Annotated in this window: 54 protein-coding genes and 2 tRNA genes (2 of these 56 cut by a window edge); 31 read left to right on the top strand and 25 right to left on the bottom strand. The window is 73.0% G+C overall.

Translation table 11 applies throughout. The annotated features are described in order from the left end of the window. Positions 1–505, top strand: the 3' portion of a protein-coding gene (locus ACBI99_RS14945) for a cellulase family glycosylhydrolase (RefSeq protein ID WP_375072511.1). Its footprint begins 905 nt before the window's first position; 505 of the gene's 1,410 nt are visible here — the last part of the coding sequence; its start codon lies off the left edge, out of view; the stop codon is at positions 503–505. Between the two features lie 312 nt (positions 506–817). Continuing rightward, positions 818–1,693, top strand: a complete 876-nt coding sequence (locus tag ACBI99_RS14940) for an alpha/beta hydrolase (RefSeq protein ID WP_375072510.1) — start codon at positions 818–820, stop codon at positions 1,691–1,693. On the opposite strand, the gene ACBI99_RS14935 is transcribed toward ACBI99_RS14940, so the two are convergent. Continuing rightward, positions 1,671–2,306 carry a helix-turn-helix domain-containing protein gene (locus ACBI99_RS14935; RefSeq protein ID WP_357584545.1) on the bottom strand — a complete coding sequence of 212 codons (636 nt, stop codon included), beginning with the start codon at positions 2,304–2,306 and terminating at the stop codon, positions 1,671–1,673. The genes ACBI99_RS14940 and ACBI99_RS14935 overlap by 23 nt on opposite strands. Before the next feature lie 87 nt (positions 2,307–2,393). Here ACBI99_RS14935 and ACBI99_RS14930 point away from each other — a divergent pair, with 87 nt between their 5' ends. The 3 genes from ACBI99_RS14930 (at position 2,394) to ACBI99_RS14920 (ending at position 5,358) form a co-directional block, all read left to right on the top strand. Continuing rightward, complete coding sequence (locus ACBI99_RS14930) at positions 2,394–3,578, top strand: cytochrome P450 (protein WP_219509232.1); 1,185 nt, start codon at positions 2,394–2,396, stop codon at positions 3,576–3,578. A gap of 80 nt (positions 3,579–3,658) precedes the next feature. Continuing rightward, entirely contained in the window at positions 3,659–4,600 is a 942-nt protein-coding gene (locus ACBI99_RS14925; protein ID WP_375072509.1) for an ATP-binding cassette domain-containing protein, read from the top strand. Then, entirely contained in the window at positions 4,597–5,358 is a 762-nt protein-coding gene (locus ACBI99_RS14920) for an ABC transporter permease (RefSeq protein WP_219509225.1), read from the top strand. The genes ACBI99_RS14925 and ACBI99_RS14920 overlap by 4 nt, the downstream gene beginning before the upstream one ends. Here the strand turns inward: ACBI99_RS14920 and ACBI99_RS14915 are convergent. Beyond that, positions 5,342–8,494 (bottom strand): BTAD domain-containing putative transcriptional regulator, encoded by a 3,153-nt coding sequence (locus ACBI99_RS14915; RefSeq protein ID WP_375072508.1) that lies wholly within the window; start codon positions 8,492–8,494, stop codon positions 5,342–5,344. The genes ACBI99_RS14920 and ACBI99_RS14915 overlap by 17 nt on opposite strands. Before the next feature lie 141 nt (positions 8,495–8,635). Between ACBI99_RS14915 and ACBI99_RS14910 the strand changes: the two genes are divergently transcribed. From ACBI99_RS14910 to ACBI99_RS14900, 3 genes are all read left to right on the top strand, one after another. Further along, positions 8,636–9,835 (top strand): cytochrome P450, encoded by a 1,200-nt coding sequence (locus ACBI99_RS14910; protein ID WP_375072507.1) that lies wholly within the window; start codon positions 8,636–8,638, stop codon positions 9,833–9,835. Between the two features lie 75 nt (positions 9,836–9,910). Next, positions 9,911–10,396 carry a SigE family RNA polymerase sigma factor gene (locus tag ACBI99_RS14905; protein WP_219518189.1) on the top strand — a complete coding sequence of 162 codons (486 nt, stop codon included), beginning with the start codon at positions 9,911–9,913 and terminating at the stop codon, positions 10,394–10,396. Continuing rightward, on the top strand, positions 10,393–11,508 hold the full coding sequence (locus tag ACBI99_RS14900; protein WP_219518190.1) for a hypothetical protein: 1,116 nt from the start codon (positions 10,393–10,395) through the stop codon (positions 11,506–11,508). The genes ACBI99_RS14905 and ACBI99_RS14900 overlap by 4 nt, the downstream gene beginning before the upstream one ends. Before the next feature lie 6 nt (positions 11,509–11,514). On the opposite strand, the gene ACBI99_RS14895 is transcribed toward ACBI99_RS14900, so the two are convergent. After that, entirely contained in the window at positions 11,515–12,414 is a 900-nt protein-coding gene (locus ACBI99_RS14895; protein ID WP_357584531.1) for an alpha/beta hydrolase, read from the bottom strand. A gap of 89 nt (positions 12,415–12,503) precedes the next feature. Then, positions 12,504–14,645 (bottom strand): RNA polymerase recycling motor ATPase HelR, encoded by a 2,142-nt coding sequence (gene helR, locus ACBI99_RS14890; protein ID WP_375072506.1) that lies wholly within the window; start codon positions 14,643–14,645, stop codon positions 12,504–12,506. Positions 14,646–14,887: 242 nt separating this feature from the next. Between helR and ACBI99_RS14885 the strand changes: the two genes are divergently transcribed. The 4 genes from ACBI99_RS14885 (at position 14,888) to ACBI99_RS14870 (ending at position 17,582) form a co-directional block, all read left to right on the top strand. Next, positions 14,888–15,286, top strand: a complete 399-nt coding sequence (locus ACBI99_RS14885) for a hypothetical protein (protein WP_219518193.1) — start codon at positions 14,888–14,890, stop codon at positions 15,284–15,286. A 451-nt stretch (positions 15,287–15,737) separates the two neighbouring features. Beyond that, the gene (locus ACBI99_RS14880; RefSeq protein WP_375072505.1) at positions 15,738–16,226 is read left to right on the top strand and encodes a hypothetical protein; all 489 of its coding nucleotides are present in this window, start codon (positions 15,738–15,740) and stop codon (positions 16,224–16,226) included. Then, positions 16,201–17,022: an alpha/beta fold hydrolase gene (locus ACBI99_RS14875; RefSeq protein ID WP_375072504.1), complete on the top strand. Its 822-nt coding sequence runs from the start codon at positions 16,201–16,203 to the stop codon at positions 17,020–17,022. Before ACBI99_RS14880 ends, ACBI99_RS14875 begins: the two co-directional genes overlap by 26 nt. 74 nt (positions 17,023–17,096) lie before the next feature. Continuing rightward, positions 17,097–17,582, top strand: coding sequence for a carboxymuconolactone decarboxylase family protein (locus ACBI99_RS14870; RefSeq protein WP_219518197.1), 486 nt, complete (start codon positions 17,097–17,099; stop codon positions 17,580–17,582). Positions 17,583–17,600: 18 nt separating this feature from the next. Here the strand turns inward: ACBI99_RS14870 and ACBI99_RS14865 are convergent, their stop codons facing one another. From ACBI99_RS14865 to ACBI99_RS14850, 4 genes are all read right to left on the bottom strand, one after another. Next, positions 17,601–18,944, bottom strand: coding sequence for a caspase domain-containing protein (locus tag ACBI99_RS14865; protein WP_375072503.1), 1,344 nt, complete (start codon positions 18,942–18,944; stop codon positions 17,601–17,603). Continuing rightward, positions 18,934–19,290, bottom strand: coding sequence for a hypothetical protein (locus ACBI99_RS14860; protein WP_375072502.1), 357 nt, complete (start codon positions 19,288–19,290; stop codon positions 18,934–18,936). The genes ACBI99_RS14865 and ACBI99_RS14860 overlap by 11 nt, the downstream gene beginning before the upstream one ends. 76 nt (positions 19,291–19,366) lie before the next feature. Next, on the bottom strand, positions 19,367–21,151 hold the full coding sequence (locus ACBI99_RS14855; protein ID WP_357584523.1) for a protein kinase: 1,785 nt from the start codon (positions 21,149–21,151) through the stop codon (positions 19,367–19,369). A 74-nt stretch (positions 21,152–21,225) separates the two neighbouring features. After that, complete coding sequence (locus ACBI99_RS14850; protein ID WP_357584521.1) at positions 21,226–21,576, bottom strand: STAS domain-containing protein; 351 nt, start codon at positions 21,574–21,576, stop codon at positions 21,226–21,228. Positions 21,577–21,702: 126 nt separating this feature from the next. Between ACBI99_RS14850 and ACBI99_RS14845 the strand changes: the two genes are divergently transcribed. After that, entirely contained in the window at positions 21,703–22,365 is a 663-nt protein-coding gene (locus ACBI99_RS14845) for a flavin reductase family protein (protein ID WP_357584519.1), read from the top strand. Here ACBI99_RS14845 and ACBI99_RS14840 read toward each other — a convergent pair. The 3 genes from ACBI99_RS14840 to ACBI99_RS14830 are packed head-to-tail and all read right to left on the bottom strand — an operon-like array spanning position 22,362 to position 24,550. Next, positions 22,362–22,874 (bottom strand): NUDIX hydrolase, encoded by a 513-nt coding sequence (locus ACBI99_RS14840; protein ID WP_357584517.1) that lies wholly within the window; start codon positions 22,872–22,874, stop codon positions 22,362–22,364. The genes ACBI99_RS14845 and ACBI99_RS14840 overlap by 4 nt on opposite strands. A gap of 13 nt (positions 22,875–22,887) precedes the next feature. After that, positions 22,888–23,631, bottom strand: a complete 744-nt coding sequence (locus tag ACBI99_RS14835; RefSeq protein WP_357584515.1) for an ABC transporter permease — start codon at positions 23,629–23,631, stop codon at positions 22,888–22,890. After that, positions 23,612–24,550: an ATP-binding cassette domain-containing protein gene (locus ACBI99_RS14830; protein ID WP_375072501.1), complete on the bottom strand. Its 939-nt coding sequence runs from the start codon at positions 24,548–24,550 to the stop codon at positions 23,612–23,614. The genes ACBI99_RS14835 and ACBI99_RS14830 overlap by 20 nt, the downstream gene beginning before the upstream one ends. 294 nt (positions 24,551–24,844) lie before the next feature. Between ACBI99_RS14830 and ACBI99_RS14825 the strand changes: the two genes are divergently transcribed. The 11 genes from ACBI99_RS14825 (at position 24,845) to ACBI99_RS14775 (ending at position 31,336) form a co-directional block, all read left to right on the top strand. Beyond that, the gene (locus ACBI99_RS14825; protein WP_375072500.1) at positions 24,845–25,852 is read left to right on the top strand and encodes a GH25 family lysozyme; all 1,008 of its coding nucleotides are present in this window, start codon (positions 24,845–24,847) and stop codon (positions 25,850–25,852) included. A gap of 6 nt (positions 25,853–25,858) precedes the next feature. After that, on the top strand, positions 25,859–26,383 hold the full coding sequence (locus tag ACBI99_RS14820; protein ID WP_375072499.1) for a C40 family peptidase: 525 nt from the start codon (positions 25,859–25,861) through the stop codon (positions 26,381–26,383). A gap of 68 nt (positions 26,384–26,451) precedes the next feature. Further along, positions 26,452–26,682: a transposase gene (locus ACBI99_RS14815; protein WP_375072498.1), complete on the top strand. Its 231-nt coding sequence runs from the start codon at positions 26,452–26,454 to the stop codon at positions 26,680–26,682. A gap of 39 nt (positions 26,683–26,721) precedes the next feature. Next, positions 26,722–26,797 (top strand) — tRNA-Thr (locus ACBI99_RS14810). A gap of 153 nt (positions 26,798–26,950) precedes the next feature. After that, positions 26,951–27,024, top strand: a tRNA-Met gene (locus ACBI99_RS14805). 70 nt (positions 27,025–27,094) lie between these two features. Continuing rightward, positions 27,095–27,259 (top strand): 50S ribosomal protein L33, encoded by a 165-nt coding sequence (gene rpmG / locus ACBI99_RS14800; protein ID WP_019632658.1) that lies wholly within the window; start codon positions 27,095–27,097, stop codon positions 27,257–27,259. 182 nt (positions 27,260–27,441) lie between these two features. Then, complete coding sequence (locus tag ACBI99_RS14795) at positions 27,442–27,891, top strand: MaoC family dehydratase N-terminal domain-containing protein (RefSeq protein ID WP_357584507.1); 450 nt, start codon at positions 27,442–27,444, stop codon at positions 27,889–27,891. Position 27,892: 1 nt separating this feature from the next. Then, a complete protein-coding gene (locus ACBI99_RS14790) occupies positions 27,893–28,321 on the top strand; it encodes a MaoC family dehydratase (RefSeq protein WP_219514437.1) in 429 nt (142 codons plus the stop codon). Between the two features lie 47 nt (positions 28,322–28,368). Next, positions 28,369–29,433: a hypothetical protein gene (locus ACBI99_RS14785; RefSeq protein ID WP_375072497.1), complete on the top strand. Its 1,065-nt coding sequence runs from the start codon at positions 28,369–28,371 to the stop codon at positions 29,431–29,433. Positions 29,434–29,504: 71 nt separating this feature from the next. Continuing rightward, the gene (locus ACBI99_RS14780; RefSeq protein ID WP_357584950.1) at positions 29,505–30,530 is read left to right on the top strand and encodes a UDP-N-acetylmuramate dehydrogenase; all 1,026 of its coding nucleotides are present in this window, start codon (positions 29,505–29,507) and stop codon (positions 30,528–30,530) included. 239 nt (positions 30,531–30,769) lie between these two features. Continuing rightward, positions 30,770–31,336, top strand: a complete 567-nt coding sequence (locus ACBI99_RS14775; RefSeq protein ID WP_219514441.1) for a TMEM165/GDT1 family protein — start codon at positions 30,770–30,772, stop codon at positions 31,334–31,336. Here the strand turns inward: ACBI99_RS14775 and ACBI99_RS14770 are convergent. Further along, positions 31,333–34,188: an AAA family ATPase gene (locus ACBI99_RS14770; RefSeq protein WP_357584505.1), complete on the bottom strand. Its 2,856-nt coding sequence runs from the start codon at positions 34,186–34,188 to the stop codon at positions 31,333–31,335. The genes ACBI99_RS14775 and ACBI99_RS14770 overlap by 4 nt on opposite strands. A gap of 122 nt (positions 34,189–34,310) precedes the next feature. Beyond that, positions 34,311–34,457, bottom strand: coding sequence for a hypothetical protein (locus ACBI99_RS14765; protein WP_219514451.1), 147 nt, complete (start codon positions 34,455–34,457; stop codon positions 34,311–34,313). Between the two features lie 180 nt (positions 34,458–34,637). Between ACBI99_RS14765 and deoC the strand changes: the two genes are divergently transcribed. Continuing rightward, positions 34,638–35,567 carry a deoxyribose-phosphate aldolase gene (deoC, locus tag ACBI99_RS14760; protein WP_219514453.1) on the top strand — a complete coding sequence of 310 codons (930 nt, stop codon included), beginning with the start codon at positions 34,638–34,640 and terminating at the stop codon, positions 35,565–35,567. A 24-nt stretch (positions 35,568–35,591) separates the two neighbouring features. Here deoC and ACBI99_RS14755 read toward each other — a convergent pair whose 3' ends face one another. The 6 genes from ACBI99_RS14755 to ACBI99_RS14730 all read right to left on the bottom strand — a co-directional run bounded on the left by ACBI99_RS14755 (position 35,592) and on the right by ACBI99_RS14730 (position 42,235). After that, complete coding sequence (locus ACBI99_RS14755) at positions 35,592–36,362, bottom strand: ABC transporter ATP-binding protein (protein WP_375072496.1); 771 nt, start codon at positions 36,360–36,362, stop codon at positions 35,592–35,594. Then, on the bottom strand, positions 36,359–37,171 hold the full coding sequence (locus ACBI99_RS14750; protein WP_219514456.1) for an ABC transporter permease: 813 nt from the start codon (positions 37,169–37,171) through the stop codon (positions 36,359–36,361). The genes ACBI99_RS14755 and ACBI99_RS14750 overlap by 4 nt, the downstream gene beginning before the upstream one ends. A gap of 163 nt (positions 37,172–37,334) precedes the next feature. Further along, positions 37,335–38,501: an ROK family transcriptional regulator gene (locus tag ACBI99_RS14745; RefSeq protein ID WP_219514465.1), complete on the bottom strand. Its 1,167-nt coding sequence runs from the start codon at positions 38,499–38,501 to the stop codon at positions 37,335–37,337. 43 nt (positions 38,502–38,544) lie between these two features. Next, on the bottom strand, positions 38,545–39,537 hold the full coding sequence (locus tag ACBI99_RS14740; protein ID WP_219514467.1) for an aliphatic sulfonate ABC transporter substrate-binding protein: 993 nt from the start codon (positions 39,535–39,537) through the stop codon (positions 38,545–38,547). Between the two features lie 47 nt (positions 39,538–39,584). After that, positions 39,585–41,069 (bottom strand): sulfatase-like hydrolase/transferase, encoded by a 1,485-nt coding sequence (locus ACBI99_RS14735; RefSeq protein ID WP_308126115.1) that lies wholly within the window; start codon positions 41,067–41,069, stop codon positions 39,585–39,587. Next, positions 41,066–42,235 carry an ROK family transcriptional regulator gene (locus ACBI99_RS14730; RefSeq protein ID WP_219514469.1) on the bottom strand — a complete coding sequence of 390 codons (1,170 nt, stop codon included), beginning with the start codon at positions 42,233–42,235 and terminating at the stop codon, positions 41,066–41,068. The genes ACBI99_RS14735 and ACBI99_RS14730 overlap by 4 nt, the downstream gene beginning before the upstream one ends. A gap of 168 nt (positions 42,236–42,403) precedes the next feature. Here ACBI99_RS14730 and ACBI99_RS14725 point away from each other — a divergent pair, with 168 nt between their 5' ends. The 4 genes from ACBI99_RS14725 (at position 42,404) to ACBI99_RS14710 (ending at position 47,366) form a co-directional block, all read left to right on the top strand. Further along, positions 42,404–44,782: a family 20 glycosylhydrolase gene (locus ACBI99_RS14725; protein ID WP_375072495.1), complete on the top strand. Its 2,379-nt coding sequence runs from the start codon at positions 42,404–42,406 to the stop codon at positions 44,780–44,782. A gap of 98 nt (positions 44,783–44,880) precedes the next feature. Then, entirely contained in the window at positions 44,881–46,341 is a 1,461-nt protein-coding gene (locus ACBI99_RS14720; protein WP_219514487.1) for an aldehyde dehydrogenase family protein, read from the top strand. After that, positions 46,331–46,528 carry a hypothetical protein gene (locus ACBI99_RS14715; RefSeq protein WP_219514479.1) on the top strand — a complete coding sequence of 66 codons (198 nt, stop codon included), beginning with the start codon at positions 46,331–46,333 and terminating at the stop codon, positions 46,526–46,528. The genes ACBI99_RS14720 and ACBI99_RS14715 overlap by 11 nt, the downstream gene beginning before the upstream one ends. Then, complete coding sequence (locus tag ACBI99_RS14710; RefSeq protein WP_375072494.1) at positions 46,521–47,366, top strand: aldehyde dehydrogenase family protein; 846 nt, start codon at positions 46,521–46,523, stop codon at positions 47,364–47,366. Before ACBI99_RS14715 ends, ACBI99_RS14710 begins: the two co-directional genes overlap by 8 nt. A gap of 25 nt (positions 47,367–47,391) precedes the next feature. Here ACBI99_RS14710 and ACBI99_RS14705 read toward each other — a convergent pair whose 3' ends face one another. The 3 genes from ACBI99_RS14705 to ACBI99_RS14695 are packed head-to-tail and all read right to left on the bottom strand — an operon-like array spanning position 47,392 to position 49,878. Beyond that, positions 47,392–48,846: an amidase gene (locus tag ACBI99_RS14705; RefSeq protein WP_375072493.1), complete on the bottom strand. Its 1,455-nt coding sequence runs from the start codon at positions 48,844–48,846 to the stop codon at positions 47,392–47,394. Positions 48,847–48,866: 20 nt separating this feature from the next. Further along, on the bottom strand, positions 48,867–49,034 hold the full coding sequence (locus ACBI99_RS14700; RefSeq protein WP_197093811.1) for a hypothetical protein: 168 nt from the start codon (positions 49,032–49,034) through the stop codon (positions 48,867–48,869). Next, positions 49,027–49,878: an SPFH domain-containing protein gene (locus ACBI99_RS14695; RefSeq protein WP_219511755.1), complete on the bottom strand. Its 852-nt coding sequence runs from the start codon at positions 49,876–49,878 to the stop codon at positions 49,027–49,029. The genes ACBI99_RS14700 and ACBI99_RS14695 overlap by 8 nt, the downstream gene beginning before the upstream one ends. 56 nt (positions 49,879–49,934) lie before the next feature. On the opposite strand from ACBI99_RS14695, the gene ACBI99_RS14690 reads away from it, so the two are divergent. Next, on the top strand, positions 49,935–51,083 hold the full coding sequence (locus tag ACBI99_RS14690; RefSeq protein WP_357584494.1) for a pyridoxal-phosphate dependent enzyme: 1,149 nt from the start codon (positions 49,935–49,937) through the stop codon (positions 51,081–51,083). Here the strand turns inward: ACBI99_RS14690 and ACBI99_RS14685 are convergent. The 3 genes from ACBI99_RS14685 to ACBI99_RS14675 are packed head-to-tail and all read right to left on the bottom strand — an operon-like array spanning position 51,060 to position 54,707. Further along, positions 51,060–51,707: a hypothetical protein gene (locus ACBI99_RS14685; RefSeq protein ID WP_219511757.1), complete on the bottom strand. Its 648-nt coding sequence runs from the start codon at positions 51,705–51,707 to the stop codon at positions 51,060–51,062. The genes ACBI99_RS14690 and ACBI99_RS14685 overlap by 24 nt on opposite strands. After that, entirely contained in the window at positions 51,704–54,391 is a 2,688-nt protein-coding gene (locus ACBI99_RS14680; RefSeq protein WP_375072492.1) for an ATP-dependent RNA helicase, read from the bottom strand. The genes ACBI99_RS14685 and ACBI99_RS14680 overlap by 4 nt, the downstream gene beginning before the upstream one ends. After that, positions 54,384–54,707: a helix-turn-helix transcriptional regulator gene (locus ACBI99_RS14675; RefSeq protein ID WP_219511761.1), complete on the bottom strand. Its 324-nt coding sequence runs from the start codon at positions 54,705–54,707 to the stop codon at positions 54,384–54,386. Before ACBI99_RS14675 ends, ACBI99_RS14680 begins: the two co-directional genes overlap by 8 nt. A 63-nt stretch (positions 54,708–54,770) precedes the next feature. Here ACBI99_RS14675 and ACBI99_RS14670 point away from each other — a divergent pair, with 63 nt between their 5' ends. Beyond that, positions 54,771–55,682 carry the 5' portion of an MFS transporter gene (locus ACBI99_RS14670; RefSeq protein ID WP_375072491.1) on the top strand. It continues 237 nt past the right edge of the window, so 912 of the gene's 1,149 nt are visible here — the first part of the coding sequence; its start codon is at positions 54,771–54,773; its stop codon lies off the right edge, out of view.

The raw sequence follows: 55,682 nt of genomic DNA, 5'->3' as shown, positions 1-55,682 counted from the left end.
GACCTGGTCCGTCATCCGCAACTACGCCCACCAGCTCATCCCGGTGATCCGCCAGCACGACGCCGACGCCCCGATCCTGGTCGGCACCCGCGCCTGGTCGTCGCTCGGCGTCTCCGGCGGCGGCGACGAGAGCGAGATCATCGCGAACCCGGTCAACGCCGCCAACATCATGTACACGTTCCACTTCTACGCGGCCTCGCACGGGTCGGAGTACCTGAGCGCGCTGTCCCGGGCCGCCGACCGGCTGCCGATCTTCGTGACCGAGTTCGGCACCCAGACGGCCTCGGGCGACGGCGGCAACAACTTCACCAGGTCGCAGCAGTATCTCGACCTGATGGCCCAGAAGAAGATCAGCTGGGTGAACTGGAACTTCTCCGACGACTTCCGCACCGGCGCCGTCTTCAAGACCGGGACCTGCCCGGGCGGCCCGTTCGCCGGGACGGCCAACCTCAAGGAGGCCGGCGTCTGGGTCCGCGACCGGATCCGCACCGCCGACGACTTCTGACGGAACGAGACGACCCCCACCCGCGGCTTGACAACCGATCGGCGCGCGTTTCTAATGTTCGGCGTGTCGCGTGACGCCGCCGGGAAGACGGCCGCGGGTGGGCGGCACCGTATACAGGGAGATGATCGCCGTGGACTCGTTCACCACAGGTCGCGCCTGATCTCGTCGCGCCCGCGCGTCATCGCCGAGCCCTTTCCCGTCCCTTCCCGTTCGCGAACGGGTCGCTGACGCGCGCCGGTTTCCGCACTGCTCGTCCCACATTCTTCACCGCCTGCGCGCGGTCTTTCTCACCTGGCCGAAAGGGCTTTCTTTTTGCTGACCATCACCCATGTCCCCGCCTCCCAGCACGAATCGGACGCCGTACGGGCGAGGATGCAGCAGGTCTTCTCCGACCCGCCCGTCCTCGACGGCGACGCCGAGCTGCGCCCGCTCCTGCCCGAGACCGGCGGGGTGCCCGCCACCTGGGTCACCTCGGGCGGGGCGACGATCGAGGACGGCGTGACCGTCTACGTCCACGGCGGCGGCTTCTCCTTCAGCAACCCGGCGATGGAGCGGATCATGGCCTGCCGCCTGTCGAAGGCCACCGGCCGCCCGGCCCTGGCCGTGGACTACCGTCTGGCCCCGGCGCACCCGTACCCGGCGGCGGTCGAGGACGTGCTGGCCGTCCACCGCAGCCTGCTGGCGCAGGGGGTGCCCGCCGGGAAGATCCTGCTCGTCGGGGAGTCGGCCGGCGGCACCCTGATCCTCTCGGCGCTGCTGAGGCTCGCCGCGGCGGGGGAGCCGATGCCGGTGGGGGCCGTCCCGGTCTCCCCGATCACCGACCTGGCGGCGAAGCCGGCGGGCAACGGCCGTGACTCGATCGACCCGGCCATCCTGGGGCCGATCGCCACGCAGTATCTCGGCGAGGCCCGGCCGGACCAGGCGCCCCAGTCGCCGATCTACGGGGATCCGCGCGGGCTGCCGCCCATGCTGCTCCCGGTCGGCGGGGACGAGATCGTCCTCGACGACGCCCGGCGGTTCGCCGAGGCCGCCGCCGGGGCGGGCGTCCCGGTGGAGGTGGACGTCTACGAGGGCATGCCGCATGCCTTCCACGCGGCCGTGCTCTTCGCCGAGGACGCGCACCTGCCCACGGCCGCCGCCTTCCTGAGCCGCCTCACGGACTGGGTCACGAGGCTTCCCGCGCGCTGAGCCCGGCGGACAGCACGGCGGATTGGGCGGCGGGCTGGGCGGCGGCGATGACGCCGTGCACGGCCGCCGCGATGCGGGCGGCGGCCTGCTCGGGGTCGGGCCGGTCGGCGTCCAGCCAGGCGATGACGGCCTCCAGGGTGAAGGCGGGGACGAGGTTGGCCGCCCAGTCCAGCCACGGCCCGGCCGGGATGCGGCGCGCGAGGTTGCGGCGGGCGACCTCGCGCGAGGCGTCGGTGATGGTGTCGATCAGCTCGCGGAAGTCGGGCTCGCGGGCCGCGTGGCGGAACAGCAGCCGGAACCCGTCGGGGTCGGCGCCGGCGGCCCGCAGCAGCGCGGGAATGGCGTCGTCGTCGTAGTCGTCGCCGCCCGTGGCCTCGGCCAGCCGCGCGCAGGCGCGGTCGAGCACGGCCCGGTAGAGGGCGGCCTTCGAGTCGAAGTGCCGATAGAGCATCGCCCGGGTCAGCTCGGCCTCGGCGGCGATGTCGTCCAGGCCCGTCGCGGCATAGCCGGCGCGGGCGAAGGCGCGGGTGGCCGCGTCCAGGATCTGCTCACGCCGCTCCGCGCGGCGCATCCTGCGCACCGGCTCGGCCGGCCCGGCGTCGGGCTTGCTCATCGACCCTCCACTTGTAGAAGGCAAAGTATACATGTAGCTTTTTAGACGCTGGAGTATACAAAGCTGCGTCTACCTCCTGGAGGGGTCATGCCGTCCACGCCCGTTCGGCTCCCGTACGAGCAGCCCGACCCGATGCGGCCCGCGCCGCTGCTGCGCGAGCTGCAGGCCCGCGGCCCGATCCACGCCATCCGCACCGCCGTCGGCGACCCCGGCTGGCACGTCACCGCGTACGAGCACGTACGCCTGCTGCTGGACGACGACCGGCTCGGCCGCGCCCACCGCGAGCCCGCACGCGCCTCCCGCACCGGCGAGTCGGCGCTGTTCGGCGGCCCGATGGGCGACTTCGACACCGAGCAGGCCGACCACCGCAGGATGCGCTCGCTGCTGCAGCCGCACTTCTCGCCCAAGCGGATGCGCGCCCTGACCGGCCGGGTCGAGACCCTCACCACCCAGCTCCTCGACGAGCTGGCCGCCGCCGGGCCGCCCGCCGACCTGCACGCCGCGCTGGCGCTGCCGCTGCCGATCGCGGTCATCTGCGAGCTGCTCGGCGTGCCGTACGAGGACCGGGCCCGCTTCCGCGCCTGGACGCAGGCCGCCGGGGACGTCACCGACCGGGCCCGCTCCGAGCAGGGGCTGGCCGAGCTGTTCGGCTACGGGCGGCACCTGGTGGCCCGCAAGCGCGCCGCCGGCGACCCGGACGGCGACGTGATCTCCCGGCTGGCCGCCACCGACGGGGTGAGCGACGACGAGGCGGCGGCGATGGGCATGACGCTGCTGTTCGCCGGCCACGAGACGACAGTGACGGCGATCGGCCTGGGCGTGCTGTGGCTGCTGGCCACCCCCGGCCAATGGCAGGCCCTGGTCGACGACCCGGCGCGGATCGACGCCGCGGTGGAGGAGATCCTGCGCGCGCCCGGCCTGGGCGGCGGCGGCATCCCCCGCTACGCCCGCACCGACCTGGAGATCGCCGGCGTGCGCGTGCGGGAGGGCGACCTGGTGCTGCTGGACCTCGGGGCCGCCAACCACGACGCGTCGGTGTTCGCCGACCCGGACCGCTTCGACCTCGACCGGCCCGCCGCGCCGCACCTGACGTTCGGCCACGGCGCCCGCTACTGCATCGGCGCGCCGCTCGCCCGGATCGAGCTGAAGGCCGTCTTCTCCCAGCTCGCCGCCCGCTTCCCGACCCTGCGGCTGGGCTGCGCGGTCGACGAGCTGACCTTCAACCCGCACGTGCTCACCGGCGGGCTGACCGCGCTGCCGATCGCCTGGTGAACGCGCCCTGACGCCACCCACGGGACGCGCATCAGCCCGGCGGCGGCCGGGTGTCAGGCCGGCCGGCCATCGTCATCCCCATGAACGGCACAGCGATCGCGGCCACGGGGCTGCGGAAGGCCTACAAGGACAAGATCGTCCTGGACGGCGTCGACCTGCGCGTCCAGGCCGGCACGATCTTCGCGCTGCTCGGGCCCAACGGCGCGGGCAAGACCACGACGGTGAACGTGCTCACCACCCTCCTGCGCCCCGACGCCGGCCGGGTGCTCGTCGCCGGGCACGACGTCACCACGCAGACCCGTGCGGTGCGGGCGGCGATCGGCGTGACCGGGCAGTTCGCCTCGGTGGACGACCTGCTCACCGGCGAGGAGAACCTGCTGATGATGGCGGACCTCCTGCACCTGCCCAAGGCGGAGGGCAGGCGGATCACCCGGCGGCTGCTCGGCCGGTTCGACCTGGCGGAGGCGGCGGGCAAGCCGGCGTCGTCCTACTCCGGCGGCATGCGCCGCAAGCTGGACCTGGCGATGACGCTGGTCGGCGGGCCGCAGATCATCTTCCTGGACGAGCCCACGACCGGACTCGACCCGCGCAGCCGCCGCACCATGTGGGAGATCATCCGCGAGCTGGTCGCCGACGGCACCACCATCTTCCTCACCACGCAGTACCTGGAGGAGGCCGACCAGCTCGCCGACCGCATCGCCGTGCTCGACCGGGGCCGGCTGGTCGCCGAAGGCACCGCCGCCCAGCTCAAGCGCCGGGTCCCGGGCGGCCACGTCCGGCTGCGGTTCGCCGACCGGCGCGCGCTCGACACCGCGGCCCGCGTCCTGGCCGGATCCGCCACGGACGAGGAGGAGCTGACCCTGCGGGTGCCCGGCGACGGCGGCGTCCGGTCGCTGCGCGCCCTCCTCGACCGCCTCGACTCCCACGCCGTCGAGGCCGAGGAGCTCTCGGTGCACACCCCCGACCTGGACGACGTCTTCCTGGCCCTCACCGGCCACACCGACAAGGAGATCAAGGCATGACCGGCTTCTCGGCCACCCTGACGGACTCGGCGACCATGCTGCGGCGCAACTTCCGGCACACGCTGCGGAACCCGCTGGCGCTGTTCAACGCCGTGATCATGCCGATCGTGCTGATGTTCCTGATGGTCCACATCCTCGGCGGGGCGTTCAGCGTCGGCGTCGACTACGCGGACTACGCGACCCCCGGGCTGATCATGACCACCATCTGCTACGGCATCAGCCCCACCGCGATCGCCGTCAACTCCGACATGACGACCGGGTTCATCAACCGGCTCCGCGTCATGCACGTGTCACGGGCCGCCGTGCTCAACGCGCACGTGATCGGGACCATGCTGCGCAGCCTGGTGGCCATCGCGCTCATCGTCGGGGTCTCGTTCCTCATGGGGTTCCGGCCCTCGGCGAGCTTCCTCCACTGGCTCGGCGCGATCGGCATCGTCGTGCTGACGGTGCTGGCCATCGGCTGGCTGACCATCGCGTTCGGCCTCGCGGCGAAGTCACCGGCCAGCGCGGGCCTGATCGGCGTCCCGCTCATGCTCCTGCCCTTCCTGAGCAGCGCGTTCGTGCCCGCCGAGAAGATGGGCGCGGGGGCGCGGCAGTTCGCCGAGTACCAGCCGTTCACCTCGATCATCGAGGCCCTGCGCGGGTTCCTGACCGGCGCGCCGTCGGCGAGCTCGGCCGTCACGGCGATCGCCTGGTGCGCGGGCACCATGCTGGTCGGCTACGTGTGGGCGCGGGCGTCCTTCACGAAGCGAGGATGACGCCCGCCAGCTCGCGCCAGTCGGCCTCCCGGCCGGCGCCTGACGCCTCGGCGAACGCGGTCTCGCCGAGGCGTCCCCGCGCGTCCGCGGCGATCCTGGCGGCGTCGGGCTGCGACAGGTCCGGCGTGCCGCGCACGGCGTCGCTCGCCGCGAGCAGCCGTACGGCCTGCTCGTCCTCGCCCTGGCGCAACGCCTGGTCCGCGACCCCGACCAGCACCAGGGCGATCAGCGGCGGGTAGGAGGTCTCGGCTGCCAGGCGGAACGCCTCCGCCCGGTGCGCGCGGGCCTGCTCCAGGTCCTCGGTCAGATAGCCGTACAGGTCGCTGACCTTGGCGTGCACCATGACGCTCAGCTCGTGGACGCCCGGCATCGCCCGCACGGTGGCCAGGTGCCGGCGCGCCTCGTCCGCCTCGCCGCGCCAGTGGGCGAGCTGCGCCTTGGCCAGCTCCAGCTCGGCGGACGTCTCCGGCCAGGCGATCTCGCCGGTGTAGCGCTCGGCCTCGGCCATGGCGGACGCGCTGGCCCGCTCGTCGCCGAGCAGCCAGTAGAGGTGGGCCAGCCGCGAGCGCAGGCTGGTGACCTCCTCGTTCACGCCCAGCTCGGTCAGCGCGGTGCTCGCCTCCTCGTAGAGCTCGCACGCGCGGGCCAGCTCGCCGCGCATGGCGAGCCGGTCGGCAAGCAGGGTCAGCGACAGCGAGATCCCCATCCGCTCGCCCAGCGAACGGAACTCGGCGAGCGCGATCTCGGCGTCGTCGTCGACGCCGGTCTCGTCGCCGCTGAGCGTCAGCCGCAACCGGCCGCGCGCGAGCCGCGCCTGCGCCCGCACCCAGGCGTCCTCGTCGCTGATCAGCGGCTCCAGCGCAGGCAGGAACCCCGTCGGGTCCCGCAGCATCCGCTCCCACAGCCGGACGAACCCCAGGATGGAATGGCGCAGGCCGTGGCGCTCGGTGATCCGGTGCGCCTCCTGGATCCACTCCCGCGCCTGATACTGGTCGCCGCCGACCCCGGACGTCAGGAACACGGTCACGATCGTGTACGCGACCGCCCGCGTCTCGTCGGCCACCTCACCGGGCAGCGAGGCCGCCGCGACGGCCAGCTCGGTGCCCTCGGCCCGGTGCCCGGCCAGGAACCAGAACCAGCCCACCGCCCCGACCAGCCGCATCGCCTCCTCGGCCCAGCCCTCGGCGATCGCCCCGCGCGCGGCCGCGCCGATGTTGTCGTGCTCGGCTTCCAGCGTGGCCAGCCATTCGAGCTGCGCGGCCGTGCGCAGGTGCGGGTCGGCGCTCCGGCCCAGCTCGGTGAAGTAGGCCAGATGCGCCCGCCGCGCCCGTTCGCTCTCCCCGGCCTCGTCGAGCCGGCCGGCCGCGTACTCCCTGATGGTGTTGAGCATCCGGTAGCGGGTGCCGTCGTCGTCGGAGAGCAGCAGCGACTTCTCGATCAACGCGGTCAGCACGTCGAAGACCTGCTCCCCGGCCGCCTCCCCGGCCGTATCCCCGTCACCGCACACCTGCTCGGCCGCCTCCAGGGTCGCCCCGCCCGCGAACACCGAGAACCGGCGCAGCACGGCGCGTTCGGCCTCCGTCAGCAGGTCCCAGCTCCAGTCGACGACCGCGCGGAGCGTCTTGTGCCTGGCCAGCGCCGTCCGGCTACCGCCGGTCAGCAGGCGGAAGCGGTCGTCGAGCCGGCGGGCGAGCTGGTCGACGGACATGGTGCGCAGCCGCGCCGCGGCCAGCTCGATCGCCAGCGGGATCCCGTCGAGCGCCCGGCAGATCCGCGCCAGGGCCGCCAGCGTGTCCGCGTCGGAGCTGATGTCCTTGCGCACCAGGTCGGCGCGGTCGCGCAGCAGCCGCACCGCGGGCGAGGACTCGATCCCGGCGGCGTCCGCGCCCTCGGCCGGCAGCGCGAGCGGCTCGACCTGCCACAGCACCTCGCCGGTGATGCCGAGCGGCTCCCGGCTCGTGGCCAGGATGCGCAGCCTGCGGCACTCGCCCAGCAGCCGCTCGGCGAACGCCGCCGCCGCCTCGATCACGTGCTCGCAGTTGTCCAGGACCAGCAGGACCGTGCGCTCGCGCAGCGCCGTGATGAGCCGGTCCATCGGCTCGCCGCCCCGCGCGTCGCCGACCACCGCCTGGTCGCGCAGGCCGACCGCGGTGAGCGCGGCCTGCGCCAGCTCGCCGCCCGCCTGCACCGAGGCCAGCTCCACCAGCCACGCGCCGTCCGGCAGCTCGGCGAGCATCGTCCGCGCGGTCTCCGTGGCCAGCCGGGTCTTGCCGGAGCCGCCCGGCCCCGTCAGCGTGACCAGCCTGTGCCTGACGGACAGGCCGGCGACCGCCGACACGTCGGCGTCCTTGCCGACGAAGCTCGACAGCCCGGCCCGCAGGTTCGTCCTGCGGTTCTCCGCCCGCTCACCCAGCTCGCCGCGGAGCAGCGCGGTGTGCAGCGCGGACAGCTCGGCCGACGGGTCGGCGCCCAGCTCGTCGGCCAGCCGCTCGCGCGTCCGCTGGTAGACGGCCAGCGCCTCGGTCGCGCGCCCCGCCTCGGCGAGCGCCCGCATCAGGCCCGCCACGAACCCCTCGCGCAGCGGGTACGTGGCCACCAGGTCGGTCAGCTCGGAGACCAGCTCCGAACCCCGCCCCAGCCGGAGGTCCGCGTCGACGCGATCGCCGAGCGCGGCCACGTGCAGCTCGTCCAGCCGCGTGACCACGGCGTCGAACGCCTCGCTGTCACGCAGCGCGATGTCGGCCAGAGCCTGGCCGCGCCACAGCTCCAGGGCCGAGCGCAGCAGCTCGGCCCGCGCCGCGGGCTCGGCGCCACGCGCCTGGGCGACCAGCCGCTCGAACCGGCACACGTCCACCGCGTCCGGGTCGACGGCCAGCCGGTAGCCGCCGGACTCCGCCTCGATCACCCCGTCGGGCAGCACCCGGCGCAGCCTGGACACCAGCGCCTGCAAGGCGTTCACCTCGTCGGCGGGCGGCTGCTCGCCCCAGATCCAGTCGACCAGCCTCGACCGGGTGACGATCCGGCCGGCTTCGAGGGCCAGCGCGGCCAGCAGTGCGCGCAGCCGAACCCCGGGAACCTCGACCACGGCCCCGTCACGGTTACGGACCTCGAAGGGCCCGAGCAATCCGACTCGCACATCAGCAATTGTGCCGAATCGCGAAGACCAGCCGCGACGGCGAGCGCGTACGGGCGCCGTCAGCGGTCGTGTCAGGGCGGCGACGGCCCGATGTCAGCGCGGCAGGCGAAGGTGAAGTCCTGTCGCCAGGGAGGAAAGAGCATGGAACACACCGTCACCACGATGCCCGCGGCCCGTCAGGCCGGCTGCCCCTTCGACCCGCCCAAGGAGCTCATCGAGGCGCGCGAGCAGAGCCCGATCAGCCGCTACCCGTTCCCCGACGGGCACCAGGGCTGGCTGGTGACCGGCTTCGACCTGGTCCGGTCCGTCCTGGCCGACCCGCGGTTCAGCTCCCGCAAGGAGCTCATGAAGCACCACCCGACGATCGACTACGGCGACATCGAGGTGCCGCCCGCGCCGCCCGGCGAGTTCCTGCTGATGGACGAGCCGAGGCACAGCCGCTACCGCAAGCCGCTGGTGGGCCGGTTCACCGTGCGGCGGATGCGGCTGCTGACCGAGCGCGTCGAGCAGGTCACCGCCGCGCACCTGGACGCGATGGAGCAGGCCGGGCCGGCGGCGGACCTGGTGACGGCGTTCGCCAAGCCCATCCCCGCCATCGTGATCTGCGAGCTGCTGGGCGTCCCGTACGAGGACCGGGGCTTCTTCCAGGAGCAGATCGACAAGTTCCTCGGCGGCGAGGTGGGCGACGAGGAGCTGATCGCGGCCTACCTGGGCGTCCAGAACTACCTCGCCGAGCTGGTCGCGGCCAAGCGCGCCAACCCCACCGACGACCTGCTCAGCGACCTGACCGACAGCGACCTCACGGACGAGGAGCTGAAGGGCATGGCCCTGATCCTGCTGTCGGCCGGGTTCGACACCACCGCCAACATGATCGCGCTCGGCGCCTTCGCGCTGCTGGAGAACCCGGATCAGCTCGCCGCGCTGCGCGCCGACCCCACCCTCGTCGAGGGGGCCGTGGAGGAGCTGCTGCGCTACCTGAGCGTCGCCAAGACGTTCATGCGGGTCGCTCTGGAGGACGTCGAGCTCGGCGGCCACACGATCAAGGCAGGCTCGACGGTCATCGTGTCCATCAACACCGCCAACCGCGACCCCGAGCGCTTCCCCGACCCGCACAAGCTCGACCTGCGCCGCCAGGACGGCGGCCACCTGGCCTTCAGCCACGGCATCCACCAGTGCCTCGGCCAGCAGCTCGCCCGCGTCGAGCTGCGCGTCGCCCTGCCCGCGCTGCTCCAGCGCTTCCCCACGCTGCGCCTGGCCGTGCCCGCCGGCGAGATCCCCCTGCGCCCGGAGGCCGCCGACATCTACGGGGTCAAGAGCCTGCCCGTCACCTGGGACGCCTGACCGGCTCCACCCGCGTCTGCACCTGACCTTCGCTGACGTCCCAACCTTTCACCCCCTCCCGGGCGTCTTGTCTGTATGACGGACTCCGAGGCGTTCGAGGCCTTCGTCGCCGCGTGGTACCAGCGGCTGCTGCGGGCCGCCGTCCTCATCAGCGGTGATCCGCACCTGGCCGAGGACGTGCTCCAGGACGCCCTGATCAAGCTGGCCCGCCGGTGGCCGAAGGTGCACACCGACCCCGTCGGCTACGTGCGCACCACCCTGTACCGGGACGTCGCGTCCAAGTGGCGGCGGCAGCGGGAGTTCGCGTACGGGGAGCAGCCCGACCGGGCCGACGGCGACAGCGCATCGGCGACGGACCTGAAGGTGCTCTTCGCCCGCGCGCTGGCCAGGCTGCCGGTGAAGCAGCGCGCGGTGCTGGTGCTGCGCTTCTACGAGGACCTGCCCGTCACGGAGGTGGCCGCGATCCTCCGCGTCTCGCCCGGGACGGTCAAGAGCCAGACGCACGCGGCGCTGAAACGGCTGCGCGAGGTCGCTCCCGAGCTGGAAGAGGTGCTGGTATGACGGACCAGAGGCTGCGGGAGCTCTTCGGCGAGCTCGCCGAGACCCTGCCCGAGGGGTCGTCCAGGGCGGGGGAGCTGTGGCGGCAGGGCACGCGGAGCCGGGCCCGCCGCCGGTGGACGGTGCTCGCGGCGGCGACGGCCGTCACCGGGCTCGTCGTCGCGGCGAACGTGGTGACCGGCCCGGAGCAGGCCGAGCGCGGCGTCACGGGCCGGCCGACGCCTGCCGCCTCGCCCGGCCCCGTGCTGGACACCGCCCCGCCGGCCGGCGATGAGGCGGCGCTGCCCGCGGCGGCGACCGCGCTGCCGGAACGCTGGGCCGCCATCCCCGTCGTGCGCACGGTCCCCGGGCCCGTCCTGGCGCTGGCCGAGTTCGGCGACGGGCGCGTCCACGTGCTGAAGTCCGGCGGGCGCTTCCCCCTCGACGTGAAGCTGGGCCGGGCGGGCGATGGCGGGACGCCGCTGCGGCCCAACTCGCTCGCGCCCGACGGGACGATGGCCGCCTTCCCGCAGCAGGACGAGATCGTGGTCGTCGACCTCGTCATCGGCCAGACCAGGCGCTACCCGGTGCCGGGGCGCAACGCGGTGGTGCTGTGGCGCGGCGAGCGGCTGCTCGTCGAGCAGGAGAAGGCGGACTACCTGCTCGACCTGGCCACCGGGGAGGTGACGCGGCAGCCGAACCGGGGCTTCGGCGGGGTGGCGGGCTACCGCGACCTGCGGATCGTGCCGATCGGCGGCCGGACGTTCCTGCGGGAGGGCGCGGCGCAGGTGGAGCTGGCCGTCGACGGCGGACCGGCCACGGCGGTCCCGGGCCGTCACGGGTGGCAGCGCGACGGGCTGGTCGCGGTGCCCGGACGCGCCCCCGGCGAGCGTCCGGGGCGGGCCGACGCGGTCGTCGTGGCCGAGGCCGCCACCGGGCGGGTGGTCAGGACGCTGCTCCTGCCCGGCGCCCGGTGCGGCAAGGGCGGCTGCCCGGTGCGCGGCTGGGCCCGCCACGGCACCGTGCTCGTCGAGAGCGGTGACCGGCTGCTCGGCTGGGACCTCGCCACCGGCGCGCTGTCGCGCGTCGCCGACCTGCGCCCGGACGTGACCGCCTACTCGCTGCGCAGCGGATGAGCGCCGTCAGCCGGCCAGGGCGCGGCGCAGCGCCGCGAACAGCTCGCCGTTCTGCCGCTGCGACACCCCGGCCGACATGATCGCGTACGAGCCGTGGAACGTCCCCGGCCACTGGTGCAGCTCGACCTGGACACCGGCCTGCATGAGCCGCAGCGCGTAGTCGATGCCCTCGTCGCGCACCGGGTCGAACTCGGCGGTGGCCACGTAGGCGGGCGGCAGGCCGGACAGGTCCTCGGCCCGCGCCGGGGCGGCGTACGGGGTGGCGGGCGCGCCGCCGAGGTAGAGCCGCCAGGCGGCCGTCAGGCTGGCCGCGTTCGCCCTCGGGGTGCCGGTGAAGTTCCGCGCCGACCAGGTCCGCTGCCGGTCGTCGAGGCTGGGCTGGGTGAGGAGCTGGAAGCGGATCGGCGGCCCCTGCTCGTCGCGGGCCCGCAGCGCCACGCCGGCCGCGAGGCCGCCGCCGGCGCTCATGCCGCCGACCGCGATCCGGTCCGGGTCGACGCCCAGCTCGGCGGCGTTCGCGGCGACCCAGACCAGCGCGGCGTAGGCGTCGTCGAACGGGGCGGGGAACGGGTGTTCCGGGGCGAGCCGGTAGCCGACCGAGACCACCACGGCGCCGGACTCGGCGGCCAGCTTGGCCGCCCACCGGTGCTCGGTGTCGAGGTCGCCGACGATGCACCCGCCGCCGTGCATCCAGACGATGACGCCGCCCTGCGCCTCCTGCGGCCGGTAGATCCGTACGGGAACGTCCGGGTCCGCCGGGACCATGCGGTCGGTGATCTCCAGGGCCGAGACGTCGGGCTCCGGCAGCGAGGCGACCAGCTCGGTGAGGGCCTTGCGCTCGCTGACGGGGTCGGCGTACTCGGCCGCGGACAGCAATGGGACGAATGGTTCGAGTTCGGGATCCATGCCGACAATCCTCGGCGTCGGCCTGGGGCCCGATCATCCGCCAACCGTCGGGATTCGCGACCCCGGGGCGCACCGTTCGGCGCGCCGCCTCAGGTCAGGACCACGAGCTGCCGCGTCGCCCGGGTCATCGCCACGTAGCGGTCCACCGCGCCCTCGACACCCTCGCCGAACTCCTCCGGCCGGACCAGCACGACCAGGTCGAACTCCAGCCCCTTCGACAGCTCCGGAGTCAGCGACCGGACGCGCGGCGTACCCCGGAAGGCCGGATCGCCGATCACGCACGCCGTGCCCTCAGCATGCTCGGCCAGCCAGTCGTCCAGGATCGCGTCCAGCTCCGACACCTGCCCGTGGACCACCGGCAGGCCGTTGCTGCGGATCGACGTCGGCACGTTGGCGTCCGGGAGCGCGGCCCGGATGACCGGCTCCGCCTCCGTCATGATCTCCTCCGGCGTACGGTAGTTGATGCTCAGGGAGGCCAGGGTGATCCGGTCGAGCCCGATCCGTTCGAGCCGCTCCTGCCACGACTCCGTGAACCCGTGCCTGGCCTGGGCGCGGTCGCCGACGATGGTGAAGCTCCTGGACGGGCAGCGGAGCAGCAGCATCTGCCATTCGGCGTCGGTCAGCTCCTGGGCCTCGTCCACGACCACGTGCGCGAACGGGCCCGCGAGCCGGTCCGGCTCGACCGACGGCACCGCGTTCTCGTCGACCAGCGCGTCCTTGAGATCCTGGCCGTGCAGCATCGTCACCGCGCCCTCCCCGTCGTCGTCGGCCTCGACCAGGGCGTCGACGACCGTGGACACGCGGGCGCGCTCGGCGGCGACGGCCGCCTCCCGGCGGCGCCTGTGCCGGGACGCCTCCGGGTCGCCCAGCCGCTGCCGCGCCGCGTCCAGCAGCGGCAGGTCCGACACCGTCCACGCCTGCGGCTCCGCGCGCTGCAGCTTCCTGATCTCCTCGACGCTGAGCGAAGGCGCGCACCTGCGCAGGTACGCGGGCACCGTCCACAGGTCGCCGACCAGGTCGGCCGCCTCGATCACCGGCCAGGCGCGGTTGAACGTCGTCAGCAGCTCCCGGTTGCGCAACAGCGACCTGCGGAGCAGATCCGGCGAGACCTCCTGCTCGTGCTTGTCCTGGACGATCGTGACCAGCTCCTCCCAGATGCGGTCACGCGCCTCGTTGTGCGGGGTGCCCGGCTCCGGCGCGTCGAACGCGTCCGCCCAGTCCTCCGCGCTCACCCACACGTCCGACCAGGGCGTCGTGATCGTCATGCCCGCCGTGGGCGGGTTCTCGTAGAACCTGACGGCCGGCTCGATCGCCCGCACCAGCTCCGCCGACGCCTTCAACCGGGCCACCTCCGGGTCCGCCTCCACCCCGGCCTCGGCCCCCTCCGCGACCAGGTCGCGCAGCGTGCACGTCTGCACGCCCTCCTCCCCGAGACTGGGCAGCACGTCCGCGACGTACGCCAGGTACGGCTGGTGCGGGCCGACGAACAGCACGCCGCCCCGGCGGTGACCGAGACGCGGGTCCGAATAGAGCAGATAGGCCGAGCGGTGCAGCGCCACCACCGTCTTGCCCGTGCCCGGACCGCCGTCGACCACCAGGGCGCCGCTCGAACCAGCGCGGATGATGGCGTCCTGGTCGGCCTGGATGGTGCCCAGCACGTCCCGCATCCGGGGCGACCGGTTGCTCCCCAGGCTGGCGATGAAGGCCGACTGGTCGTCGAGCGCGGCATGCCCGTCGAACCCGTCGGCGGTGAACACCTCGTCCCAGTAATCGCTGATCCGGCCCCGGGTCCACCGGTAGCGGCGGCGGCTCGCCAACCCCATCGGGTTGCCGTGCGTCGCCCCGAAGAACGGCTCCGCCGCCGCCGAACGCCAGTCCAGCAGCAGCCGGCGGCCCTCGCTGTCCGTCAGGCCGAGCCGCCCGATGTACACCGGCTCCGGATCGTCCTCGCTCACCATGTGCCCCAGGCACAGGTCCAGCCCGAACCGGCGCAGCGCCCGCAGCCTGGCCGCCAGCCGGTGCACCTCCAGGTCCCGGTCGAGGGCCTGCCGCCCCTTACCGCCCGGCGCCCTGCGCGCGGCGTCGAGCCGGGCGGACAGGTCGGCGATCGACCGGTCCAGGCTCTCCGCGATGGCCGCGAAGTGCCGCTCGTCCCCGGCGATCAGCTTCGGGTCGGCCTTGGCGGCGAGGCGGGCGGGAAGGTCGAACACGCTGGTGGTCAGCGGGGTCACAGGCAAACGCTCCGATCTGGGGCCTGGCTCGCGGACGCGCGTCGTCCGCCGTTTCCCCAGGCCGGCTGTGGCTTCGGCGTGCCATTGTGCGGCATGACCGGGGCCTTGCGGCAAGCCCCCCGCTCCGCTATACGTTAAGAGTGGAGAGGCGTTGCCATCCCCTCTCCCCTTCTCGCTTTTTATCTGTTTTTGTTGTCCCGATATGTCGTGCATGTGCATGAATACTTGGGCAGAATGATCGTGTGACGGCGATCGTGAAAACCGAGCAGATGCCCGGCCTCGTACGGGCTGCCAGGGTCATCCTGATCGTGCAAATGGCCTTCAGCCTTTTCGGCCTTGTGCTCATCTCACCGGTGATCACGGTGATGTTCAGCGAGCCGAGGGTGGCAGCGCTGCTGCTCGTTTCCTTCGCGACCGTGGTTCTCATGGGCGTGCTGATCTCTCGCTGGTCGTCCCGGCGGAAATGGGTGCGCTGGGGCGGCATCGCGTTCGAAACGGTCTTGCTCGCCAGCAATCTCATCCTGACCGCCATCGACGGAGAATTCAGCTGGCTGACCCCGATCCACCCGGGCACCATTCTGCCCCTGGCGATCGTCGTCGCGCTGTTGACGCCCCCGGCGGCCCACTGGTTCGACCGCTGACCTGAGGCGGGCGTCAGCTTGTGGCGCAGTGGGTGAGGGTGGAGCCGCGTTGCTCCCGGACGCACTGCTGGTTGACCACGGTGGCGACGCCGCGCAGGTCCCGTACCGTGTCGGCCATCGTGCGCCAGGACGCGCCCTCCCGCAGCTTCAGGCGGAACGATTCGGGCAGGTCGCCGGCGGTGACGGCGGCCCACCAGCGCGGCGCTTTCGGCCGACCAGACGGGCGGTTGGTACGGCAGTGCGCGCCGCAGCCTGACGGCCCGGCGGCGCAGCGTCGACCGGCACCCGTTGAGCACCGCCGACCGTACGTACGCCAGGGCGCGGCCGGGCGCCGTCGGCTCTCCGCTGGAGAGCAGCTCGACTTCCATACTCCAGAGACGCCCGGCGCCCCGGTTTGCTGCCTCCGCCACTACTTGACGTTTGGGCGCAAGTACTTGCTATCGTGTGTCAAGTGAGTACGCGTGAGCACGTGGCGCTGGTGCGTGAGCTGGTCGAGCTGGTCGAAAGGCGGATCGTCGACCCGCTGGAGATCCTGTTCGGCTCCGGCGAGCAGGTGGAGCCCGTACGGGCACGGCTGCGGATCGAGGCGGAGGTGTGGGCCGCCCAGTTGCTCGGCCCCGACGACGCCCTCGCGGTCCGGGCGGCGGCGCGGCTGGTCGCGGCCGTCTTCCCCGGTGACGGCCCGTTCGACCCCGCCGACGCCTGGTGGGGCACGGCGTTCGGCCGGGCCGTGGCCAGGCGGGCGGGCCACCCCGGCAAGGAGGCGGTGCCGTACGCCACGGCGGGGGCGATGCTCGGCATCACCCGGCAGGGCGTGCACGACCTCGTCAAACGCGGCAAGCTCGACCGGCACCTCGACGGCGGCGTGACCACGCGCTCCATCCGCGCCCGGCTGAACCGATCTCTGGAGCGACATGGCGTACGACGTCACGATCACTGACCACGACATCCCCCTGGCCGTACGCGACCACGGCGGCCCCGGCGACCCCGTGTTCCTCCTGCACGGCCTCGGCGGCACGCTGGAGGCGTGGGACGCCGTCGCCCTGCCCGGCCACCGCGCCGTGGCGCTCGACCTGCGCGGCCACGGCCTGTCCGGCGACGGCCCGTGGGAGTGGGACCGGGTGCTCGACGACCTCGAAGCGGTGGTGAAACACCTGGACCTGGGCAACCCGGCGGTCGTCGGCCACTCGCTGGGCGGCATGCTGGCCGTGCTGTGGGCCAGGCGTCACCCCGAGTGCCCGGCCATCGTCAACCTCGACGGGCTGCGATCGGCCGAGAGCGCCCCGGACAACTACCCGGGCCTGGACGCCGCGACGCGGGACCGGGAGCTGGCGGCGCTCAAGGCCGCCTTCGACGCGCAGGCGGCGGCCCTGGCCGGGCCGCTGCCCGACGGGCTCGGGCCGCTGTTCCCGGCCAGGGCGCGCGTCGAACGCGACGGCGAGGTCTACGCCAGGCCCGGCGCCGAGCTCCTCGCGGCGGTGCGCTGTTCGCCGGAGTTCCGCGACACGATCCCGCTGCTGCGCCAGGTCACCTGCGACGCCTGGGTCGTGATCCCGACCCAGGACCCGCCGGGGATGCCGGGCGGCGAGCTGATGGCGGCGTTCCGGCGGGGTGTGCGCCGCGATCTCGCCGGCCTGCCGCCCCACCTCCAGGTCAGGGAGCTGGAGGCGAGCCACGACATGCTCGCCGAACAGCCCGCCGCCGTGGCCGCGCTGATCGGCGGCTTCCTCGCCTGACGCCGTTCGGGCTCACATCGGCGGCGGCTGTCTCGTCGGAGCCGGAAAGCCCGCCACCGAGAGGAAGACTCCTGATGACCGACGCCCTCCAGTCCCGGCTGCCCGATCCCTCCCGCTTCTTTCCCGAGGTGGGGCCGATCGCCGGAGGCATGACCAAGGCCGTGCGGAACGGCGCCGTCCCCGACGCGACCGTCCACCTGATGCAGCTGCGTGCCGGGCAGATCGTGGGCAGCACCTACCACGCGGTCCGGCAGAGTGGCCAGCTCCGCAAGGCGGGGGAGAGCGAGGAGCGCATCACCGCCGTGGCGACGTGGCGTGACGCCCCCTGTTTCACCGACGCGGAACGGGTCGCGCTGGAGCTGGTTGAGGCCGTGCTCACGCCGAGCCCGTCGGGGGAGCGGGTGCCCGACGAGCTGTACGCCAGGGTGGCGGCGCACTACGACGACAAGGCGTTGTGGACGTTGACCCTGGCGATCGGCCAGATCTGCTTCTTCATCCCCGTCGCGCTCATCGCCAGGCCGATCCCCGGCAGGCCGCTGGGCAAGAACTACACCGGCTGAACCCCGGCAGGGCGGCGGTCAGTCCACCCATTTGGGGCCGGCGCACTGGGCGATCTCGCGGACGATCTCCTCCGGGCGGGCCCGATAGCCGCTGAGCGTGGTGAACAGGACCTCGCCGCGGCCCGGGTCGTACCGGGGGCTGAAGTCGCCGTTGCGCTGCGCCGACGGCAGCATGATCGTGGGCTTGAGGTCGATGCAGATGCAGCGGCGGAAGTTGCGCCGCCGCTCGGCGATCCGGGACACGTCCGCCCACCGGTAGTGCCATCGCTGGTCGCGCACCCGTACCTCGATCCCGGCGGTGTTCACGATGAGCAGCCGGGCCAGGCGGCGGCGCATGCGCTGGTTGCCCCGCTGGACCATGTTCACGAACAGCCCTAACGAGTAGGCGCAGCCGACGATGCCGATCACCGTCAGGATGGCCAGGAGGAGGCCGGGCGCCCTCAACGAGCCCGCGATCAGCCAGATGAAGGCGCCGGCCAGGGCGAGCGGCAGGAGCGAGGCCAGCCACCACATCCAGCCCAGCCCCCGGCTCGGCGCGAACGTCCGCCCCTGCCCGGCCTGGACGATCGGAAGATCGAGGGATGGCGGTGTACGGGCGCCGGTGCGGGCGGCGTTGCGCGTGAAGGGGAAGTCGTGGGCGTTGTCGGTGCCGCGCTGGTTGGGGTCGGGCAGCCCCCGGGCCCGCAACCGGTGGCGCAGGTGCCCGTACAGCACGCCGAGCGTGAGCGGGTCGGGCTCGCCCGGGAGGCCGCCCCTGATCAGGCGCAGCAGCTCCCCGGTGAAGGACGTGCAGGCGTCGACCTGCTCCCCGAACGGCACGACGTGCGCCGCCAGGTCGCTGGCGGTCAGCGTGTAGACGCCGCGGACGTCGCTCTGGTCGGCGATCAGCCCGGCGGACAGCCCGGCGGACAGGGTCTCGGTCTGGATGACCGATCCGGCGTAGCAGCAGTCGAGCACGGCGATCTTCACCGCAGCCGGGCTGTCGCGCAGCGCGGTGCGGATGCGGGAGTACTCCAGGCCGGTCAGGTCGGGGTCGGCCGCGGTGGTGTCGGCCAGGGCCAGGCACAGCTCGCCCTCGGCGGTGAGCATGCCGTGCCCGACGAAGTACAGCAGCAGCACCCCGGTCGTCTCCCGGGCGACTTGCCGGATGCGCTGCGCCACGACGCGGCTGTCGCCCTCGTTGTGCAGGACGGTGACGTCCCCGGCGGGCCAGCCGCACAGGGCGGGGTCGGTCAGCGCCGCGCGCATCCCCAGGACGCTGTTGGCGGCGGCGGGCAGGTCGGGCAGGCTCTCGTCGCGGTGCACGGAGGTCGCGACGAGGACGGCATGGGAGACGCCGCTCCGGCGCCGGTCAGCCGGCATCGCCCGCGCTCGCCCGGTCGGCCTGGTCCAGCACCTCCTGGAGCAGGGGCAGCGCGTCGCCGACCCGCTTGGCCTCGACCGTCACGGTGCGTTCGGGAGTGGTGAGCGTGATGGACACGTCGGCGTGCCGGTTGGTCAGCCACGTCGTCAGCGCCCTGGCCAGCACCATGCCCGCGCCGCCCGACCCGACGGCGATGCTGAGCAGCTCGACGGCGCCGCCGAGCTCCTCGCGGCCCGGCGGGCGGCCGACCGGGTCGACCCGGCCCTGCAGCGGGCGCTGGCTGCGCAGCCAGCGCGTCAGCGAGACCAGCTCGCCTGTGGGGACCGCCCGGACTTCCACCCGCATCTGGCCTCTCCTCTGCTCAGGGAGCTATCCAGCTCCAGCATGAGGCATCGCCCGGCGGGGTGTCAGGAAACGCTTCCTACCACACGACCCACGGGCTCTCCACGCCGCCGCTGAACGCCCCCGTGCCCGACTTGCGCCACCGCTGGCGCACGTCGACCTTGGCTCCGGTACGGGACGCCGTGGCGGTGAACGGGCCGCAGGTGACCACGGCGCCGTCGCGGGCCGGGGCGACGCCCGCGCAGAGGAACGGCTGCGACAGGTTCGTCTCGGCGTCGGTGTTGTAGAGCTGCACGTGGATGTCGGAGCGCAGCGAGGCGGAGCCCCTGATCCGGCCCATCAGGCGGAACTCGTCCCCGACCTGCGCCATGCAGGGCGACATCTGCAGCCCGGGCGTGGGGGAGAACCAGTCGCGGCACCGCCAGTTCACGGCGGCGGCCGGGGGCGGGGTCTCGGGCTCGGCGGTCGTCGGGTCCTCCGGGTCGGCGGAGGTGGGCGGCGAGGTCTTGGGCTTGGGCTTGGGGGAGCGGGTCGTGCGTTCCGGCGCGGGGCGCGTGGTGGCGGGCTCGGCGGTGGGGGTCTTCGGGGGGTGGCTGCGGATCGGCAGCACCTTCGACGTGGGGGTGTCCGGGACCTCGGGCTCCGTGGAGGCGGTGGCGGGGGCCTGGGCCTCGACGGGGGCCTCGACGGTGGCCTCGCTCACGGCGCCGACGGTCTGGGCCCGCCACGGCGCGACGACGACGAGCGCGCCCGCGCTCACGACCAGGGCCGCCGCGGTGGCCAGGCCGACCAGGACGCGCTGCCGCGACCGCCCCGCCCCCTTCCCGGCCTCGCGCCGCCCGCCGTCCCCACGCCCGGGCGACGTCTCCACGGCGCCCGTCCCGGCGGCGACCGGCGTCCCACCTGTGCCCGGCGTTCCGGTGGGCGCGGGCGGGCGGGTGCGCGCGTCCTGCGGATCGGCTGTCACGGGCGGCTCGTACGGGCCGGGCAGGGGCTGGGAGGTGGCCAGCGGCGGGTGTTCCAGGCCGACCGGCGGCAGGGCGGGCAGGCCGGCCAGCGACGGTGCGGCAGAGGTCAGCGCCTCGGCCAGGCCGGCCGCCGTGGGGCGGGCGGCGGGGTCCTTGGCCGTGGCTGCGGTGATGAGCGTCCACAGGACGTCGGGCATGCCGGGCAGCCGCCGGGGCGCGGCGGTGGCGTGCTGCCTGAGCAGCGCCATCGGATGCTCGCCGACGAACGGAGGCCGTCCGGCGAGCAGCTCGTACAGGATCAGCCCGGTCGCGTACACGTCCACGGCGGGGGTGGGCGTGGTGCCGTCGGCCACCTCGGGCGACAGGTACGTGGGGGTGCCGATGATCGACGAGGTCTGGGTGAGGCCGGGCCCGTGGACGATGCGGGCGACGCCGAAGTCGGTGAGCCTGGGCTGCCCGGTGGCGGCGTCGATCAGGATGTTGCCGGGTTTGACGTCGCGGTGGATCACGCCCATGTCGTGCGCGGCGGCGAGCGCTCCGGCGATCCGGGCCACCATGCGGGCGGCCTCGGCGGCCGACAGCGTGCCGCGCTCGTGGAGGAGCGTGCGCAGGTCGCCGCCTTCGACGAAGTCCATCACCAGCGCCAGCCGGTCGCCCTCGACGACGAAGTCGCGCACGGTGGCGATGTTGGGGTGACGCAGGTTGAGCATCACATTGCGTTCCTGGACGAACCGGAGCACCAGGTCGCGGTCGGCGGCGAGTCCTTCACGCAGGAGCTTGGCGGCGACGATCTCGCCGGTGTCGCGGTGCCTGGCCCGCCAGACGGTCCCCATCCCGCCGGCGCCGATCTGCTCCACGAGGATGTAACGGCTGCCCAGGGCCCCGTCCGTCGCCATCCGCCCGCCCTCCCCCTGAAGATGCTTCGATCACAATAGTGACGTTCGGGCTGATTTGTTCGGAGGATCCAGGGTCAGGAGATGCGTGACTGCAGGGCCGTCGGCACGTCCGGGTCGACGGGGATGACGCTCGACACCCCCGTCACCTCAAGGAGCCGCCGCAGCACGCCCTGGACCCCGGCGAGCCTGAGCCAGCCGCCCGCCGCCCTGGCCCGGTTGGAGAATTCGAGGATCGTCCGCAGGCCCATCGAGTCGCAGAAGGACAGTTCGGTCACGTTGACGACGAGGTGGACGCAGCCTTCGGCCATGCCGGCCGCGATCTTCTCCGTCACTTCGGAACACCGGGTGGTGTCGAACTCACCGACCAGTGTGATGACCGCCGTGTCGCCGAAGTGTTCAATTGTGAGGGCGAACGGTGATTGCATCCAGCAGGCCTCCATTGGGGTTGCTTGTGACGCTACACCGCGCGTGCGCCTCGTGGCGGCCGGAGCCGTGACGCGCTGTCCGAATGCCGCCAGCGCCCGCGCCGCCCGATCGGTCACAGTGTTGCGGTGAGCACAGTGATCGACAAGCACACCCGCATCGAGCCGGGCATCCTCTACTTCGGCACCCCTGTGGTCCTGGTCTCCTCCACGAACCCGGACGGCACCCCCAACCTGGCGCCCATGTCGTCGGCCTTCTGGCTGGGCTGGCGGGCCATGCTCGGCTGGGGCACCCGCTCACGTACGGCCCAGAACCTGCTCAGGACCGGCGAGTGCGTGCTGAACCTGCCCTCGGACGCGCTCGCCGCCGCCGTCGACAGGCTGGCCCTGACCACGGGCAGCGACCCCGTCCCGCCGGGCAAGCACGCGCGCGGCTACCGCCACGTCGCCGACAAGTTCGCCAGGGCGGGGCTGACGCCGGTGCCGAGCGAGACGGTCGCGCCGCCCCGCGTGGCCGAGTGCCCGGTGAGCATGGAGGCCGTCGTGGAGCGGACGCACCCGGTGGGCCCCGACGACGGCGTGACCGCCTTCGAGGTACGCGTCCAGCGCGTCTGGGTGCACGACGACATCCGTACGGAAGGGACGGACGACCACATCGACCCCGACGCCTGGCGTCCGCTGATCATGAGCTTCCAGAAGCTGTACGGTCTCGGCCCGCAGGTGCACCGCTCGACGCTGGCGACCATCCCCGAGTCGATGTACCGGGGCCCGGACATCGAGCGCGCCCGCTAGCCCAGCAGCCTGCGGTGCAGGCTGAGCCAGGTGCGGCCGGCGCCGAGCCGTTCGACGTCCGCGCGCGGCAGCCACCGCGCCCGCGTGCTCTCCGACCCCGCCGGCGGCCGCGTCGACCCGCCGAGCCCGGCCAGCCGGGCGGTGAACATCACCATGTACGTCAGCGCCGGGTAGGGGTGACCGGGCGGCGGCGGGGCGAGCAGTTCGATGCGGTGCCAGGCGAAGACCGACAGCAGCCCGGGATCCAGCTGCAGGCCGGTCTCCTCGGCCAGCTCGCGGGCCGCCGCCTGGACGGGCGTCTCGCCGGGGTCGAGGTGGCCGCCGGGGATCTCCCAGCCGCGCCCCGGCCGGTCCACGTGCGTCAGCAGCGTCCGGTCCGCCTCGTCCAGGACGAACGCGAACGCGGACGTGACCGTGCCGGCGCCGGGCAGGTCGCCGGCGAGCACCACGTCCAGGCGGTGCGGGACGGCGATCCACGGCACCGTCCGGGTCTCCACGATGTGACTCATCCGGTCCAGCGTCTCAGACGCCCCGGCGCATCGCCCGGTTGCCCAGCACCAGCCCGGCCGCCGCGATCACCACAGCCGCCGCCGCGCCGTACAGGACCGACGGGTGGGCGAGGTCGCCCGCGAACAGGGCGCGCTGGGCGTCGACGACGTGCGTGACCGGGTTGACGTCGCCGAGCGCCCGCAGCCAGGCCGGGCCGGAGTCCATCGGCAGCAGCACGCCCGACAGCAGCAGCATCGGGAACAGCAGCGCCTGCGTGACCACGTAGAACAGGGTCCCGCTGGGCGCGGACTTCAGCGCGAGCACGAACGACAGCGCGCCCAGCCCGATCCCGAACACGATCAGCAGCGCCATCCCCGCCAGCACGCCCGCCGGGTGGAGCTCGAAGCCCAGCGGCAGCGCCAGCACGATGATCAGCACCGCCTGCGCGGTCAGGATCGCCATCTCCTTGAGCGTGCGGCCGACGAGCATGGCGGTGCGGTTGAGCGGGGTGACCATCATGCGCTCCATCGAGCCGCCGATCAGCTCGACCAGCAGGTGGTAGCCGGACGCCATCGGCCCCGACAGGCACATCATGACCAGGATGCCCGGCACGAACCACTGCCAGGACGACCCCACGGCCCCGTCCAGCAGCGATCCGAACAGGAACAGGAACAGCAGCGGCTGCCCCATCTCGAACAGCAGCCCGACCGGCTCGCGCAGCACGGGCGCGAACTCGCGGCGGAAGACGGTGGCGGTGTCACGCAGGAAGGTCGTCATCGAGCTTTCTCCCGGTCAGGCTGAGGAACACGTCGTCGAGGGTGGGGCGGGCGGTCTCGGCGGTGGCGACCTCGATCCCGGCCGCCTCCAGGGCGCGCAGGTATTCGGGCAGCGCGGCGGCGGCGTTGGCGACGCGCATCCGCACGGTCAGCCCGTCGGCCTCGCCGCCGCCGATCCGGGCCGCCTCGGCGGCGTCGTGCCCGGTGCGGGTGGTGATCGTGAGCCGGTCGCCGGCGAGGTCGTTCTTGAGCCGTTCCGCGGTGCCGTCGGCGATGACGCGGCCGCCGTCGATGACGATCACCCGCTCGGCCATGCTGTCTGCCTCGTCGAGGTAGTGGGTGGTCAGGAAGATCGTGGTCCCGTACGTCTCCCGCAGGCGCAGGATGTGGGCCCAGATGTCGGCGCGGCTGCCGGGGTCGAGCCCGGTGGAGGGCTCGTCGAGGAACAGCAGGTCCGGCCGGTGGATGAGGCCGAGCGCGATGTCGAGGCGGCGGCGCTGGCCGCCGGAGAGCGTGCCGGGCTTGCGGGTGGCGAGGGGCTGCAGGTCGAGCAGTTCCAGCAGTTCGGCGGCGCGGGCGCGGGCCTGGGCGGTGGTCAGGCCGTAGCAGCGGCCCTGGGTGACGAGCTCGTCGCGGACGCGGAAGTTCTCGCCGGCGCTGTTCCGCTGGCCGACGTAGCCGATCCTGGCGCGCACGCCGGCCGGGTCGCGGGCCACGTCGCGGCCGGCCACGACGGCGGTGCCGGACGTCGGGGGCAGCAGCGTGGTGAGCATGCGCAGGGTGGTGGACTTCCCCGCGCCGTTGGGGCCGAGGAAGGCGACGAGCCGGCCGGGCTCGACGTCGAGGTCGATGCCGCGCACCGCCTCGACGGTCTCCTTTTTCATCGTGAAGACACGGGTCAGTCCCCGGGTGTGGATCATGGTCGGTTCTCCTCCGGGCATGGCGAAGAAACCCCAGGTCGGGGGCTTGGTTGAGGTTGGGGGTCCAGTGTGGGCGCGGGGGAGGGCTTTGGCAAACGCGAACACTACGTTCACATACGGCTCTGACCTGCGAAAACGCTACGTAGGAGACGTAGCGGAGTCGGGCCGGTTTCGAGGCTCTGAAGTGGGGTTTCGACGGACGTACAGAGAAATTTCCAATGACGGATAGCTGCGTCCGGTTATGCGGATATTGCGGGTTGCGGGATTATGCCGGGCTCCGGGATGATCTCGCGGGTGAAACGTCTGTTATTGGTCGCGGTGGCCGCGGTGGTCGGCATGGCCGGTCCCGCCCAGGCGGCCTCCGGGGTGCCCGGGGTCGATGTCAGCAACTGGACGGCGGAGGTCGACTGGCCGGCGGTGGCCTCGGGAGGCGGGAAGTTCGCCTTCGTGCTCGCCACCGAGGGCGTCGACTTCCGGAGCACGCACTTCACCTCGCAGTACGACGGCGCGGCGGCGGCCGGGCTGATGCGCGGGGCCTACCACTTCGCCCAGCCGCACGAGTCGGGCGGGGCCGCGCAGGCCGACTACTTCGTGCAGAACGGCGGGGCGTGGACCGGTGACGGGATGACGCTGCCCGGGGTGCTCGATCTTGAGGACAATCCATACAAAGAGCGCAACGGCAAGAACAGCTGCTATGGATTGACCGCGAAAGACATGGTCGCCTGGATCAAGGACTTCACAAAGAAATACCGCCAGCGGACCGGGCGCAACGCGATCATTTACACCACCACGAGCTGGTGGCGCACGTGCACCGGCGACAGCGCCTCCTTCAAGGCGCACCCGCTCTGGATCGCCCGCTGGGGAGCCGATCCTGGCGAGCTGCCCAAGGGCTGGGAGAAGCACACGTTCTGGCAGTCGGCCGAGAAGGGCACGCTGGCCGGCGGGCAGAACGCCTTCAACGGCACCGAGGCCGACCTCAAGGCGCTGGCCAACCCGCCCGCCGAGGTCACGGTGTCGGGCAAGGCGCGCAGCCGCAAGAGCTTCACGCTGACCGTGGCCAACACCGGCCCCCACCCGGTCACGAACGTCAAGGTGTCCGGCCGGACCTTCGGCGGCATGCGCGTCGTCAAGGCGACCTCGGGCTGCACGTTCAGCGGCACGGCGATCCGCTGCGCCATCCCCGAGATCGCGCGCGGCCAGAAGCGGACGTTCACCTTCGCCACCAAGCCGTCGAAGTCGAAGGGCGTCGTCGGCATCAGGTTCACGGTCGGCTCGGCGGAGCTGGAACTGCGGGCGAGGTAGGCCGGGGTGAGGCTGTCGGGCAGGCGCCGGCTCGCCCTCGCCGTCGTGCTCGTCCTGCTGCTCGCCACGGCCTCGGTCCCGATCAGGCGGTACGTGCTGCCGCGCATCGTGGAGATCGCGTACGCGGTCGAGAAGCGCGGGATCGTCTACTCGTGGGGCGGCGGCCACGCCGAGGAGCCGGGGCCGTCCAAGGGCACCTGCCTGGGCTACGAGGGCAAGATCAAGCCCTGCCCGGCGGCCAGGACGCGCGGGCTGGACTGCTCGGGGCTGACCCGCTGGGTGTACGCGCTGGCGCACGGCGAGGACGTGCTCGGGCCGGGCAACACCGACGACCACATCCGCCGCATGCGCCGGGTCGCCCGGCCGCGGCCCGGTGATCTGGTGTTCTTCGGCAGGAGCGTCAAGCAGACCCGCCATGTCGGCGTCTACCTGGGCGGGGGCCGGATGATGAACGCCCCGGAGACCGGCGCCGTCGTGCGGGTCGACCCCGTCTCCCGGGTGAAGGGCTTCCTCGGGTACTACCGGTACTGATCCGGTATGGCGTGTAACGCGGGTCACGTACCGGAAATTGAGAGACCCGGAGGCTACTGTGTGCCGCTATGGACAGGCGATGGGTAGGTGACGACGGGTTCGAGATCGTGCTCGCCCTGCGCGCGGGGCGGCAGGTGCTCCGGGTGCGTCGCAACGGGTGGCTGGTGGCCGACTGCCTGTCGGTCGCGGAGGTCGCGCGCCACGTCGATCTGGCCGATCTGTGCGAGGTCGTCCGGCTGCCCGCGGCCCGGGTCCCGGCCGAGGCGGTGGAAGGGCGGACGAGTTCGCATCATCGCTGAGCGCCGTGTATGGTTACACCTGTCCGCAGCGCCGGACAGGCCCCTATAGCTCAGTCGGCAGAGCGTCTCCATGGTAAGGAGAAGGTCAACGGTTCGATTCCGTTTGGGGGCTCCAGCTGTGACGGGCCTCACCGCAAGGTGAGGCTTTATTCATTTAGGTTCACCGGTGATTCTGAGGCATACTGGGGTCACCCGCTCGACCAGGCGAGTTACGAATGTGCTCCCGGTGTCGGGTATCCTCTACGGGGCCGGGTCGTTACCGGCTCAAGGCGGAGTAGCTCAGTCAGGCAGAGCAAACGGCTCATAATCGTTGTGTCGCCGGTTCAAGTCCGGCCTCCGCTACTGCCCTTCCCCAGGTCACCTGACCTGGGACGGGCGTGTCCATGTCCCGAACGTAGAAAGGCACTCCCAAGTGGCTGCCACCGACGTTAGGCCGAAGATCACGCTGGCCTGCCAGGAGTGCAAGCACCGCAACTACATCACGCGGAAGAACCGGCGCAACGACCCGGATCGGCTTGAGCTGAAGAAGTACTGCCCCAACTGCCGCTGCCACCGCGCGCACCGCGAGACCCGCTAGTTCTCGCCGGGCAGCATTCCTGCCTCCCCATAACGCACAACCGGCGTCCTGCTGACAGGGCGCCGGTTCGTCGTGTCCGGCGCATTTCATGGGCAAAATGCCGGTCATCCCGGCGACAGCCGAACCTTGTTCTGTTACCGTCTGGCTCAACGACGCTCGGTGACACATGCGAGGGAGCGCTGATGGCGTTGAACCGTGACTTCGTGGGACGCAGCTACCCTGCCGGCCCCCCGTACGAGGTCAGCCGGGTCAAGATCAGAGAGTTCGCGGCAGCGATCGGCGACAACAATCCCGTCTACCGCGACAGGGAGGCGGCGCGGGCCGCCGGACATCCCGACGTGATCGCGCCGCCCACGTTCCCCATCGTGTTCAGCCTGCAGAGCGGCGGCGAGGCGCTGGCCGACCCCGACCTCGGCCTGAACTTCGCCATGGTCGTCCACGGGGAGCAGCGCTTCGAGTACGTCCGCCCCGTCTACGCCGGCGACCGGCTCGTGGTCACCGCGACGATCACCGACATCCGCAGCGCCGGGCGCAACGAGCTGCTGACCGTCAGGAGCGACGTCACCACGGTCGAGGGCGAGCCGGTCTGCACCACGTACAACACGATCGTCGAGCGCGGAGGGGCGGCCTGACATGACGGCGACGGTGCAGTACGACGAGGTCGAGGTCGGCCAGGAGATCCCGGCCGTGGACTACGGCGTGCGCAGGCTCAACCTGGTGATGTACGCGGGCGCGTCCGGCGACTTCAACCAGATCCACTGGAACGAGCGGTTCGCCAAGATGGTCGGCCTGCCCGACGTGATCGCGCACGGCATGTACACGATGGCGCAGGCCGGGCGGTTCGTCACCGACTGGGTGGGCGATCCAGGCGCGGTGGTCGACTACGGGGTCCGGTTCTCCTCGATGGTGGTCGTGCCCGACGACGACCAGGGCGCCACGATCACGGTCAGCGGGGTCGTGGAGGAGAAGCTGCCCGACAAGCGGGTGGTGGTCGGCCTCACGGCCCGCTCCGGCGACGCCCGCGTGCTGTCAAAGGCCCGGGCGGTCGTCCAGCTCGCCTGACGCGCCCGTGATGACTGGCCGGGCGGCTCTCGGGTACGCGTGAGCCCATGACCGCGAACGTCTGGCCCACCGTGCAGTCCATCCCCGTCTCCGCCGTGACCGACGACCGGCCGCCCGGCCACCTCCGGCCGCCCCGCCTGGAGGAGGTGGCCGGCACCGTCGGCACCGGCCGCGACACGACAGGCGGCGCAGGCGACCAGGGCGGCGCGGCGGGTGCGGGCCCGGCGCGGAAGGGGCCCGCCACCGGCGTCGGCACCGCCGGGGCCAGGCCCCGGGGCGCGCGCCAGAACCCGGCCGCCGAGCTCGGCTTCTCCGGCGACCCCGGGCAGCACGGCGCGCCCGACGACAGCATGCTGCACGCCCAGCGGACCTGGGACGGCGCCCTGGCCACCAACCGCATGGACGACCTGGGCGTCAACGCCGAACGGCTGCGCATGGAGACCAAGGACGTGACCGCCTCGGTGGGCCTGGTCGTGGACGGCCGGCCCGACGACGTGCGGGCCTGCGTGCAGTCGGTCCTGGACCACACCGGCGCCGCCGTCCTGGCCATCGACCTGGGCAACGTCGCCGGCGCCGGGGACGTGCTCGACGAGCTGGCCGAGCGGGACCCGGAGCGGGTCAAGGTCTGGCACGTGGCCGAGACCTCGCAGTGGCGCGACGGCACGGCGACGTGGGGCGCGTGCCGGGCCAAGCTGCTCCACCTGGACACCGCCGAGGTGCACGTCCTCATGGACACCTCCCTCGTCCTCGAAGGCGACGCCCTCGCGCCGCTGGTGGCCGCCGTCAAGGACGGCGCGGTGGCGGCGGGCCGGCAGGGCTGGGAGCCGCTGCCCGAGGGGCGGGCCCCGGTGGTCGAGGTCACGTCCGAGCGGCCCAGGCCGCACCAGGCGCCGCCCGGCTGGCGGCAGGCGTCGCCCGGCAAGGTGCGGGCGCTCGGCGGCGGCCTGATGGCCGTACGGCGGGCCGCCGCCGTGGGCGTCCTCCCCGAGGACGCCCAGGACGGCCGCCACGGCGACCTGGAGCTGTCGCTGGCGCTGCGCGGCGAGCTGGTCGTCCCCGACCAGCACCTGCCGGTACGGCAGCGCCACGAGCACGACCTGCCCGCCGGCTGACCCGAACCCCCCACCCGGCACACCCGGGGGGCGGGCACCCGGGAACGCTCATAAGCTTGTGGCTCATGGAGATGCTCGCGCCTTACACCACGCTGGGTCTGGGCGGTCCCGCCGGCGAGTTCGTCGAGGCCGCCACGGCAGAGCAGCTCGTCTCCCTGGTCGCGGAGGCCGACCGGCAGGGCAGGCCGACGCTGGTGCTGGGCGGCGGCAGCAACCTGGTGGTGTCCGACGCCGGGTTCGACGGGCTGGTCGTGCGGGTGGCGTCCCGGGGCGTGACGGTGTCGCGTGACGGCGAGCAGGTCCTGGTCACCGCCGAGGCCGGCGAGGACTGGGACCCGCTGGTGGCGCGGGCGGTCGCGGAGGGCTGGTCGGGCATCGAGTGCATGTCGGGCATCCCCGGCCTGGTGGGCTCCACCCCGATCCAGAACGTCGGCGCCTACGGCCAGGAGGTCGCCCAGACGGTCCGGTGCGTGCGCGCCTACGACCGGCTGACCCGGCAGGTCGTCGACATCGAGGCGCGGCAGTGCGGGTTCTCCTACCGTGACAGCGCCTTCAAACGGGATCTGTCGCGGCACGTGGTGCTCGCCGTGACGTACGCGCTGGACCTCTCCGACAGGTCGGGCGCGGTGGCGTACAAGGAGCTGGCCGGACGGCTCGGCGTCGCGCTCGGCGAGCGGGTGCCGCTGGCGCACGCCCGTGAGGCCGTGCTGGCGCTGCGGCGCGGCAAGGGCATGGTGCTCGACCCGGACGACCCCGACACCCGCAGCGCCGGATCGTTCTTCACCAACCCGATCCTGACGGCGGCCGAGGCCGAGGAGCTGGCGGCGCGCGCGCCCGGCCACCCGAGCTGGCCGCACGACGGCGACACGGTCAAGGTGCCGGCCGCCTGGCTGATCGAGCAGGCCGGCTACCCCAAGGGCTACGGGCGCGGCCCGGTGCGCATCTCGACCAAGCACACGCTCGCGCTGACCAACCCCGACGGCCTCGGCACCACCGCCGACCTGCTGGCGCTGGCCAGGGAGGTGCGTGACGGGGTGCGCGAGAAGTTCGGGGTGTCGCTCGTCAACGAGCCGGTGATGGTCGGCTGCGCGCTCTGAGCCCCGGGAATAGCCCGTACGGCGGGGCTGTTATGGTGGTTCGGAAACACCGAGGGGGAGTAGTCCCAATCGCGTGATCGACACACTGGCGCGGCCTGCCGCGCCCGGTCACGCGGGCCTTCACGGGCGGACGAGACCTTCGGCCTGGCAGTCGCGTACGAAGACGCTGCCGGGCCGAGGCCGTGCCCGAAAACTTCCCCCGGCGCACGCTCGCGGTCCGGTCGCGCGGAAGAGGACCGTTGGAAGCGTTCTGGATCAGCCTGGTCGCGATCTTCATCGCCGAGCTGGGCGACAAGAGCCAGCTCATGGCGATGACGTTCGCCACCCGTTTCAAAGCCTGGCCCGTGCTGGCCGGCATCACCATCGCCACCACGGCGGTGCACCTGGTCAGCGTGGCCGTGGGCGGCCTGATCGGCGACGCGCTGCCCACCACGGCGATCGCCGTCGTGGCCGGGATCGCCTTCCTCGGCTTCGCCGTGTGGACGCTGCGCGGCGACGAGCTGACCGACGAGGAGTCGCGCAAGGCCCAGACCACCACCCGCAACGCGCTGATCGCGGTGACCGTCGCGTTCTTCATGGCCGAGCTGGGCGACAAGACCATGCTGGCGACGATCACGCTGGCCACGCAGCACGGCTGGCTGGGCACCTGGATCGGCTCCACGGTCGGCATGGTCGCGGCCGACGCCCTGGCCATCGTGGTCGGGCGGATGCTGGGCAGGCACCTGCCGGAGAAGGCCATCCGCTACGGCGCGGCGGCGGCGTTCGCCGTGTTCGGCGTCGTCCTGCTGGCCGACGCGTTCGTCTAGGGAGTCAGCAGCGACAGCCGGTGGGCGGCGGCGGCCGCCTCCCCCCGGGTGGTGACGCCGAGCTTGCCCAGGATGTTCGAGACGTGCACGGAGACCGTCTTGGCGGAGATGAACAGCTCCGCCGCGATGTCCCGGTTGGTCCGGCCGAGCGCCACGAGGCGCAGCACCTCCAGCTCGCGCGGCGTGAGCAGCTCGGACGGCTCCTGGGCCCGCTGGACGCCGCCGACCCGGCGGGACAGCGCCGCGATCTCCTCGATGAGCGGGGTCGCGCGCAGCCCCTCCGCCAGCGGCAGCGCCACCGCCAGCCGGGTGGCGGCGCCGTCGCGGTCGCCGGACAGCGCCGCCGCCTTGGCCGCCCGCGTCAGCGCCTTGGCCTGGCTGTACGGGCGCCCGAGGCGCTCCCACGCGGCGGCAGAGGCGTCGAAGTCACCGGAATAGGTGAGCTTGTACGCCTTCGCGACCGGCCCCGCGACCGACAGGTGCGCGGCCACCTCGGCGGCGTGCTCCCGTACGGCACGGGCGCGGGCGGGCTCGGTGACCTCGGCCGCGTCGCAGACCGTGCGCAGCAGGGCCAGCAGCCGCCAGCCCAGCATCGCCTTGCTCGACTGCGCCGGACGGGCCAGGATGCCCTCGGCCACCTCCAGCGCCGCGCTGTGCTCGTTCCTGAGCATGTGCCAGCCGATGTGCAGCCGGGTGCTGTTGGTGATGTCCTGGACGAAGTCCTCAGGCCGCTCCTTGAGCACGCCGATCTCCGACAGGATGGCCTCCAGCGGCTCCACCTCGCCCCGGCCGAGCGCGATGTCGGCGCGCACGCGCAGCAGGTGGTGGCGGGTGCGCAGCGCGGGGCTGAAGCTGAGCGCCCGCTCCACGGTGTCGAGCGCCTCGTCCCAGCGGCCGACCGCCTCCAGCGCCTCGGCCCAGTTGTTGAGGATGAACAGCCCGCTGGCCCGCAGCCTGCCGTAGCGCTTGGCGACCTGCCAGCCCTCCTCGCACAGCTTCAGCGCCTCGTCGGCCCGGCCGCTGTCGAGCAGGGCGTCGATGTTGTTGCCGATCGCCCGGATCATCACCCGGCCCGAGTTCTGCTCCCGGCCGAGCTCCAGCGCGCGCAGGTTGGTGGAGATCGTCGCCTCGACGTCGCCCGACAGGGAGTGGCCGAGCGCCAGGTTCATCAGCAGGTCGGCCTCCAGGCACCGGTCACCGAGCTCGCGGGCCAGGCGCAGGCCCTCGTCGATGTACATGGCGCCCTCGGCGGCCTCGCCGCGCAGCATCAGGTGCCGGCTCATCGGCATCAGCACCTCGGCCCTGGCCCGGCCCGGCTCCGGCACCAGCTTCAGCGCCCGCCGCAGGTCCTCCACGACGCCGGTCTTGCCCTTGGAGATCTTCAGGTTCGCCCAGTGCACGATCAGGCTGGCGACCCGGCCGGGCTCGCGTGTCTCGTCCAGCTCCGCCAGGGCCGCCTTGGTGAACTTGACCGACCGGTCCACCTCGCCGCCCGCCTGCGCGGCCTTGGCCGCCTTCTCCAGCACGGCGATGTGGTCGGCGCCGATCCGCTCGGCGGCGTCGGGCACCCGGTCCCAGAGCATGAGCACGCGTTCGAGCAGCGGCACCGCCTCGGTGTACGCGAACGCCATGAACGACTTCTTGGCCGCCTCCCACGCGGAGACCAGCGCCTCGACGTCCGCGCGTGCCCCGTACCAGTGGTGGGCCAGCTCGACGGCGGCCCGGCCGGGCGGGACGAGCTTGCGGTCCTTGGAGATCTCCTCGGCGTAGCGGGCGTGCAGGCGCTGGTGCTCGCCGGGGAGCAGCTCCTCGTGCACGGCCTCGCGGATCAGGGCGTGGCGGAACACGTACGCCCGGTTGTCGGCGATCTGCAGCACGTTGCCGGCGATGGCGGGCCGGAGCGCGGCCTCCAGCTCCAGGTCCGAGAGGTTGCTGACGGCGGCGAGCAGCGCGTGGCCGACGCGGATGCCGCCGGCGGCGGCCACGCGCAGCACCCGCTGCGTCTCCTCCGGCAGGCGCTCGACGGCGCCGAGGATGAGATCCTGCATCGAGTCGGGGAACGTGCAGTCGGTGCCGCTCTCGAGCATCGCCTCGACGAACAGCGGGATGCCCTCGCTGCGCTCGTAGACCTTCTCCACGCTGGTGTAGTGCGGGGCGCTGCCGAGGATGCCGGTCATCTGCTGCGCGACCTCGTCGCGGGAGAGCCGGGGCAGGTCCAGCCGGAGCACGCCGCTGACCCGGCCCAGCTCGGCGAGCACCGGGCGCAGCGGGTGCTGCCGGTGCAGGTCGTCCGAGCGGTAGGTCATGACCATGAGCACCTGCGGGATGCGCAGGTTGCGGCTGAGGAAGGCGATCAGGTCGCGGCTGGAGCGGTCGGCCCAGTGCACGTCCTCGATGATGAGCACGGTGGGGTGGCTGTCGGCCAGGCGTTCGAGGAGGGTGAGGAACTGCTCGAAGAGCCGCGCGCGGCCGGTTCCGGTCTCGCCGTCGGCGCTGGGCTCCCCGAACTCGGGCAGCAGGCGGGCCAGGTCGCGGGCCGCCCCGTCGGGCAGCAGCGCGGCGATCCGGTCGGCGCCCTGTTCCCTGACTAGCTGGCGGAGGGCGGCGGTGAAGGGCGCGTAGGCCAGGCCCTCGGTGGACAGCTCCACGCAGCCGCCGAACAGCACCCGGGCGCCGTCGGCCGCGATCTGTTCGGAGAAGCGCTGGAGAAGCCGGGATTTTCCGACACCGGCCTCGCCGCCGAGGAGCACCGCCGTGGCGTTTCCCTTGCGGGCCTCGTCCAGCGCCTCGCGGAGCTCCGCCAGCTCCTCCTCGCGCCCGACGAAGACGGGGCTGACCGAACGTCCCAGCATGTCATCCAGCATGTCATGCCTTATCTGTTGCTTTCGACGCTTTTATGGGGGCGTGAAACCCGTTCATGGAGGCTGTGAGGCCCGGCCGCGAGGGAGGTTGCGGCCGGGCACTCGTGGGGCGGTCATGAGGAGCGGCGCTTGCCGAAGACCGAGCGGCGCTCGGACTTGTTGACCTGAAGCGCCTCGCGTACTCGGCGGTGCCTGGCCGCCGCCTCGCGAAGCTCGTTGGCGTGACTCTTCATGAGCTGGAACTCGATTTCCGCGTTCACGGTGATCTCCTATGAGATGTCGTTCTCTTTCCTGACATACTCAAGATTCGCGCTAAGGCCCCCCGTCCCACATCGGCTGGATGCCTTATCTCCTGCCTCACCGGGGCTCCCGGGACGTCTAGGTATGGCCCTGGTTTGGAAGTAAGGCACCTGGTCGGCGATGCTGTGGAGGTGTCAACTGTGACTACTTCGCTCACCGACGTCGCCGCCTCCGACGCCACCCTGCGGGCCTTCCTGCACGGACTGCCCGGCGTCGACCGGGTCGGCGCCGACCAGCGGGCGGCGATGCTCGGCACCCGGTCCATCAAGACGACGGCCAAGGCCCAGGCCATCGACCTGGCCATCTCCATGGTCGACCTCACCACGCTCGAAGGCGCCGACACCCCCGGCAAGGTCCGGGCCATGTGCACCAAGGCCGTGCACCCCGGCGGTGACGCCCCCCGCGTGGCCGCCGTGTGCGTCTACCCCGACCTGGTCGCGGTGGCCGCCTCCGCGCTGGCCGGCTCCGGCGTCAAGATCGCCTCCGTGGCGACGGCGTTCCCCAGCGGGCGCTCCTCGCTGGAGGTCAAGGTCAGCGACACCGCCCTCGCCGTGGCCGCAGGCGCCGACGAGATCGACATGGTCATCGACCGCGGCGCGTTCCTGTCCGGCGACTACGTCAAGGTCTACGAGGAGATCGTCGCCGTCAAGGCCGCCTGCGGCGCCGCCCACCTCAAGGTCATCCTGGAGACGGGCGAGCTGGCGACCTACGACAACGTACGCCGCGCGTCCTGGCTGGCGATGCTGGCCGGGGCCGACTTCATCAAGACCTCCACCGGCAAGGTCGCCCCGGCCGCCACCCTGCCCGTGACGCTGATCATGCTGGAGGCCGTGCGCGACTTCCGCGACCGCACCGGACGGCAGGTCGGCGTCAAGCCCGCCGGCGGCATCCGCACCACCAAGGACGCCATCAAGAACCTCGTCCTGGTCAACGAGACCGCCGGCGCCGACTGGCTCTCGCCCGACTGGTTCCGCCTGGGCGCCTCCTCGCTGCTCAACGACCTGCTGATGCAGCGCGAGAAGCTGACCACCGGCCGCTACGCCGGGCCCGACTACTTCACGCTCGACTGAGCCGCGCGGGACGGGCGATCGCGGCTACGCCGCCGGGGCCTGGTGGTAGACCGAGTGCCACACCTCGTTGCGGATGCGCGCGAACTCCGGCGACAGCCGCATCTCCTCGGTGCGCGGGTAGGGCAGGTCCACGTCGATGACCCGGTGGACCCGGCCGGGCCTGGCGGCCATGACGACGACGCGGTTGGCCAGGTAGACGGCCTCGTCCACGTCGTGGGTGATGAACATGACCGTGCGGCGCTCCTGGCTCCACGTGTTCAGGAGCTGGTCCTGGAGCTGGACGCGGGTGAGCGCGTCGAGGGCGCCGAACGGCTCGTCCATGAGCAGCACCTTCGGGTTGACCGCGTAGGCGCGGGCGATGGCGCAGCGCTGCTTCATGCCGCCGGACAGCGCCTTGGGCAGCGCGTCGGCGAAGTCGGTGAGGCCGACCAGGTCGATGGCCCGCTGGGCGCGTTCGCGGCGCTCCTCGGCGGGGATGGGGGCCAGGTCCAGCCCGAACTCGACGTTCTTGCGCACGGTGAGCCAGGGGAAGAGCGCGTACTGCTGGAAGATGACGCCGCGGTCGGGGCCGGGGCCGGCGACCGGGGCGCCGTCGAGCAGGATCTCGCCGTCTCCGGGCTCGACCAGGCCGGCGGCCATGCTCATCAGCGTGCTCTTGCCGCAGCCCGACGGGCCGACGACGGTGACGAACTCCTGGTCGGCGATGTCCAGGTCGACGCGGTCGAGGGCGAGGAAGTCGGTGTCCTTGAGCGCGAACGTCTTCGACACGCCGCGGAAGGAGATCTTGGTGGTCATCGGCGTTCCTGCCATCCGGTGAGGCGGCGTTCGGCGAGCTGGAGCAGCCGGTCCATCAGCAGGCCGAGCACGCCGATGCTGATCAGCCCGACGAAGATGGTGGGCAGGTCGTAGTAGAGCTGGGCCTGCTGCATGCGGTAGCCGAGGCCCTCCTGGGCGGCGATGAGCTCGGCGGCCACCAGCGTGCCCCAGGCGGCGCCGAGGCCGACGCGCATGCCGACGATGATGAACGGCGTGGAGGCGGGCACCACGACCTTGAGGAAGATGACCCGGTCGGAGGCGCCGAGCACGCGGGCGGCGTTGATGAGCGTCTTGTCGACGTCCATCACGCCCTGGAACGTGGCCACGACGCTCGACAGGAACGCGGCCAGGAAGATGACGAAGACCTTCGGCGTCTCGCCGATGCCCATGAGCAGGATGGCCAGCGGGATGATGGCCAGCGGCGGGATCGTGCGGAAGAACTGCACGTAGGGCTCGATGAGGGCGCGGGCGGTGGCGTACCAGCCCATCAGGAAGCCGACCGGGACGGCCAGCGCGGTGCCGAGCGCGAAGCCGGTGAAGACGCGGCGCAGGCTGGCGAGCAGGTCGGCGGTGAGCGTGCCGTCGGCGATCAGCTCGGCGCCGCGCACGGCGACGTCGACGGGGCCGGTGAGGCCCTGGATGCCGGAGGCCGACAGGCCGGTCCAGGCGGCGAGTCCGGCCGCGACGGCGACCACGTTCAGGACGATCCCGCGGGCGGGCCGCTTGGCGCGGCGGCGGCGGGGAGCGGGCGGGTCGCCGGGTCTCTGGGTGACGCTCAGTGCGGTCATGGCTGGGGTGCCTCCATGCCCGACAGTGTGCTGATGTCCGGATATTTTCGTCAATAGGTAGGCAAAAATAGCCGATGATTGTTCCGCTCCGCCGCAGGTCGGACACGGGCGCGGTCAGCCGCAGGCTCGGGTTTTGATCCGTAGCCCGTACAAAAAAGGTGGGTCAGGCGGGCCTGAGGTGGGCCGGGATCGACGGCTCCTCGTGCAGCAGGAGCGCGATCGCGCCCATGGCCGAGGCGTTCACGCCGAGGTCGGCCTGCGTCACCCGGATCTCGCGCGGCGACCTGGGCAGGGCCAGGTGGCCGATCGCCTCGCGGATCGGGTCGAGCACCAGGCTGCCCAGCCCGGCCAGCTCGCCGCCCACGACGACCAGCGCCGGGTCGAGCTGCGTCACGGTGTCGGCCAGCACGCGGCCCAGGTCGCGGGCCGCCGACGAGACGACCTCGCACGCCACCGTGGCCCGGTCCTGGGCGGCGGCGACGAGCGCGTCGAGGCCGTCGAGCGGGACGCCGCGCGCCGCGCACGCGTCGAGCAGCGCCTGGCCGCCGATCCTGCCCTCCAGGCAGCCGCGCCCGCCGCAGTGACAGGGCGGCCCCGACGGGTCGAGCGAGACGTGGCCGAGCTCGCCGCTCGCGCCGTGGGCGCCGCGCAGCAGCCTGCCGCCCGCGACGAAGCCGCCGCCCACGCCCACGGACCAGCGCACGTAGACGACGTCGCGCACGGACCTGGCCGCGCCCCAGGTGGCCTCGGCCAGCGCCGCCAGCCTGGCGTTGTTGTCGACCGCCACCCGCACGCCGAACTCGTCGGCGATGCGGCGCGCCAGCGGCTGGTGACCCGCGGGACCGGGATCGCCGTCGACGACGCCCACCAGGCCGAGCCCGACCGCCTCCAGGGCGCCCAGCCGCACGCCGCGCTCCTCGGCCACCTGCCGGACCAGGCCGATCGCCGCCTCCGCCAGCGCGAGCGGCGCCGCGTCCTCGGGAAGGTCGCGGGCCGCGGTGGTGACGACCTGGTGCGCGGCGTTGGCGATCGCCAGGCGGATGCGGCCCCGGCCCAGGTCGAGGCCGAGCAGCAGACCGGCGGCGGGGTTGAGCGCCACGAGCGACGCCGGACGGCCGCGCCCGCGCGGCTCGCCGGGCGCCGGCTCGGTCTCGACGGCGGCCCCGCGCTCGATCAGATCGGAGATGATCGTGAACAGCGTCGTACGTGACAGCCCGGTGCGCTCGGTGAGCTGGGCCCGGCTCAGCGCGCCCGACGAGCGCAGCGCGGACAGGACGGCGTCCTCGTGCACCCGGCGGAGCCGCTGGAGCGCGTCAGTGGGGCTCGACATGGGACCATGATGGGTCGAGGTCGAAATTTGTCAACTTCCCGGGTTAATTAGCGGCGCCCTTGTAGAGGTCGGCCGTGAAGTACGTGGCCGGGTCCGGCGACTGCGGCAGCTTGCCCATCGTGACGAAGATGTCCGCCAGCCCCTTGTACCAGCCGGCCACCGACCCGTCCGCGGTCAGCTTGTCCAGCTCGGCCGTCGGCACGATCCTGGTCACCGCCGAGGCGCCCTTGAACTGCTCCGCCGGGGCCTTCAGGAACGTCGCCGTCAGCGTCTCGGCCTCGGCCGTGTTGGCCGCCACCCAGTCGTTGCCCTCGCGCAGCACCTTGAGCACCTTGGTCACGGTCGCCGCGTCCTCGGCCACCAGCTCGTTGCGGGCCACGAAGGAGCTGGGGAAGCTGAGCTTGGGGTAGTAGTCCTCGCTCTTGGTCAGCTCGATCAGGTCGGGCACGTTCTTCTTGATGGTGTCGATCAGCGGATACCAGATGGCGGCCGCGTCGATCTGCTTGGCGCTGAAGGCCGACACGACCGTGCTCGGGTCCATGTTGACCTTCTGCACGTCCTTGCCGGTCAGCCCGGCCTCCTTGAGCGCCAGCTCCAGGATCATGTCGCCGGAGGTGCCCTCGGGGACGCCGATCTTCTTGCCCTTCAGCCCGGCGACCGAGGTGACGCCGGAGTCCGCGTGGGTGATCAGCCGGTCGGCCTGGCCCAGCATGTTCGGTGCGATGATCTTGGCTTTGCCGCTGGCCGGGAGCCAGGTGGCGCCCGAGCCGATGTAGCCGAAGTCGATGTCGCCCGAGCCGAGCGCCTGGATCTGCAGCGGCCCGTTGGTGAACACCTTCAGCTCGGGCTCCAGGCCGTGCTTGGCCCACAGCCCCTGCTTGTCGGCGGCGGCGAGCACGGCGGCGCCCGCGAAGTCGGCGATGTAGCCGAACCTGACGGTTCGCGCGCCGTCCTCGGAGGAGGAGCCGCACGCGGCCACGGGAAGGACGAGGGCGAGCGCTGCCGTGAAGGCCGCCAGCCTGCGAGGAAGCCTCATCGGAGGTCCTTTCTCAGGAATGGGTTACGGGGGGTGGACGGCGGCACTCAGGCCACCTCGTCGGCGACGCCGTCGACGTCGGGGGCGCGGCCCCCGCCGATGTCGGCCATGTAGCTCATCCAGCTGGAGGCGGGGTCGCCGCGGCGCAGCAGTTCGCGGTAGAGCCGCACGGTCAGGTCACGCCGGACCGCCGCGTAGGCGGGCGCGGTGTAGACGTTGCGCAACTCGTGCGGATCGCTGTCCAGGTCGTACAGCTCGTGCACGCTCTCCGGGTTGAACACCAGCTTGTGGCGGCGGTCCCGGATCATGCGCTGGGAGTAGGGGAAGTGGTGGCCGTGGAACTCGGTGACCACCTGCGGCCGGGGATCGGGCTCGCCCTCGACGAGCGGGAGCAGGCTGCTGCCGTCGCAGGGCTCCTGCGGTGGCAGCCCGGCCAGGGCGAGGATCGTCGGGTTGAGATCGATCAGCGTGGCGAACTCGTCCACCACCCGCGCCCCGGCCCCCGGCACCCGGACGATGCCGGGGACGCGGTAGATGTCCTCGTACATCGCCGGGCCCTTGTCGTTGAGCCGGTGCGCGCCGGTGAACTCGCCGTGGTCGGCGGTGAACATCACCGCGGTGTCGTCCCAGAGCCCGTGCTCGCGCAGCGCGGCGGTCAGGCGCCCGATCTGGTCGTCGATCATCGTGACGTAGCCCCAGTAGACCGCGATCAGCTTGCGCCAGGCGTCGGCGTCGAAGTGGTCGGCCGACCAGTATTCGGAGTAGCGGCGCTGCACGTCGGGCTTGCCGTCGAAGGTCTCGGCCATCGACTCCGGCAGCGGCACCAGCGCGGGATCGTAGAGGTCGTAGTACTCGTCCGGGATCAGGTACGGCAGGTGCGGGCCGAACCAGTGGCAGGAGAGCACGAACGGCCTGCCGTCGCGGTGGAAGTCGCGCGCGTAGTCCGCCAGCAGCTCCAGCGTCCGGTCGGTGAGGTACGCCTCGATCGTCGCCTCGGGCGGCTGCCGCAGGCGGCCGGCGATGAGGTGGCCGCGGCCGGAGCCGTTCTCTGCGCGGCCGAAGACCGCCTGCTCCACGGCGAACGGCGGGTGGCCGCGCTCCTTGAGCCACCGCTCGTAGGAGGGGTGGTGGAACGGGTTGAGCGCGCCCGGCAGGTGCTCGCCGTCCATGCCGTAGAACTCCGGGCCCCGCTCGCGGCCGATGTGCCACTTGCCGACGTGCCCCAGGTTGTAGCCGGCGGCCCGCAGCGGCGCGGCCATGACGGGGTGCTCGTCGGCCACCTCGTCGCGGGCGCCGCCGTTGCGCTCCGGGTTGACCAGCAGGCCGTGCCGGAACGGGTGCAGCCCGGTGAACAGCGACGCCCGCGCGGGGGTGCAGATCGCGGTGGGGGTGTAGAAGCGGTCGAACCGGGTGCCTTCCGCGGCCAGGCCGTCCAGCGCCGGGGTGCGGACCAGCGGGTTGCCGTAGCAGCCGAGGGTGTCCACCCGGTGCTGGTCGGTCATCAGGAACAGGACGTTGCGTGGGGTGGTCACTCGTTCTCCGTTCGGAAGGGGGTGGGCGGCTCGTCGTGGAGGAGGAGGGCGATGGCGCCCATCGCGGACGCCCTGGCGCCCAGGTCGGCGGGGACGACCTCGACGGTGCTCGGGGTGCGGGGCAGGGCCAGGCGGGAGATCGACTCGCGGATCGGGCCGAGCACGAGGCTGCCCAGCGCGGCGAGCTCGCCGCCGACGACGACCCGCTCGGGGTCGAGCTGGACCACCGCGTCGGCCAGCACCCGCCCGAGGTCGGCGGCGGCGGCGGAGATCACCTCGCACACGGCGGGCACCCGGTCGCGGGCGGCGGCCACCAGCGCGTCGAGGCCGTCGAGCCGGACGCCGCCGGCGGCGCAGGCGTCGAGCAGCGCCTGCGCGCCGATGCGCGGCTCCAGGCAGCCCCGCGAGCCGCAGTGGCAGGGCGGCCCGGCTGGGTCGAGCGAGATGTGGCCGAGTTCGCCGGCGGCGCCGGTCGCGCCCCGCACGAGCCGGCCGCCGACGAGGAAGCCGCCGCCCACCCCGACCGACCAGCGCGCGTACACGATGTCGCGGGCCGGCCTGGCCGCGCCCCAGGTGCTCTCGGCCAGCGCGGCCAGCCTGGCGTTGTTGTCGACGGCGACGCGCACGCCGAACTCGCGCGACAGCCGGTCCTTGACGGGCGCGTAGCGGGCGGGCGGCAGCGCGGGGTCGCCGGCGCCGCCGATCAGGCCGACGCCGATGGCCTCCAGGGCGTCCAGGCGCACGCCGCGCTCGCCGCTGACCTGCTTGACCAGCCGCACCGCTGCCTCGGCCTGCTCCAGTACGTCGGCGCCCTCGGGGACGTCGGCCATGCCGGTGGCGACGATCTGGTGCGACAGGTTGGCGACGGCCAGGTGGATGCGCCTTCTGGCCAGGTCGAGGCCGATGAGCTGGCCCGCTCCGGGGTTGAGCGTGACGAGCGAGGCGGGCCGGCCGCGCCCGCGCCGGGCCGTCGCTGGGGCCTCGGTCTCGACGACGGAGGCCCGCTCGATCATCTCCGAAATGATCGTGAACAGCGTGGTGCGGGACAGGCCGGTGATCCGGATCAGGTCGGTACGGCTCAGCGCACCCGACGAGCGCAGGGCGTCGAGGACGGCGTCCTCGTGGGCACGGCGGAGCCGTTGCAGCGCGTCGGTCGGCTTGGGCATGCGGCCATGATGGGGTCCCGCCCGCATTAAGTGCAAATCTTCGGACTAAATATGTGCCCATATGCCCGGACCGAAGGTCCCGGCTTGGGCGAGATCGCCTATTAATGTGGAGAGTCTTGACGTAATTGGGTGAGGCGGCTCACACTCTGGGCTACCGAAAGGAGCCTCATGCCCCTCACCCGTCCCCGCCGCCGCCTCGCGGCGGCGCTGACAGCCGCGCTCGCGGCCACGCTGCTCGCGGCCCCCGCCCAGGCCGCCGCCCAGGCCGCCCCCGTCAACCTGGCCCTCGCGGGCGCCGCCTCCGCCTCCAGCGTCGAGCTCGACCGCGCCGACTTCGCGGCCGCGCACGTCAACGACGGCGACACCGCCACCCGCTGGTCGTCGAAGTACCAGGACGACAACTGGGTCCAGATCAAGCTCGCCCAGCCGGCCACCGTCGACCACGTCAAGCTGACCTGGCCCAACGCCTGCGCCCGCGACTTCGTGCTGCAGACCTCCGCGGACGGCGCGTCGTGGACCGACGTGGTCTCGGTGCGGCGCGACACCTGCCCGCGGACCGACGTCATCGAGGTGCGCTCCGCCGAGCCGGTCGCGTACGTGCGCATGCAGGGACGCCAGCGCTGGTCGGCCTACGGGTACTCGATCTCCGAGTTCGAGATCTGGGACGCGCCGCCCGCTCCGCCCGCGCCCACGCTCGGCCTGCTGCCCAAGCCGGTGTCCGTCGAGGAGACCGGCGGCGAGCCGTTCGCGCTGCACCGGAACACCCGCGTGCTCGCCTCCGGCGCCGCCGCCCAGGCCCCCGCCGAGTATCTGGCCCGCGCGCTGCGCCCGGCCACCGGCTACCGGCTGCCCGTCGTCCGCAACGGCCGGGGCCCCGCGCCCATCCTCGTCGAGGTCGGCGACGGCAAGGGCCCGCAGGGCCACGAGGCCGAGGGCTACACGCTCACCGTCACGCCCCGGCAGGTCACGCTGCGCGCCTCGACGGCCGCCGGCGCGCTCAACGGCGTCCAGACCCTGCGCCAGCTCCTGCCGCAGTGGATCGAATCGGACACCCCCGTCGCCGCGGCCTGGACGATCCCCGCGGTGACGATCACCGACCACCCGCGCTTCGCGCACCGCGGCATGATGCTCGACGTCGCCCGCAGCTTCTACCCGGTCAGCGAGGTCAAGACCTACATCGACGCCGCCGCCCAGTTCAAGGTCAACCGGCTGCACCTGCACCTGACCGACGACCAGGGCTGGCGCATCGCCGTGGACCAGCCGGCGGACAACCCGTCCGGCATCGACTACGGCCTGCTCACCGGGGTCAGCGGCGCCACCGCGATGACCGACCGGGGCACCGAGCCCGGCATCACCGGCTTCTACACCAAGGCCGACTACACCGAGATCATCCGCTACGCGGCCGAGAACGGCATGACCGTCATCCCCGAGATCGACATGCCCGGCCACACGAACGCCGCCCTGCACTCCATCCCGCAGCTCAACACCCCGGGCGCGCGGCCCCAGCTCCAGCCCGGCCAGACCACCGTCCCGCACAACGGCACGGGCGCGGTCGGCTACTCCTCCTTCGACGCGGACAGCCCGGTCACGTACGAGTTCGTCAAGCACGTGCTCACCGAGATCGCCGAGCTGACCCCCGGCCCCTACCTGCACATCGGCGGCGACGAGGCGCACGTCACCAGCCACGCCGACTACACCAGGATGGTCGACGCGTTCACCAAGGAGGTCGCGGCGCTCGGCAAGACCGTCGCCGGCTGGAACGAGTACGCCGGCACCGCGCTGCCGCAGGACAACGCCGTCGTCCAGTTCTGGAACGGCAACCGCCAGGCCGTGGCGAACGCCGTCAACGGCCGGGGCGCCAAGGTCGTCCTGTCACCGGCGCCGCACACGTACGTGCCGCAGAAGCAGGACCTTCGCCAGCCGCAGGGCGGCACCTGGGCGTGCGGCGGCGCGTGCGGCCTGGACCGGCACTACAACTGGGACCCGGGCGCCTACATCCCCGGCATCCAGGAGAGCAGCGTGCTGGGCGTGGAGACGGCGCTGTGGGGCGAGTTCATCCGCCGCGTCGGCCAGGCGCAGTACTACAGCTTCCCCCGGCTGATCGCCACGGCCGAGGCCGGCTGGACGCCGCAGGCGCAGCGCGACTACACCGACTTCCGCACCCGCCTGTCCAAGGCCGGCGGCAGGCTCACCGTCCAGGGGACGAACTTCTTCCCCACGGCCGACGTGGCCTGGCGGACGGAGGCGCTGGCCGAGCCGGTGACCGTCGCCGCCGGGCAGCCGTCCGGCGCGACCTGGACCGTCACCGCCCCCGGCCGCGCCGCCGCCGACCTGAAGGCGGGCGTCGTGTGGAGCGACGGGCGGCAGGAGGACGTCACGCTGACGACCACCCGCGAGGCCAGCATCCCCGACATGCGGATCAACGCCGCGTTCACCGCGACCTCGGCCCGCGCCTTCGACGAGCCGGGGACCTACACGGGCACGCTCTCGGTCCGCGTGCCAGGTGAGGCGCCGGTCGAGGCACGGGTGACGGTGACCGTCCGCTGAGCACCTCCGAGGGGCCCCGCGCCGGGCCCCTCGGAGCAGTGCATATGACCGTCTACGCTGGCAGTTGTGATGCTCCGATACTTCACTCTGGATCGATGATGGCAACGCCGAAACGGACGGTGCCCGAGAGGCCGGTGTTCGACTACGCCCCGGCGCCCGAGTCGCGCGACATCGTCGATCTCAAGTCCTCCTACGGGCTGTTCATCGACGGCGAGTTCGTGGACGGTTCAGGGCCGTCCTTCAAGACGGTCAACCCGGCCACGGAGGAGAAGCTGGCGGAGGTCGCCACGGCCTCCGCCGACGACGTCGACCGCGCGGTGCGGGCCGCGCGCAAGGCGTTCGACGGCTGGAGCGCGCTGCCCGGCTCCGAGCGCGCCAAATACCTGTTCCGCATCGCCCGCATCGTCCAGGAGCGCGCCAGAGAGCTGGCCGTGCTGGAATCCCTCGACAACGGCAAGCCGATCCGCGAGTCACGCGACGTGGACCTGCCGCTGGTGGCGGCGCACTTCTTCTACTACGCGGGCTGGGCCGACAAGCTCGGCTACGCCGGGTTCGGCCCCGACCCCCGGCCGCTGGGCGTGGCCGGGCAGGTCATCCCGTGGAACTTCCCGCTGCTCATGCTCGCCTGGAAGATCGCGCCCGCGCTGGCGTGCGGCAACACGGTCGTGCTCAAGCCGGCCGAGACGACGCCGCTGACCGCGCTGCTGTTCGCGGAGATCTGCCGGCAGGCCGAGCTGCCGCCCGGCGTCGTCAACATCGTCACCGGCGCGGGCGAGACCGGCTCCGCCGTCGTCTCCCACCCCGACGTCGCCAAGGTCGCCTTCACCGGCTCCACCGAGGTCGGCCGGCTCATCGCCAGGTCCGTCGCCGGCACCGGCAAGAAGCTCACGCTGGAGCTGGGCGGCAAGGCCGCCAACATCGTCTTCGACGACGCCGCGCTCGACCAGGCCGTCGAGGGCATCGTCAACGGCATCTTCTTCAACCAGGGCCACGTGTGCTGCGCGGGCTCGCGGCTGCTCGTCCAGGAGTCGATCCAGGAGGAGCTCCTGGCCGCGCTCAAGCGCAGGCTCGGCACGCTGCGGCTGGGCGACCCGCTCGACAAGAACACCGACATCGGCGCGATCAACTCCGCCGACCAGCTCGCCAAGATCCGCCGCCTGTCCGACCTGGGCGAGTCCGAGGGCGCCGAGCGCTGGTCGCCCGCGTGCGAGCTGCCCGACAAGGGCTTCTGGTTCCCGCCGACGCTGTTCACCGGCGTCGCGCAGTCCCACCGGATCGCGCGCGAGGAGATCTTCGGCCCGGTCCTGTCCGTGCTCACCTTCCGGACTCCGGCCGAGGCCGTCGAGAAGGCCAACAACACCCCGTACGGCCTGTCCGCCGGCATCTGGACGGAGAAGGGGTCGCGCATCCTGTGGATGGCCGACCGGCTCCGCGCGGGAGTGGTGTGGGCCAACACCTTCAACCGGTTCGACCCGACCTCGCCGTTCGGCGGCTACAAGGAGTCGGGCTACGGGCGCGAGGGCGGCCTGCTCGGGCTGGAGGCCTACCTTGACGTGTGAGCACCGGAGCCGCCGCCGCAGGGCCCGCCGTGCCCTGGCGACCCGCGGCCATGCCTTCGCCCGCGCCGGGCGTCCCGTGCGCACCGGCTGGTACGCCCACCGCTGCGGCGTGAGCCGGTGCGGCCAGGTGTTCGTGCCGGTCGAGATGTCCCAGGAGATCATGTGGAGGGGGCGCGGCGATGAGTAGGTTGGCCGTCCGCAAGACCTACAAGCTGTTCATCGGCGGGGCGTTCCCGCGCTCGGAGAGTGGGAGGTCCTATCCCGTGACCTCGCCCAAGGGCGACTTCCTCGCCAACGCCTCGCGCGCGTCACGCAAGGACGCCAGGGACGCGGTGTCGGCCGCCCGCAAGGCGTTCCCCGGCTGGTCGGGGGCCACCGCCTACAACCGGGGCCAGATCCTCTACCGGATCGCCGAGATGCTGGAGGGCCGCCGCGCACAGTTCGCCGACGAGCTCGGCGGCGGGCGGAAGGCCGCGCTGGAGACCGTCGACGCGGCCGTGGACCGGCTCGTCTGGTACGCCGGGTGGTCGGACAAGATCAGCTCGGTGCACGGCACCGCCAACCCGGTCGCGGGCCCGTACTTCAACCTGTCGTCGCCGGAGCCCACCGGGGTGGTCGCGGTCGTCGCGCCCGCCGACCCGCTGCTCGGGCTGGTGTCGGTGGTGGCGCCGGTCATCGTGACCGGCAACACGTGCGTGATCGTCGCCTCCGAGCCTGCGCCGCTGCCTGCGATCACGCTGGCCGAGGTGCTGGCCACGTCCGACCTGCCGGGCGGGGTGGTCAACATCCTCACCGGGCACCAGGCGGAGATCGCGCCCTGGCTGGCCGCGCACATGGACGTCAACGGCCTGGACCTGACCGGCGTGGCCGAGTCGGAGCTGGCGTTGCGCTGCGAGCAGGAGGCGGCGGAGAACCTCAAGCGCGTCCTGCGCCCCCGGGCCGAGGACTGGCGCGGTGACCCGGGGCTGGGGCGGATGACCCGTTTCCTGGAGACGAAGACCGTCTGGCACCCGCTGGGCGTCTGACGCTCGTCGGGCCGGCCTGGCGTCATCAGGACAGGCCGGGCGGGCGGATCGGCGGATGGGCCGCCTGGAGCTGGGCGGCCAGGCCGAGCAGGTGCGGTTCGCCGCCCGGCGGGGCGACGAGCTGGACCCCGATCGGCAGGCCGCTGGAGTGGGTGGCGACGGGCACGGTCATGGCGGGCCAGCCGCACATGTTCCACGGGCCGGTCGCGGGCGCGTACCCGACGTTGGCCAGCACGTTGCGGACCAGTCCGCGCCTGCCCCAGCGGTCGGCGCGCGGCGGGATCGCGGCGAGGGCCGGCATGACCAGCACGTCGGCGTCGCCGAACCAGCGGTCGGCGCCGTAGCCGGCCCAGCGGTCGCGGCCGCGGCGGCCGTCCAGGCCGAGCCTGGCCAGCACCCGGCCGGCGCGGGCCAGCGCCCGGGTGCGGCGCTCCAGCCGCCGCCGGTCGGCCGCCGTGGCGGCGACGGCCCGCACGGTGTCGGCGGCGCGGCAGAGCCAGGTGGCGACCGTGGCCGGGCCCAGCCAGGCGGGCAGGCGGCGGTCGCGTTCGACGATCGTGTGCCCAGCCACCCGCAGCGTCTCGGCGGCCCCGCGCACCGCGGCCCGGAACTCGCGGTCCACCGGCAGCCCGGCGGGCAGCGGCTGGGGCGCGTACGCCACCCGCAGGTCGAACGGCTCCGGGCTGTCGTGCGGCGGTGGCGGCTCCCACACGCCGTCGTCGCCCGCCCACACCGAGCGCAGCATCGGGCGGCGCGGCTCGGCCCGACGGCCGCTGCGCCACGACTCGGCCAGCGACGGGTCCCCGGCCAGCACCGACAGCGTCAGCGCCAGGTCGGCGGCGTGCACGGCGATCGGGCCGTTCGCCGACAGGCCGCGCCAGTCGTCCGTGGGCCCCGGGACCAGCCCGGCGCCCGGCTTGAGCGCCAGCACGCCGCAGCACGCCCCCGGGATGCGCAGCGAGCCCATGCCGTCGTTGCCGAGCGCGATCGGCGCCATCCCCGCCGCGACCGCCGCCGCGCTCCCCGACGACGACCCGCCCGCCGTGCGCGAGCGGTCCCAGGGATTGCGGACCGTGCCGTACGCGCTGTCGCCGAAGGCCACCAGGGCCAGCTCGGGCAGGTTCGTCAGGCCGATCACCACCGCGCCGGCCGCGCGCAGCCGGGCCACGGCCTCGTGGTCCGCGGCGGCGGGGGAGTCGGCGGTCACCGCCGAGCCCAGGCGGGTGGCCTCGCCCGCGACCTCCACGTTGTCCTTGACCGCCACCGGCACCCCGGCCAGGGGCAGCTCCGACAGGTCGCGCCGCTCCTGGACGGCCCGCGCCTCCGCCACCGCCTGCTCGCGCACCCGCCGAAACGCGCCCACCCGCGGATCCCGCTCCGCGATCACCGCGAGGTGCTCCTCGACGACCGCGGTGGCCGCGACCTCGCCCTGTCGTACGGCCGCCGCGATCTCGATGGCGGATCTGCCTGCCCACAACATGTTCTAGAGTGTGGCGGTTTCTACTCTTCGTTGCGAGACTTCGGCTCCCTGCTCGCCTGTTTGAGAGCGAGCCGCAACGCGTACTCGATCTGCGCGTTGACGCTGCGGAGATCGTCGGCCGCCCACTTGGCTATCGCGTCGTAGACGGCCGGATCCAGGCGCAGCAGGAGCTTCTTGCGCTCAGGCATACAGGCTGCCGGCGTTCACCACCGGCTGCGTCGCCCGGTCGCCGCACAGCACGACCAGGAGGTTGGACACCATCTGCGCCTTGCGCTCCTCGTCGAGGTCGACGACCCCCTCGGCGGCGAGCCGGTCGAGCGCGAGCTGGACCATGCCGACCGCGCCCTCGACGATCCGGGTGCGGGCCGCGACCACCTGACCGGCCTGCTGGCGGACCAGCATCGCCTGGGCGATCTCGGGCGCGTAGGCGAGGTGGGTGATACGGGCTTCCAGAACCTCGATCCCGGCCAGCTCGGTGCGGTCGCGCAGCTCGGCGGTGAGCTCGGTGGCCACCTCCGCGCCGTCGCGCAGGCTGGTGCGCTCGGGCAGGTGCGAGTCGTACGGGTGGCTGGTGGCCAGGTGGCGCACGGCGGCCTCGGACTGGATGGCCACGTACTCCTCGTAGTCGTCGACGGCGAACACCGCCTTGGCCGTGTCGACCGCCCGGTAGACGACCACGGCGGCGATCTCGACCGGGTTGCCGTCGGCGTCGTTGACCTTGAGCTTGGTCGTCTCGAAGTTACGCACCCGCAGCGTGACCATGCGCTTGGTGGTGAACGGCAGCACCCACTGGAACCCGGCCTCCGACACCGACCCGACATAGCGCCCGAGGAACTGCACGACCTTGGACTCGTTCGGGTTGACCACCGTGAAGCCGGTGGAGAGCAGCGCCGCCAGCACGAGCCAGCCGATGCCCGGGGCGAGCAGCGACTCCGGGCCGCCCGGCAGCCAGACGGCCGCCACGATGCCGCCGAGCAGCAGCAGAGCGAGCAGCACCACGAAACCGTTGATGCGGAAAGCACGTCGTTCCATCGCGACCCCTTGCTATCGAAGTGATATCACTACGATAGCTCATCTAGTCTCGTGGCGTGAACGTGCGATCCCTGGCGACCGGCCAGCGCTCCCTCGGCGACCCGACCATCGGCTATCCGCTCCGCCCGCCGCTCACCCGCGGCTGCCCCCGCACCAGCACCGCCGAGCTGGCCTACCCCGTCGAGGTCGACTACGACTACGCCCGCGTGCCCGGCGACCTGTTCGACCAGCCCGCCCTGCCCGACATCGCCCGCTGGCAGCCGCTGCTCCCGCCGCTGCTCGCGCCCACCCTCGGCGAAGGCGGCACCCCGCTCCTGGAACTCTGCGGCGTCCACGTCAAGGACGAGTCCCGCAACCCCACCTGGTCGCACAAGGACCGCCTCAACCGCGTCGCCGTCAGCGCCGCACTCGCCGAGAACGCGCCCGGCGTCGTCGTCGCCTCCTCCGGCAACCACGGCGCCGCCGCTGCCGCCTACGCCGCCCGCGCCGGACTCCCCGCGATCGTCCTCGCCTCCGCCGACTCGCCGCCCGCCGTCCAGTCCTTCGTCCGCGCGTACGGGGCCACCGTGCACACCGTGCCCGTCGAACAGCGCTGGCCCATGCTGCGCGACATCGTCGACCGGCTCGGCTACCACCCCGTCAGCAACCAGACCGTCACCCACACCGGGCACCCCTACGGCGCCGAGGGCTACAAGACGATCGCCTACGAGCTCCACGCCCAGCTCGGGCGCGCACCGGCCGCCGTGTTCACCCCCACCGGCTACGGCGAGCTGCTGTACGGGGTGTGGAAAGGGTTCGCCGAGCTCCTACGGCTCGGCGTCGTCCCCGCCGCGCCCCGCATGTTCTCCTGCGAACCGGCCGCCGGCGGGCCCAACGCCCGCGCCCTCGCCACCGGCGCGCCCGCCGCCGTCGTCGACATCACCCCCACCGACGCGTACGGGATCGCCTGCACCGTCGGCGGGCACCGGGGCGTCCGCGCCGTCACCGACAGCGGCGGCGGCGCGCTGGCCGTCACCGACGACGAACTCCGCGCCGCCCAGCGCGACCTGGCCCGCCAAGGGCTCTGGCAGGAACTGTCAGGCGCCGCCGGGCTGGCCGGCTACCGCAAGCTGCGCCAGGAGTTCGACGGGCCCGTGGTCTGCGTCGCCACGTCCAGCGGCTTCAAGGACATCGGCGTCGGATCAGCGCTTCAGCCAGACGCGTAGCGGCCCCGCCGGGACGAAGCCGTGCGCCACCGCCGGAGCCGGGTCCGGCTCGTACCCGACCAGCGGCAGGCCCGGGAACAGCGCCGCCGCCATCGCGACCACCCCGGGCCAGGCGGCCTCGCCCCACACGTTCGACACCCCCACCACCGAGGCCCGCCGCGACAGGTTGAGCACCGCCCCGCCCTCCTCGCCGCGCAGGATCGCCACGTCCTCCTCGCCGAGCAGCCCGCCCGGGAACAGCCCCGGCTGCTCGCCGTCGAAACACGCCTCGGCCCAGGCCGCCAGCTCGTCCTTCTCGCGCACCACCGCCCAGCCCCGCACGTCACCCGGACCAGGGGCCGCCCGATGGATCCAGGTCGCCTCGAACAGCACCCCGAACCCCGCCGCCGCCAGATCCAGCGCCGCGAAACTGTCCTTCACCGACGCCCCAGGCCCCGCGTCGATCCCCGCCAGCACCTCGGCCGCCGTCGCCTCCGGCGACAGCGTGACCGCGTCCGGGTAGAAGATCGGCGTCCGGACCGGGTTCGTCCACACCGTCTCGGAGAACACCCCCGGCAGCCCGTGCGCGCGGCACAGCGCGTCACACCACTCGGCATTGTTCAGGGCGGCGGCCTGGTCGATCATCTGGTCCGTTTCGTCGGGGTCGCCGTGAACGGGTCCTCCGGCCACGGATGCTTGGGATAACGGCCGCGCATCTCGGCCCGCACCGAACGGTAGCCGTCCCGCCAGAACGACGCCAGATCCGCCGTCACCGCCAGCGGACGCCCCGCCGGAGACAGCAGATGCACCAGCAACGGCACCCCCGCGATCCGCGGCGTCTCCACCCAGCCGAACAACTCCTGCAACTTGACCGCCAGCACCGGCTGCTCACCCGAATAGTCCAGCCGCACCAGCGACCCCGACGGCACCTCCACCCGCTCCGGCGCCGTCACCTCCAGCCGCTCACTCCACGGCACCAGCCTGCGCAACGCCGACGCCACGTCGATCCGCTCCAGATCCGCCCGCCGCCGCGCCCTCGACAACTCCGGCTCCAGCCACCGATCCGCCAGCTCCACCAGCCGATCCACCGGCGGCCACGGCTCACCCACCGCCCGATGGCAGAACGCCAGCCGGTCCCGCACCGCGCGCGCCGCCTTCGTCCACGTCAGCACCTCTTCCGTACGCAGGCCGTGCAGGAGGGCGTCACGCACGTCGGCATCCGGCAGCGGGGCGCTCGACAGCTCGATCGCGCCCAGCCGCTCGACCACCCGCGCCGACACGTCCCCGCGACGGCTGCCCGGCGGGACCTTCCAGGCGACCTCCTCCTCGACCGTCACCGGATGCGCCTGACGGGCGATCTCCTCGTCGATCGCCACCGCCTGCCGGATCCGCGCCGACGCCGCCCCCGCCTGACGGTCCGCCACGGCGATGGCCAGCCACTGCGCGCTCGCCAGCCTCGACCCCTCCCCGAGCTGCGCCTCCGTGCCGGACGCCATCAAATACCCGCCGCCCCGGCGCCGCGCCACCCGCTCAGGGAACGCCAACGCCACCGCCACCCCCGCCACCGCCTCAACGGACTCCACCCCGGACGAACCGGCTCCCGCCGTAGCTCGGGGGCCCGCCCCGGCGCGAGCGGCCACCCCACGCCGAGAGCCCACCGCAGCCCGCCCGGCCGTCCCGGGGGGCGAGGCCGCTTCGGAGGGGGCGGCCGTCCCGCACGACGGGGCCCCCTCGGAGGGGGTGGCCGTCCCGGACGTCGGGGCTGTTTCGGAGGGCGGAGCCGCCGCAGCCCCGGAGGCCGCTCCGGAGGAGCCGGCCGCGCCGCCCGAAGGGGCCGCCGCCCCTGAGGCCGTTCCCGGGCGGGAGCCCGCCGCAGGGCGTCCGGCTGTCCCGGGGGGTGGGGGTGCTTCGGTGGGGGTGGAGGGTGGGCGTGAGGCGGTCAGGCGGCGGGTTTCCTGGCGCCAGCGGGTGGTGAAGGGGTCGTTGCCTCGGCGGGCGGAGCGCCAGACTTCGACGAGGTCGTCGGAGGCGTCGCGCGGGAGGGGTTCGGACAGCAGGGCGATCACCTCGGCGGCGCCGGGGCCGAGGTCGAGGAGGGCGCGGGCGAGGCGGGGTTCGACGCCGGCGAGGGCCATGCGGCGGCCGTGGGCCGTCACGCGACCGGCGGGGTCGACGGCGCCGAGGGTGGCGAGGGTGCGGAGGGCGGCGGCGAGGGCGGCGGGCGACGGCGGGTCGAGGAGGGCGAGGCCGGTGCTGCCCCAGCAGGCGACCTGGAGGGCGAAGGCGGTGAGGTCGGCGAGCGCGATCTCGGGCCGTGGGTGGTCGGCTAGGCGTTCGTGCTCGGCGGCGGACCAGCACCGGTAGACGGTCCCGGGGGCTTCCCGGCCGGCGCGTCCGGCGCGCTGGTCGGCGGACGCCTTGGACACCCGGACGGTGGTGAGGGAGCCGAGGCCGCGGGCGTGGTCGGTGCGGGGTTCGCGGGCCAGCCCGGAGTCGACGACGACGCGGACGCCGGGCACGGTGAGGCTCGATTCGGCGACGGAGGTGGCCAGCACGACGCGCCGGGACGTGCCGGGTGACAGGACGGCGTCCTGGACGCGGGCGGGGGCCTGGCCGTGGACCTGGAGCACGTCGACGCCGGGCAGCATGGCGGCCACCCGGCCGATCTCGCCGACGCCGGGCAGGAAGCACAGCACGTCGCCGTCCCGTTCGGCGAGCGCGCGGCGTACGGTCTGGGCGACGTGGGCGAGCAGGGCGGGGTCGACGCGCAGCCCGTGCGGCGGGGAGACGGGGCGGGGCGGTGGCGCCCACACGGTCTCGACGGGGTGGGTGGCGCCGGTGGCGCGGACGACGGGGGCGTCGCCGAGCAGGCGGGACCACTGGCCGGCGTCGGCGGTGGCGGAGGTGGCGATGAGGCGCAGCTCGGGCCGGAGGGTGTCGCGTACGTCGAGGAGGAACGCCAGCGCCGTGTCGGCGTCGAGGTGGCGTTCGTGGCATTCGTCCAGCATGACCGCGTCGACGCCGGGCAGTTCGGGGTCGCGTTGGAGGCGTTGCAGCAGGACGCCGGTGGTGACGACCTCGACCTTGGGGTTGGCGCCGGTGTGCCGTTCGCCGCGGATGGTGTAGCTGACGCCCATGCGCCGGGCGGCGGCGCGTACGGCGAGGCGGCGGGGTTCGGCGACGAGCACGCGCAGCCCGGTGGCGGCGAGGGCGAGCGGGACGACGGTGGTCTTGCCGGTGCCGGGCGGTGCGGTCAGGACGGCGCTGCCGTCGCGGTCGAGGGCGGCGAGCAGGTCGGGCAGGACGTCGTGGATGGGCAGGTCAGGCATGCCCGCCCACGGGTGTCGCGAGGAGGACGGAGTCGAGCAGGCCGGGGAAGCGGGCCTCCAGGTCGTCGCGCCGCAGGCTCATGTACTTGAGCCTGCCCTCCTGCTTGGTGAGGACGAGGCCGGCCTCGCGCAGGGTGCGGTAGTGGTGCGAGGCGGTGGACTTGTGCACGCCGAGCGAGTCGCCCGCGACGGTGCAGGTCATCTCGCCATACGTGGCCAGCCGGGCGACGATCTCCAGCCGGATCGGGTCGGACAGCGCGCGCAGAACCTCCGTGAGCTGGATGTCGTCGGTGGCAGGGTGCGGAAGCAGGCGCATACCCGACACGATACCCAATTTTATTGTTTGACAACTATCCAACAATGCTTCAGCGTGTGTGGAGTGAATCGTCCCCTTTACCCGTTGGCCGCCGGCAACTTCGCCGTCGGCACCGGCATGTTCGTCACCGCCGGCCTGCTCGCGCCCATCTCCGGCGACCTGAACGTCTCCACCGCGGCGGCCGGGCAGCTGATGACCGTGTTCGCGCTGGCGTACGCGGTGCTGTCGCCCGTGCTCGCCGCCGTGACTGCGCGGCTGCCCCGCAAGAAGCTGCTGCTGATCGCGCTGGGCGTGTTCGTGCTCGGCAACGCGTTGACGGCACTCGCGCCGACCTACCCCCTCCTCATGGCGACCCGGGTACTGGCGGCGGCGGGGGCCGCCATGTTCACGCCGACCGCGTCGGGCGTGGCGAACGCGCTGGCCAGGCCCGAGCACCGGGGGCGGGCGCTGGCCCTGGTGCTGGGCGGGCTGAGCGTGTCGTCGGCGATCGGCGTGCCGCTCGGCACCTGGCTGGGCACGGCGTCCGGGTGGCGGACGACGATCTGGCTGGTGACGGGGCTGGGCGTGCTGGGGTTCGCCGGGGTGGCGGCGCTGGTGCCCGACGTGCGGACGGCCGTCTCGGGCCGGCTGGCCGAGCGGTTCGCGCCGCTGGCCGACCGGCGGGTGCTGGCGGTGCTGACGACGCAGTTGCTGATGTTCGGCGCCGGGTTCACCGCCTACACCTACATCGGGTCGCTGATCGACCTGCCGCTGCCGGCCGTGCTGTGGGCGTGGGGCGTCGGCGCGATCGTGGGCAGCCACGTCGGCGGCCGGCTCACCGACGCGTACGGGCCGCGCCGCATGGTGCTGATCGGGCTGGCCGCGTCCACGGTGTTCCTGGCGCTCATCCCGGTCGCCAACCTGGCGCTGCCGGTCGGGCTGCTGTGGGCGCTGCTCTGGGGCGCGCTCGGCTGGCTGATCGCCCCGGCGCAGCAG

The sequence above is a fragment of the Nonomuraea sp. ATR24 genome (genome assembly GCF_041950485.1).
Lineage (GTDB): Bacteria > Actinomycetota > Actinomycetes > Streptosporangiales > Streptosporangiaceae > Nonomuraea > Nonomuraea ceibae.
Note: the sequence above shows the minus strand (reverse complement) of the source record. Positions and strands in the feature narration are given on the sequence as shown.

Coding starts and splice junctions, on each gene's coding strand:
- ACBI99_RS14680 (WP_375072492.1), bottom strand. CDS start 54,391: ATGCCTGACCTGCCCATCCACGACGTCCTGCCCGACCTGCTCGCCGCC.
- ACBI99_RS14730 (WP_219514469.1), bottom strand. CDS start 42,235: ATGCCCAAGCCGACCGACGCGCTGCAACGGCTCCGCCGTGCCCACGAG.
- ACBI99_RS14935 (WP_357584545.1), bottom strand. CDS start 2,306: ATGAGCAAGCCCGACGCCGGGCCGGCCGAGCCGGTGCGCAGGATGCGC.
- ACBI99_RS14770 (WP_357584505.1), bottom strand. CDS start 34,188: ATGCTGGGACGTTCGGTCAGCCCCGTCTTCGTCGGGCGCGAGGAGGAG.
- ACBI99_RS14910 (WP_375072507.1), top strand. CDS start 8,636: ATGGAACACACCGTCACCACGATGCCCGCGGCCCGTCAGGCCGGCTGC.
- ACBI99_RS14895 (WP_357584531.1), bottom strand. CDS start 12,414: ATGGATCCCGAACTCGAACCATTCGTCCCATTGCTGTCCGCGGCCGAG.
- ACBI99_RS14725 (WP_375072495.1), top strand. CDS start 42,404: ATGCCCCTCACCCGTCCCCGCCGCCGCCTCGCGGCGGCGCTGACAGCC.
- ACBI99_RS14855 (WP_357584523.1), bottom strand. CDS start 21,151: ATGGCGACGGACGGGGCCCTGGGCAGCCGTTACATCCTCGTGGAGCAG.
- ACBI99_RS14875 (WP_375072504.1), top strand. CDS start 16,201: ATGGCGTACGACGTCACGATCACTGACCACGACATCCCCCTGGCCGTA.
- ACBI99_RS14790 (WP_219514437.1), top strand. CDS start 27,893: ATGACGGCGACGGTGCAGTACGACGAGGTCGAGGTCGGCCAGGAGATC.
- ACBI99_RS14830 (WP_375072501.1), bottom strand. CDS start 24,550: ATGATCCACACCCGGGGACTGACCCGTGTCTTCACGATGAAAAAGGAG.
- ACBI99_RS14745 (WP_219514465.1), bottom strand. CDS start 38,501: ATGTCGAGCCCCACTGACGCGCTCCAGCGGCTCCGCCGGGTGCACGAG.
- ACBI99_RS14900 (WP_219518190.1), top strand. CDS start 10,393: ATGACGGACCAGAGGCTGCGGGAGCTCTTCGGCGAGCTCGCCGAGACC.
- ACBI99_RS14835 (WP_357584515.1), bottom strand. CDS start 23,631: ATGACGACCTTCCTGCGTGACACCGCCACCGTCTTCCGCCGCGAGTTC.
- ACBI99_RS14870 (WP_219518197.1), top strand. CDS start 17,097: ATGACCGACGCCCTCCAGTCCCGGCTGCCCGATCCCTCCCGCTTCTTT.
- ACBI99_RS14785 (WP_375072497.1), top strand. CDS start 28,369: ATGACCGCGAACGTCTGGCCCACCGTGCAGTCCATCCCCGTCTCCGCC.
- ACBI99_RS14930 (WP_219509232.1), top strand. CDS start 2,394: ATGCCGTCCACGCCCGTTCGGCTCCCGTACGAGCAGCCCGACCCGATG.
- ACBI99_RS14925 (WP_375072509.1), top strand. CDS start 3,659: ATGAACGGCACAGCGATCGCGGCCACGGGGCTGCGGAAGGCCTACAAG.
- ACBI99_RS14905 (WP_219518189.1), top strand. CDS start 9,911: ATGACGGACTCCGAGGCGTTCGAGGCCTTCGTCGCCGCGTGGTACCAG.
- ACBI99_RS14795 (WP_357584507.1), top strand. CDS start 27,442: ATGGCGTTGAACCGTGACTTCGTGGGACGCAGCTACCCTGCCGGCCCC.
- ACBI99_RS14920 (WP_219509225.1), top strand. CDS start 4,597: ATGACCGGCTTCTCGGCCACCCTGACGGACTCGGCGACCATGCTGCGG.
- ACBI99_RS14850 (WP_357584521.1), bottom strand. CDS start 21,576: ATGCAATCACCGTTCGCCCTCACAATTGAACACTTCGGCGACACGGCG.
- ACBI99_RS14780 (WP_357584950.1), top strand. CDS start 29,505: ATGCTCGCGCCTTACACCACGCTGGGTCTGGGCGGTCCCGCCGGCGAG.
- ACBI99_RS14755 (WP_375072496.1), bottom strand. CDS start 36,362: ATGACCACCAAGATCTCCTTCCGCGGCGTGTCGAAGACGTTCGCGCTC.
- ACBI99_RS14705 (WP_375072493.1), bottom strand. CDS start 48,846: ATGTTGTGGGCAGGCAGATCCGCCATCGAGATCGCGGCGGCCGTACGA.
- ACBI99_RS14740 (WP_219514467.1), bottom strand. CDS start 39,537: ATGAGGCTTCCTCGCAGGCTGGCGGCCTTCACGGCAGCGCTCGCCCTC.
- ACBI99_RS14695 (WP_219511755.1), bottom strand. CDS start 49,878: ATGGAACGACGTGCTTTCCGCATCAACGGTTTCGTGGTGCTGCTCGCT.
- ACBI99_RS14865 (WP_375072503.1), bottom strand. CDS start 18,944: ATGCCGGCTGACCGGCGCCGGAGCGGCGTCTCCCATGCCGTCCTCGTC.
- ACBI99_RS14685 (WP_219511757.1), bottom strand. CDS start 51,707: ATGATCGACCAGGCCGCCGCCCTGAACAATGCCGAGTGGTGTGACGCG.
- ACBI99_RS14860 (WP_375072502.1), bottom strand. CDS start 19,290: ATGCGGGTGGAAGTCCGGGCGGTCCCCACAGGCGAGCTGGTCTCGCTG.
- ACBI99_RS14815 (WP_375072498.1), top strand. CDS start 26,452: ATGGACAGGCGATGGGTAGGTGACGACGGGTTCGAGATCGTGCTCGCC.
- ACBI99_RS14840 (WP_357584517.1), bottom strand. CDS start 22,874: ATGAGTCACATCGTGGAGACCCGGACGGTGCCGTGGATCGCCGTCCCG.
- ACBI99_RS14720 (WP_219514487.1), top strand. CDS start 44,881: ATGGCAACGCCGAAACGGACGGTGCCCGAGAGGCCGGTGTTCGACTAC.
- ACBI99_RS14675 (WP_219511761.1), bottom strand. CDS start 54,707: ATGCGCCTGCTTCCGCACCCTGCCACCGACGACATCCAGCTCACGGAG.
- ACBI99_RS14710 (WP_375072494.1), top strand. CDS start 46,521: ATGAGTAGGTTGGCCGTCCGCAAGACCTACAAGCTGTTCATCGGCGGG.
- ACBI99_RS14750 (WP_219514456.1), bottom strand. CDS start 37,171: ATGACCGCACTGAGCGTCACCCAGAGACCCGGCGACCCGCCCGCTCCC.
- ACBI99_RS14700 (WP_197093811.1), bottom strand. CDS start 49,034: ATGCCTGAGCGCAAGAAGCTCCTGCTGCGCCTGGATCCGGCCGTCTAC.